The organism is Planococcus halotolerans, from assembly GCF_003289955.1.
In the GTDB taxonomy this organism is placed as follows: domain Bacteria; phylum Bacillota; class Bacilli; order Bacillales_A; family Planococcaceae; genus Planococcus; species Planococcus halotolerans.
The window spans coordinates 114,579-172,249 of the sequence record NZ_QLZR01000007.1; the positions used below are offsets into that span (position 1 = coordinate 114,579).

The 57,671-nt window shown below is 45.0% G+C and carries 54 protein-coding genes (2 of these 54 cut by a window edge); 20 read left to right on the forward strand and 34 right to left on the reverse strand.

The features are described from left to right. A protein-coding gene (locus DP120_RS15100) for an ABC1 kinase family protein (protein WP_112224501.1) crosses the window boundary here: on the reverse strand, window positions 1-1,210 show its 5' portion. The gene continues 407 nt to the left of window position 1, outside the view; 1,210 of the gene's 1,617 nt are visible here — the first part of the coding sequence; the start codon lies at window positions 1,208-1,210; its stop codon lies beyond the left edge, outside the window. Between the two features lie 102 nt (window positions 1,211-1,312). On the opposite strand from DP120_RS15100, the gene DP120_RS15105 reads away from it, so the two are divergent. Then, complete coding sequence (locus DP120_RS15105) at window positions 1,313-2,089, forward strand: enoyl-CoA hydratase-related protein (protein WP_112224502.1); 777 nt, start codon at window positions 1,313-1,315, stop codon at window positions 2,087-2,089. A 486-nt stretch (window positions 2,090-2,575) separates the two neighbouring features. Here the strand turns inward: DP120_RS15105 and DP120_RS15110 are convergent, their stop codons facing one another. The 7 genes from DP120_RS15110 to DP120_RS15140 all read right to left on the reverse strand — a co-directional run bounded on the left by DP120_RS15110 (window position 2,576) and on the right by DP120_RS15140 (window position 11,828). Beyond that, window positions 2,576-4,552 carry a S9 family peptidase gene (locus DP120_RS15110; protein ID WP_112224503.1) on the reverse strand — a complete coding sequence of 659 codons (1,977 nt, stop codon included), beginning with the start codon at window positions 4,550-4,552 and terminating at the stop codon, window positions 2,576-2,578. Between the two features lie 162 nt (window positions 4,553-4,714). Next, the gene (locus DP120_RS15115) at window positions 4,715-6,271 is read right to left on the reverse strand and encodes a fatty acid--CoA ligase family protein (RefSeq protein WP_112224504.1); all 1,557 of its coding nucleotides are present in this window, start codon (window positions 6,269-6,271) and stop codon (window positions 4,715-4,717) included. 99 nt (window positions 6,272-6,370) lie between these two features. Next, a complete protein-coding gene (locus DP120_RS15120; RefSeq protein ID WP_112224505.1) occupies window positions 6,371-8,308 on the reverse strand; it encodes an ABC transporter permease in 1,938 nt (645 codons plus the stop codon). After that, complete coding sequence (locus tag DP120_RS15125; RefSeq protein WP_112224506.1) at window positions 8,280-9,053, reverse strand: ABC transporter ATP-binding protein; 774 nt, start codon at window positions 9,051-9,053, stop codon at window positions 8,280-8,282. The genes DP120_RS15120 and DP120_RS15125 overlap by 29 nt, the downstream gene beginning before the upstream one ends. Before the next feature lie 10 nt (window positions 9,054-9,063). Beyond that, a complete protein-coding gene (locus DP120_RS15130; RefSeq protein WP_112224507.1) occupies window positions 9,064-10,059 on the reverse strand; it encodes a sensor histidine kinase in 996 nt (331 codons plus the stop codon). Continuing rightward, a complete protein-coding gene (locus tag DP120_RS15135) occupies window positions 10,059-10,763 on the reverse strand; it encodes a response regulator transcription factor (RefSeq protein WP_112224508.1) in 705 nt (234 codons plus the stop codon). The genes DP120_RS15130 and DP120_RS15135 overlap by 1 nt, the downstream gene beginning before the upstream one ends. Before the next feature lie 72 nt (window positions 10,764-10,835). Then, entirely contained in the window at window positions 10,836-11,828 is a 993-nt protein-coding gene (locus tag DP120_RS15140; protein WP_112224509.1) for a lipoate--protein ligase, read from the reverse strand. A 143-nt stretch (window positions 11,829-11,971) separates the two neighbouring features. On the opposite strand from DP120_RS15140, the gene yhfH reads away from it, so the two are divergent. Then, window positions 11,972-12,097 (forward strand): protein YhfH, encoded by a 126-nt coding sequence (gene yhfH / locus DP120_RS15145; protein WP_112224510.1) that lies wholly within the window; start codon window positions 11,972-11,974, stop codon window positions 12,095-12,097. Between the two features lie 107 nt (window positions 12,098-12,204). Here yhfH and DP120_RS15150 read toward each other — a convergent pair whose 3' ends face one another. The 3 genes from DP120_RS15150 to hemE all read right to left on the reverse strand — a co-directional run bounded on the left by DP120_RS15150 (window position 12,205) and on the right by hemE (window position 14,768). Beyond that, window positions 12,205-12,681: a FixH family protein gene (locus DP120_RS15150; protein ID WP_112224511.1), complete on the reverse strand. Its 477-nt coding sequence runs from the start codon at window positions 12,679-12,681 to the stop codon at window positions 12,205-12,207. Window positions 12,682-12,764: 83 nt separating this feature from the next. Beyond that, on the reverse strand, window positions 12,765-13,697 hold the full coding sequence (gene hemH, locus DP120_RS15155) for a ferrochelatase (protein ID WP_112224512.1): 933 nt from the start codon (window positions 13,695-13,697) through the stop codon (window positions 12,765-12,767). A gap of 27 nt (window positions 13,698-13,724) precedes the next feature. After that, the gene (gene hemE / locus DP120_RS15160) at window positions 13,725-14,768 is read right to left on the reverse strand and encodes a uroporphyrinogen decarboxylase (protein ID WP_112224564.1); all 1,044 of its coding nucleotides are present in this window, start codon (window positions 14,766-14,768) and stop codon (window positions 13,725-13,727) included. A gap of 209 nt (window positions 14,769-14,977) precedes the next feature. On the opposite strand from hemE, the gene DP120_RS15165 reads away from it, so the two are divergent. The 3 genes from DP120_RS15165 to DP120_RS15175 all read left to right on the forward strand — a co-directional run bounded on the left by DP120_RS15165 (window position 14,978) and on the right by DP120_RS15175 (window position 17,930). Continuing rightward, window positions 14,978-15,487 (forward strand): antibiotic biosynthesis monooxygenase family protein, encoded by a 510-nt coding sequence (locus DP120_RS15165; protein WP_112224513.1) that lies wholly within the window; start codon window positions 14,978-14,980, stop codon window positions 15,485-15,487. Window positions 15,488-15,543: 56 nt separating this feature from the next. Then, the gene (locus DP120_RS15170) at window positions 15,544-16,542 is read left to right on the forward strand and encodes a sodium:calcium antiporter (RefSeq protein ID WP_112224514.1); all 999 of its coding nucleotides are present in this window, start codon (window positions 15,544-15,546) and stop codon (window positions 16,540-16,542) included. Between the two features lie 221 nt (window positions 16,543-16,763). Continuing rightward, on the forward strand, window positions 16,764-17,930 hold the full coding sequence (locus DP120_RS15175; protein ID WP_112224565.1) for an amidohydrolase: 1,167 nt from the start codon (window positions 16,764-16,766) through the stop codon (window positions 17,928-17,930). Window positions 17,931-17,973: 43 nt separating this feature from the next. Here the strand turns inward: DP120_RS15175 and DP120_RS15180 are convergent, their stop codons facing one another. Continuing rightward, complete coding sequence (locus DP120_RS15180; protein ID WP_112224515.1) at window positions 17,974-19,185, reverse strand: ABC transporter permease; 1,212 nt, start codon at window positions 19,183-19,185, stop codon at window positions 17,974-17,976. After that, window positions 19,169-19,918, reverse strand: a complete 750-nt coding sequence (locus DP120_RS15185) for an ABC transporter ATP-binding protein (protein ID WP_112224516.1) — start codon at window positions 19,916-19,918, stop codon at window positions 19,169-19,171. Before DP120_RS15185 ends, DP120_RS15180 begins: the two co-directional genes overlap by 17 nt. A gap of 610 nt (window positions 19,919-20,528) precedes the next feature. On the opposite strand from DP120_RS15185, the gene DP120_RS15190 reads away from it, so the two are divergent. The 7 genes from DP120_RS15190 (at window position 20,529) to DP120_RS15220 (ending at window position 25,095) form a co-directional block, all read left to right on the forward strand. Then, window positions 20,529-20,960, forward strand: coding sequence for an HIT family protein (locus DP120_RS15190; RefSeq protein WP_112224517.1), 432 nt, complete (start codon window positions 20,529-20,531; stop codon window positions 20,958-20,960). A gap of 105 nt (window positions 20,961-21,065) precedes the next feature. Then, on the forward strand, window positions 21,066-21,596 hold the full coding sequence (locus tag DP120_RS15195; protein WP_112224518.1) for a tryptophan transporter: 531 nt from the start codon (window positions 21,066-21,068) through the stop codon (window positions 21,594-21,596). Window positions 21,597-21,720: 124 nt separating this feature from the next. Next, window positions 21,721-22,167: a YtxH domain-containing protein gene (locus DP120_RS15200; RefSeq protein ID WP_112224519.1), complete on the forward strand. Its 447-nt coding sequence runs from the start codon at window positions 21,721-21,723 to the stop codon at window positions 22,165-22,167. Window positions 22,168-22,307: 140 nt separating this feature from the next. Continuing rightward, complete coding sequence (locus DP120_RS15205; protein WP_112224520.1) at window positions 22,308-22,865, forward strand: HTH-type transcriptional regulator Hpr; 558 nt, start codon at window positions 22,308-22,310, stop codon at window positions 22,863-22,865. A gap of 188 nt (window positions 22,866-23,053) precedes the next feature. Next, on the forward strand, window positions 23,054-23,521 hold the full coding sequence (locus DP120_RS18725; protein WP_276310408.1) for a DUF3267 domain-containing protein: 468 nt from the start codon (window positions 23,054-23,056) through the stop codon (window positions 23,519-23,521). 59 nt (window positions 23,522-23,580) lie between these two features. Beyond that, a complete protein-coding gene (locus tag DP120_RS15215) occupies window positions 23,581-23,766 on the forward strand; it encodes a hypothetical protein (RefSeq protein ID WP_033542465.1) in 186 nt (61 codons plus the stop codon). A 441-nt stretch (window positions 23,767-24,207) separates the two neighbouring features. Further along, window positions 24,208-25,095 (forward strand): peptidylprolyl isomerase, encoded by an 888-nt coding sequence (locus DP120_RS15220; RefSeq protein ID WP_112224522.1) that lies wholly within the window; start codon window positions 24,208-24,210, stop codon window positions 25,093-25,095. Window positions 25,096-25,166: 71 nt separating this feature from the next. On the opposite strand, the gene yhaM is transcribed toward DP120_RS15220, so the two are convergent. The 5 genes from yhaM to DP120_RS15245 all read right to left on the reverse strand — a co-directional run bounded on the left by yhaM (window position 25,167) and on the right by DP120_RS15245 (window position 32,413). After that, window positions 25,167-26,105, reverse strand: a complete 939-nt coding sequence (gene yhaM, locus DP120_RS15225; protein WP_112224523.1) for a 3'-5' exoribonuclease YhaM — start codon at window positions 26,103-26,105, stop codon at window positions 25,167-25,169. Beyond that, window positions 26,102-28,939 carry an ATP-binding protein gene (locus tag DP120_RS15230; RefSeq protein ID WP_112224524.1) on the reverse strand — a complete coding sequence of 946 codons (2,838 nt, stop codon included), beginning with the start codon at window positions 28,937-28,939 and terminating at the stop codon, window positions 26,102-26,104. The genes yhaM and DP120_RS15230 overlap by 4 nt, the downstream gene beginning before the upstream one ends. A 4-nt stretch (window positions 28,940-28,943) precedes the next feature. Then, window positions 28,944-30,161, reverse strand: coding sequence for a metallophosphoesterase family protein (locus DP120_RS15235; protein WP_112224525.1), 1,218 nt, complete (start codon window positions 30,159-30,161; stop codon window positions 28,944-28,946). 112 nt (window positions 30,162-30,273) lie between these two features. Further along, the gene (locus DP120_RS15240) at window positions 30,274-31,521 is read right to left on the reverse strand and encodes an ABC transporter permease (protein WP_112224526.1); all 1,248 of its coding nucleotides are present in this window, start codon (window positions 31,519-31,521) and stop codon (window positions 30,274-30,276) included. Continuing rightward, complete coding sequence (locus tag DP120_RS15245) at window positions 31,514-32,413, reverse strand: ABC transporter ATP-binding protein (protein ID WP_112224527.1); 900 nt, start codon at window positions 32,411-32,413, stop codon at window positions 31,514-31,516. Before DP120_RS15245 ends, DP120_RS15240 begins: the two co-directional genes overlap by 8 nt. Before the next feature lie 133 nt (window positions 32,414-32,546). On the opposite strand from DP120_RS15245, the gene DP120_RS15250 reads away from it, so the two are divergent. Continuing rightward, on the forward strand, window positions 32,547-32,732 hold the full coding sequence (locus tag DP120_RS15250; protein ID WP_112224528.1) for a YhzD family protein: 186 nt from the start codon (window positions 32,547-32,549) through the stop codon (window positions 32,730-32,732). Between the two features lie 50 nt (window positions 32,733-32,782). Here the strand turns inward: DP120_RS15250 and DP120_RS15255 are convergent, their stop codons facing one another. The 3 genes from DP120_RS15255 to DP120_RS15265 all read right to left on the reverse strand — a co-directional run bounded on the left by DP120_RS15255 (window position 32,783) and on the right by DP120_RS15265 (window position 35,170). Further along, window positions 32,783-33,562 (reverse strand): enoyl-CoA hydratase, encoded by a 780-nt coding sequence (locus DP120_RS15255; protein WP_112224529.1) that lies wholly within the window; start codon window positions 33,560-33,562, stop codon window positions 32,783-32,785. Between the two features lie 99 nt (window positions 33,563-33,661). Next, on the reverse strand, window positions 33,662-34,009 hold the full coding sequence (locus DP120_RS15260; RefSeq protein ID WP_112224530.1) for a YlbF family regulator: 348 nt from the start codon (window positions 34,007-34,009) through the stop codon (window positions 33,662-33,664). A gap of 12 nt (window positions 34,010-34,021) precedes the next feature. Then, window positions 34,022-35,170, reverse strand: a complete 1,149-nt coding sequence (locus DP120_RS15265) for a DUF445 domain-containing protein (protein ID WP_233786251.1) — start codon at window positions 35,168-35,170, stop codon at window positions 34,022-34,024. Window positions 35,171-35,252: 82 nt separating this feature from the next. Between DP120_RS15265 and DP120_RS15270 the strand changes: the two genes are divergently transcribed. After that, the gene (locus tag DP120_RS15270) at window positions 35,253-35,456 is read left to right on the forward strand and encodes a YheE family protein (protein WP_112224531.1); all 204 of its coding nucleotides are present in this window, start codon (window positions 35,253-35,255) and stop codon (window positions 35,454-35,456) included. Between the two features lie 118 nt (window positions 35,457-35,574). Here the strand turns inward: DP120_RS15270 and DP120_RS15275 are convergent, their stop codons facing one another. Then, window positions 35,575-37,329, reverse strand: a complete 1,755-nt coding sequence (locus DP120_RS15275) for an ABC transporter ATP-binding protein (protein ID WP_112224532.1) — start codon at window positions 37,327-37,329, stop codon at window positions 35,575-35,577. 2 nt (window positions 37,330-37,331) lie between these two features. Further along, window positions 37,332-39,068, reverse strand: a complete 1,737-nt coding sequence (locus DP120_RS15280; RefSeq protein WP_112224533.1) for an ABC transporter ATP-binding protein — start codon at window positions 39,066-39,068, stop codon at window positions 37,332-37,334. A gap of 665 nt (window positions 39,069-39,733) precedes the next feature. Between DP120_RS15280 and DP120_RS15285 the strand changes: the two genes are divergently transcribed. Both DP120_RS15285 and DP120_RS15290 read left to right on the forward strand, forming a co-directional pair. Beyond that, entirely contained in the window at window positions 39,734-40,255 is a 522-nt protein-coding gene (locus DP120_RS15285; protein WP_112224534.1) for a universal stress protein, read from the forward strand. Window positions 40,256-40,391: 136 nt separating this feature from the next. Beyond that, window positions 40,392-40,826 carry an arsenate-mycothiol transferase ArsC gene (locus tag DP120_RS15290; RefSeq protein WP_112224535.1) on the forward strand — a complete coding sequence of 145 codons (435 nt, stop codon included), beginning with the start codon at window positions 40,392-40,394 and terminating at the stop codon, window positions 40,824-40,826. Between the two features lie 44 nt (window positions 40,827-40,870). On the opposite strand, the gene DP120_RS15295 is transcribed toward DP120_RS15290, so the two are convergent. From DP120_RS15295 to chrA, 3 genes are read right to left on the reverse strand one after another with little or no spacing between them, the layout of a single operon-like run. Next, complete coding sequence (locus DP120_RS15295; RefSeq protein WP_112224536.1) at window positions 40,871-41,494, reverse strand: cyclase family protein; 624 nt, start codon at window positions 41,492-41,494, stop codon at window positions 40,871-40,873. Window position 41,495: 1 nt separating this feature from the next. Next, window positions 41,496-42,755, reverse strand: coding sequence for a kynureninase (gene kynU, locus DP120_RS15300; RefSeq protein ID WP_420812453.1), 1,260 nt, complete (start codon window positions 42,753-42,755; stop codon window positions 41,496-41,498). Between the two features lie 12 nt (window positions 42,756-42,767). Continuing rightward, entirely contained in the window at window positions 42,768-43,937 is a 1,170-nt protein-coding gene (gene chrA, locus DP120_RS15305) for a chromate efflux transporter (protein WP_205854555.1), read from the reverse strand. 219 nt (window positions 43,938-44,156) lie between these two features. Here chrA and DP120_RS15310 point away from each other — a divergent pair, with 219 nt between their 5' ends. The 3 genes from DP120_RS15310 (at window position 44,157) to DP120_RS15320 (ending at window position 46,990) form a co-directional block, all read left to right on the forward strand. Then, window positions 44,157-45,455 (forward strand): hemolysin family protein, encoded by a 1,299-nt coding sequence (locus DP120_RS15310; RefSeq protein WP_112224567.1) that lies wholly within the window; start codon window positions 44,157-44,159, stop codon window positions 45,453-45,455. A gap of 65 nt (window positions 45,456-45,520) precedes the next feature. Beyond that, window positions 45,521-46,423 (forward strand): cation diffusion facilitator family transporter, encoded by a 903-nt coding sequence (locus DP120_RS15315; protein WP_112224539.1) that lies wholly within the window; start codon window positions 45,521-45,523, stop codon window positions 46,421-46,423. A 3-nt stretch (window positions 46,424-46,426) separates the two neighbouring features. After that, window positions 46,427-46,990, forward strand: coding sequence for a hypothetical protein (locus tag DP120_RS15320; RefSeq protein WP_112224540.1), 564 nt, complete (start codon window positions 46,427-46,429; stop codon window positions 46,988-46,990). Between the two features lie 41 nt (window positions 46,991-47,031). Here the strand turns inward: DP120_RS15320 and DP120_RS15325 are convergent, their stop codons facing one another. The 5 genes from DP120_RS15325 to DP120_RS15350 all read right to left on the reverse strand — a co-directional run bounded on the left by DP120_RS15325 (window position 47,032) and on the right by DP120_RS15350 (window position 53,309). Next, window positions 47,032-48,093 (reverse strand): mechanosensitive ion channel family protein, encoded by a 1,062-nt coding sequence (locus tag DP120_RS15325; RefSeq protein WP_205854557.1) that lies wholly within the window; start codon window positions 48,091-48,093, stop codon window positions 47,032-47,034. A 42-nt stretch (window positions 48,094-48,135) separates the two neighbouring features. Then, on the reverse strand, window positions 48,136-49,437 hold the full coding sequence (locus DP120_RS15330) for a DUF2254 domain-containing protein (RefSeq protein ID WP_112224541.1): 1,302 nt from the start codon (window positions 49,435-49,437) through the stop codon (window positions 48,136-48,138). Between the two features lie 275 nt (window positions 49,438-49,712). Further along, the gene (locus DP120_RS15340) at window positions 49,713-50,912 is read right to left on the reverse strand and encodes a cytochrome P450 family protein (protein WP_112224542.1); all 1,200 of its coding nucleotides are present in this window, start codon (window positions 50,910-50,912) and stop codon (window positions 49,713-49,715) included. A 107-nt stretch (window positions 50,913-51,019) separates the two neighbouring features. Continuing rightward, on the reverse strand, window positions 51,020-52,084 hold the full coding sequence (locus DP120_RS15345; protein ID WP_112224543.1) for a phosphotransferase family protein: 1,065 nt from the start codon (window positions 52,082-52,084) through the stop codon (window positions 51,020-51,022). 16 nt (window positions 52,085-52,100) lie between these two features. Next, window positions 52,101-53,309, reverse strand: coding sequence for an acyl-CoA dehydrogenase (locus tag DP120_RS15350; RefSeq protein ID WP_112224544.1), 1,209 nt, complete (start codon window positions 53,307-53,309; stop codon window positions 52,101-52,103). A gap of 371 nt (window positions 53,310-53,680) precedes the next feature. Here DP120_RS15350 and rsgA point away from each other — a divergent pair, with 371 nt between their 5' ends. Continuing rightward, window positions 53,681-54,736: a ribosome small subunit-dependent GTPase A gene (gene rsgA / locus DP120_RS15355; RefSeq protein WP_112224545.1), complete on the forward strand. Its 1,056-nt coding sequence runs from the start codon at window positions 53,681-53,683 to the stop codon at window positions 54,734-54,736. 319 nt (window positions 54,737-55,055) lie between these two features. Here the strand turns inward: rsgA and DP120_RS15360 are convergent, their stop codons facing one another. The 3 genes from DP120_RS15360 to DP120_RS15370 form a co-directional block, all read right to left on the reverse strand. Continuing rightward, on the reverse strand, window positions 55,056-55,697 hold the full coding sequence (locus tag DP120_RS15360; protein ID WP_112224546.1) for a response regulator: 642 nt from the start codon (window positions 55,695-55,697) through the stop codon (window positions 55,056-55,058). A gap of 16 nt (window positions 55,698-55,713) precedes the next feature. Next, the gene (locus DP120_RS15365) at window positions 55,714-56,829 is read right to left on the reverse strand and encodes a GAF domain-containing sensor histidine kinase (protein WP_112224547.1); all 1,116 of its coding nucleotides are present in this window, start codon (window positions 56,827-56,829) and stop codon (window positions 55,714-55,716) included. Between the two features lie 102 nt (window positions 56,830-56,931). Continuing rightward, a protein-coding gene (locus DP120_RS15370) for a phospho-sugar mutase (RefSeq protein ID WP_112224548.1) crosses the window boundary here: on the reverse strand, window positions 56,932-57,671 show its 3' portion. It continues 964 nt past the right edge of the window; only the last 740 of its 1,704 coding nucleotides appear in the window; the start codon falls outside the window, past its right edge — the gene reads right to left on this strand; the stop codon is at window positions 56,932-56,934.

Sequence of the window (57,671 nt, forward strand, 5' to 3'; positions counted from 1 at the left end):
TCGACACGGCCCTGCCAAAGAAAGCGAATTCTGAAGGAAGCTGAACCGGTTGTGTGCGGACAATGTTTTGAAGGTCCTGCAACAGCCGCTCTACCACAAAACTGTCCATCTCCATCAATTCATTCGACTCATACGCAGTGACCAGACGGGAGATCGTATCTTTCAAAACTTCCCGGTCAGCATGGGGCAAAAGGAAACGAAGTTCTTCCAGCCCATCCAGAACCTGATCATAGTTTTTGAAGATGATGCCCTCAGCTATCCGCAGGACCGACTGTGAATCGGACTTACGGATAACGCCGGTCATGCCGAAATCAATCAGCACAATCGTTCCGTCTCTTTTCAACAGGATATTGCCGCCATGTGGATCGGCATGAAATTGGCCTCCGTAAAGCACCTGTTCCAGAAACAGGATAAACAGCCGTTCCGAAATTTCAAAACGGTCCAAATCATTCCTTTCAATAAATGCAAGGTCTGTAATCCGTGCGCCTTCGATCCAATCCATAACCAGTACGTGGCGGGTGGATAGCTCATCAAAATAACGCGGAAACTCGATGCCGTCCATTTCATCAAAACGTTCCGCGAAGCTCCGGCCATTCTGCAATTCCTGCTGAAAATTCAATTCAGCACCGATGGTTTCTGTCATTTCTAAGTATAATTTCGTGAAATCGACTTGTTTCGTAAAGCCGGTGAATCTTCGTGCCATCCAGATGACAATGCGCACCGCCTGGAAATCTGCACGTAAAATGCGGCCTGTCCCCGGGCGCTGCACTTTTATCGCCACTTCAGTTCCGTCTTTCATCACACCTTTATATACTTCTCCTATCGAAGCGGAAGCGATTGCCTCATCAGAAAGATGTGTTAGATAGGTCGTGTACGGTGTATTCCATTCCTGTTCAAGAACGGCGACAATTTTTTCGCGATCCACCGATGGGACGCGGTCTGTCAGACCTTCCAGTTCAGCAAGGAAACTCGGCGGCATAATATCTGCACGGGTCGACAGGAACTGTCCAAGTTTAATCATCAGCCCACCGAGTTGAAGAGCAAGAATTTTATATTCCTTGGCCATTCCGGTAACAAGTTTATTCCATTTTTCTTCGACCAGCGGATTCCAATTTCCACGATGGCGCTTTTGGAAGAACGTTGCCCGCATAAAGAATTTTACAGCCATAAAAACTATTCGAAAAACACGTATAAATGTAACTTGATTCATGAGCGGGGTCCCTCCTTGTGTTCATTATAGGCACTGATGGCGGAATAGTCCAAAAAGTGGTATGTTTTTATATGGATGGCAATTAGACAAAGGGGGATGGAAATGGAGACAATCCATTACGAACAAAAAGGGAATCTGGCCTTTATTACATTGAATCGCCCGGATGCGATGAACGCATTTAATTACGATATGCTGAATGAGCTTGGCCAAGTGGTCGAAGCTATTCGCATCAATCCTGATATCCGGGTAGTGGTCTTTACCGGAGCCGGCGAAAAGGCATTCAGTGTAGGCGCGGATTTAAAAGAACGGAAAACGTTGACGGATCAGCATGTAAAACGCAACATTTACAAAATCGGCGAAGTTTTCTCTACTATTGAAAATCTTCCACAGCCCACCATCGCCATGATCAACGGTTTTGCGTTTGGCGGCGGCATGGAATTGGCGCTGGCCTGCGATTTCCGTATTGTCGCAGACAGCACGCTGCTTGGCCTGACAGAAACAAGCCTCGCCATTATTCCCGGCGCCGGTGGAACACAGCGTCTGCCGAGGCTGATCGGCGAATCGAAAGCGATGGAACTGATATTGACTGCACGCAGATTGAAACCGGCGGAAGCATTGGACTACGGTCTTGTAACACGAGTGGCAGCACCGGAGGAACTGGCAAGAGTAACCGGTGAATTTGCCGATTCGATGCTCGCAAACGGTCCGATTGCCCTGCAGCAAGCAAAGTTCGCCATTAAAAACGGGATGAATGCGGACCTTCAAACGGGACTGCACATCGAAAGAAAAGCTTACGAATTGACGATTCCAACAGAAGACCGCGTCGAAGCATTGCTTGCTTTCGGTGAAAAGCGCAAACCTGTGTTTAAAGGGAAATAAAAATACTTAGGTAATCAGTAAAAGCCATCCGTCAACCGGATGGCTTTTTACGCATTCTATTGTGAAACGATCAGCTTCTGTTAATCATTACGCTTTAGGTGGACGCTTTCCGCGGGGAGCGGCCTGAGCCTCCTCATCGCTGACGCTCTTGCGGGGTCTCAGGACTCGCTCTGTTTCCCGCAGGAGTCGCCACCTGCCGCTTCATTCTCGAATCATCTAAAATTGAAGTCCCTGCTTTTTAAAGAGATATTGCAATTAACTGTTTCTCTATATAGAAAACGTTTAGAGATATGGAGCAAAACAGCGAAGACGCCTTGGGGAGCAGAACTGGAGTTGGCTTTCCAACTCTAGTTCGAGCGAAGTGCTGAGATCCACTCGGGTGAAGTGCAACGAGACCGAGTTAGCTCAGCGCGAGCCCCCGGCAAGCGAAGCTGTTTTGCGGAATATCGATTATTAAAAACTATTAGTTCAACTTATATAGTTTTATTACAAGTACTTTTCCATCCAGCCTGCAATCTGCTCCAGACGGGCAAAGCGCAAGTTCGGCTTGCCTGTGCGGGACAGGTTGTGGTCGGCTTCCGGGAAACGGACGAATTCCGTTTCTTTCTCCATGCTCTTGAGAGTGATATACAATTGCTCCGCCTGTTCGATCGGGCAGCGGTAATCATTTTCGGAATGTAAAATCAATAATGGCGTTTCCACATTCTTCGCATATTTCAAAGGAGAATGCTGCCATAGCTTATCGACGTCCGTCATGTCCGCCTGCATCTGCCATTCCGAGAAATAATATCCGATATCCGACACGCCGAAGAAGGAAATCCAGTTGGAAATCGAACGCTGTGTGACTGCTGCCTTGAAACGGTTGTTATGGCCGACAATCCAGTTGGTCATGAATCCGCCGTAACTGCCGCCTGTAACGCCGAGACGGTCTGTATCGATCCAGTCGTTGGCTTCGATGGCACCGTCCAATGATTTCATAATGTCTTCGTAATCTCCGCCGCCGTAATCTCCGCGCACCGCATCGACAAATTCCTGGCTGTAGCCATGGCTGCCGCGAGGATTGACGTAAAGCACACCAAATCCGCGGGCTGCGAGCAATTGCATTTCGTGGAAGAACGAATTGGCATACATGGCATGCGGTCCACCGTGGATATTGACCACAAGCGGATATTTCTTCCCTTCCTTGAATCCATGAGGCTTCATCAGCCAGCCATGGACAGCCCAGTCTTTGGCGCCTTTTGCAATGATCAACTCAGGCGCCACCAATTCTGTCTCATCTAAATAAGCTTTATTGAAATGAGTCAATGCTTTACGTTCACCTGTCGCAATCGTCAATAGATACAATTCGCCCGGCTCCACAGGGTTGGAAATCGTTGCCAGCGCGAACTCGCCGCTGCGTGCCACATCGTAGCCATAGACGTGCTCCATATCCGGTGAAGCCGGATAAACTGCGCCGTCAAGCGATGCAAAATACAAGCGGACATCACCCATTGTCGACACCTGGAAATAAAGATGATCGTCTTTCGTCCAAACCACACCCGGTGCATTTGCGCTTTGCTGATGATCCGCAACGACGTAATCACCGACTGGAACATCCATACCTTCTGTCAAACAGATGGACGTATTTGATGCAAGAGTGTGGACGTAAAGTTCGGTATGTGTCGCATTTTGAAATTGGCGTGTACTGCCGATATAAGCGATATATGTGTCGTCATGCGAAAACACTGCATCGCCGAAATAGCCTTCTTCGTCGACAAGCGCTGTTTCTTTTTTGCTTTCAACATCATAAAGGAACAATGGCTGGCGGAAGACAAAGTCCAGATTCTCTTCGCGGGTCACTCCGTAGACAAGCTTGCTGCCGTCATGTGAAACGGCTTCCAGTCCGTGGTGATATGTACCCTCGGTGATCTGTTCTACTTCCTGCGATTCGATGTCAATGACGCCGATATGCCGATGAAACTCTTTCGGCAATAATCCCATGCCATCCATTTTGTATTTCATTTTATCCACAACATAAGGTTCCGGCTGTTTATTTTCCTCTTTTTCTTCCTTATCCGTGAACGTCTTCCCTTCCTTCACCAGTGCGTTGAACCAGAGTTTTTTGTTGCACGGCGACCAGCGGAAGCTGTTGACCCCTTTTTCAAAATCAGTCAGTTCACGCGCTTCTCCGCCTTTTGCGGACAAAACGTATAATTGGTTTTTCTCGTTGCGGTCAGAAAGGAATGCCACAGATTTACCGTCTTCCGACCATTGCGGAGAAGAAACACGCTGCTTGCCGTGTGTCCATTGCGTCAATTCTCCACTCGCAATATCAACATGCCACAGATTTGTTATGTATGTATTTTCTTCTTCATCGATATGGGTTTTTACAAACACCGCTTCTGTTCCGTCGGGCGAAATATGCGGATCCGCCACCGATATCAACTTTGTTAAATCTTTAACTTCCACTGCTTTTTTAGCCACATTGTTTCCTCCTTGAAACTATTTCGATTCTCGCAATACTTACTCTTTCACTATAATGAAAAATGTCAGTACTTTCAATGTATTTCGAAATTAATAAATCCTATCTCAGTTGCCTAACAAAAGAAAAACCCCAGCATTTAAGCCGAGGTTAATTATTTCTGTTTATCGCTGTTTTAATGCCTGGTCTTTCAATGAACGGCGCAGGATTTTGCCTGTTGTGTTTTTCGGCAATTCATCAAGGATTTCAAAGTTTTTCGGTACTTTATATTTCGCTAAATGTTCTGCGCAATATGTTTGGAGGTCGCCTGTAGTATAGACCTGATCTTTCAATACGACGTATGCATTGATCGATTCACCGAAGTCTGCGTCCGGCAAGCCGACGACAGCGGCTTCAGAAACTCCTGGATGCGCAAACAGCACTTCTTCGACTTCGCGCGGATAAACGTTATAACCGCCGACGATGATCATATCTTTTTTACGATCCACGATGAAGAAATAACCTTCTTCGTCAACGGTAGCCAAATCACCTGTATACAGCCAGCCGTCTTTAATCGCTGCATTTGTTTCTTCCGGCATTTTGTAATAGCCTTTCATGACGTTCGGTCCGCGGACGATTAATTCGCCGACTTCACCGATTGCCGCCTCTTCTCCCAGTTCGTTGACGACTTTATTGTCGACATTGACGATGGAAGTTCCGATTGAACCGGCTTTTCGCTCGCGGTCAATCGGGTTGAAGCAAGTGACAGGCGATGCTTCCGACAAGCCGTAGCCTTCTGAAATACGCACATTGAACTTATCTTCGAAGTTATGAAGCAAGGCAACAGGAAGTGCAGAGCCACCGGAAATTGCCATGCGGATGGTTTCGAAATCAGACGGCTGCGCATCCGGGAATTGGTACATGAAATTATACATTGTTGGCACGCCGGCAAATACCGTCGCTTTTGTCGCTTTAATAGCGTCAAACACGTCTTTCGGATTAAAGCGCGGTACAAGAATGATTGTTGCTCCCTGGATCAGCGGTGCATTCACAACAACTGTCAGGGCGAATACGTGGAAAACCGGCAAAGTAGCGACAACCCGGTCAGCAGATGAAATCTTCAAATACTCGCCGACATCTCTTGCGTTGGAATACAGATTTCCGTGAGTCAGCATTGCTCCCTTCGGTTTACCTGTTGTTCCAGATGTGTACAGGATGACTGCCGTATCGTCCGCTTCAACTTCAACCGGCAATGTTACCGATGATGCGTTAAAAAGCAGACTGCTGAAGGCATGGACTTTACCTTTAACAGCATCCGGCAATTGTTTCAGCTTTTCTGCTGCAGATGGATCTGTTTCACAGATGATATAGGACTTGACTGCCGGAAGCGCCATATGCGCTTTTTCAACCAATGGCAGTAAAGCATCCAATGCGATGACGACATTCGCGTCACTGTTATTGACTATGTAAGCGATTTCATCCGGCGTGTAGATTGGATTGATCGGTACAGCAGTTGCCCCAAGGCGCATAGTGGCATACAAGGAAATCATGAAATGAGGCGTATTACTTAAAAGAAAGGCAACATGGTCCCCTTTTTTAACTCCCAACGACTCAAGTGCATTGGCGAATTTTCCGACAGTTTGCTCGAATTCTCCATAAGAAGTGTCTTTCCCCATAAAATGGTAAGCTGCTTTTGATGGATTCTGTCCAGCAATTTCATGAACACGTTTAACTAAATTCATTTTTACATCCCTCTTTCGTATTGAATGAATGCTCATTCATATTCGTCGCTTTCTTCATTATAAAATAAATCTTCAGACAATACAACAGACACCGTAAAATTACGGTGCCTGTAAATGTGCTATATAACGCCAACGAATCAAATAGAAGTAAAGCAATTGAACAATCGTGAACCCTGCTAAAACGATTGCCATCTCGCCAAGTATCGATAGTTCGGCAAATTCATCCCAGACAACCTGCAGCGAAATAAACGCAAAACTGCTATGCAGCAACGCAATGGTCCAAGGCAGGAAGAACTGGGGCACCAATTGGCGGTTGACGACTCGGAGCAATTCCTTTTCAGTCATGCCGAGACGGACCAGCAAAGCGTATTGCTTCCGGTCCCTTTCCAATCCTGTATAGAGTTTAAAATAGATGAAACTCCCGGCTGCCAGAAGAAATACCAATGCTACCATTACCCCGATAAAAAGCATCAGCGCAAATGAAGACTTGAACCAACGGTAATCTTCGCCTGGATTCTCGAAATAATAGGAAATCTGTTCAAATTCCCCGGTTTCGAAGGCTTCGGCCATTTGATCTGACAGTGAATTGCCCACCCCAAGAGTGGCAGTCCAGTCCGGCACGTGGAATGCATAATAGGTGAAGGAAGACTGGTCTTCAGTGTAGCCAAGCAGCGGCTCGTCGATCTTCTCAAAATCCTGGTCATTGACGATGATGCTATTGGCATTCAACGTATGGTTCGGAAACAGTATATGCGGATAGGCAGTCGATATAAAAAGCGGCACGCCACTTTCAAGCAGCACAGTTTCCGTCACGGTCTCATTTAAGGCTGCCAGCGATTCCTGTGAATAAGGCACGAAAATTCCTTCGCCTTCTGCCGGATTCACATTTTCATAGCCCAGCGTAGAAGCAAGCCGGTTAAACTGGGAAGCCTGCAGGATATCCACCTCATTGCCGCTGGCGGCTGAAGTCTGCCTTTTGATCGTCAGCTGCGCAATATCGTATGCCAGGCCTTTTTGTTCCAGCTGGCCGGCAAGCATTTGGATATGCTCTTCTTCCTGAGGATTATCTTCAAATGAAATATAGATCAGGCTCAAGGGGTTCGACTCACGAAAATCACCGGTATAGGATGTGAACGAGGCAAGCGTGCCCACCGTGAGAAAGGCAATTGTCGATACAATGGTGACGATAAAGAACATTTGCGCGCTGTCCTTCAATTTGACAGAAGCATCCGCAATTGAAACGAGTCGTGTCTTATGCCAAAAAACGGATTTATTCTTCTTATACAAATTAAGCAGCATGTGGATGGAATGAGTAAAGAAAAGATAAGTTCCGATAGTCGCCAGAGGCGGAATGATGAAAGCCATCGTGTAGACGGTATCATCATCGACCAATGCTGCGAGCGTATAGGCGATCACCAGGAATACAATGCCCGCTGCGGACAGGACAAAGGAACTTTTCCCCACCTCATCAATTTTCCAATAGCCCTGCAATAAATTTAACACTCTTTTTGTGCGGATAAACCCCACACTGATAAATGAAATGATGATGAACAGGCTGGCGAATGCGCCAATGGTCAACAGGAAAGGCTCCCAGCTGAGATACAATGGCAATGATTCGAGTTCCATGATTTCACGGCCAATCATAAAGAAGAACTTGGAGAAAGCAAATCCGAAAGCGATTCCCGCCACTGTTGAAATAGTGCCAAGAATCATCATTTCGAAAAAAATCATTTTACTTAATTGGCGTTTGGTCATTCCGAGGTGCACCAATACCCCGAACTCCTTCGATCGTGCCTGTAAAAAAGCGCTCATCGAATAGAACAGAAAAAACAAAGTAAAGATATAGAGGACCACTTCCGCAATCAGCATTCCGCGGACCGCCATCGTCCCCAATCCCTCTTCTTCAAATAACGGGTGGAAGATGAACATCGAATAGACGAAGAACACCATGACGGATACAACACTGGCAAGGAAAAAAGCCGCGTAGCTCCTTAAATTGCGCAGCACATTACGGTAAGCGAGCTGCCGAAAGGTCATTCACGTTGCCTCCCAACAAGGACAGGACATTCAATATGCGCTGATAGAAAGTCTGGCGCCGCTCGTCACTGTAGATTTCATTGAAAAATTCACCGTCTTTGATAAACAGCACCCGGTTGCAGTAGCTTGCAGCAATCGGATCATGAGTGACCATAATAATCGTCGCCCCTTCTTCCTTATTAATGGCAGACAACAACTCCAGAACTTCCCTTGAAGCTTTGGAATCCAGATTGCCTGTTGGTTCATCTGCCAGTATTAAATCAGGTTTGTGAATAAGCGCGCGCCCGATTGCTGTGCGCTGTGTTTCTCCTCCCGATATCTCATTAGGCCGTTTATGGAGGATCGGCTTCAAGCTGAGACGATCGGCGATGCTCATGACTCTATTCGCCATCTTATCCAGCGGAATATAATCGAGCGTCAGCGGAAGCACCAGGTTTTCCTCGACAGTCAGCATTTGCAGCAGGTTAAAGTCCTGAAAAACAAACCCTAATTTCCTTCTGCGGAAAAGTGCCAAGTCGTTTTTGCCCAATTCATGCGGATTGATGCCGTCAATCAGAATATTTCCTGAAGTAAGATCATCGATTGTCGAGATCAGGTTCAACAACGTGGTTTTGCCGCTGCCTGATGGTCCCATAATTGCGAGAAATTCCCCTTTTTCCACTTCAAAGCCCAATTGATTTATGGCACGGTGCGTCACTTTCCCCTCATAGACTTTGGTGACATCATCAATTTTTACTAACGGCATATTAATCCCCCTATATGACGGTATCCTGGTTCGAAAATAGAATAGATACCGTTGTTCCTTGCCCTACGGCTGATTCAATTGCCAGTTCATGGCCCAGCCTTTTGCAGACTTCCTTGGCAATATACAGGCCCATTCCAGTGGATTCTGCTGTTTTCCTGCCGTTTTCACCTGTGAAAAAAGCTTTTGTCACTCTGGCCATATCAGTGGCTGGTATACCTATTCCTTCATCGCGAATAGAAAGTTGGATATGGCTTTCGTGGCAGGAAGCGGTTATATAAACCTTCTTTTCTTTTTCGAATGTATATTTGACTGCGTTTGTTATCAATTGCCCAAGTACGAATTTCATCCATTTACGGTCAGTGGCTGCGTGGAATTTTTCATCCACGTCAATTACCGGGTAGACCTGTCTGGAAATGAATAAGCGTTTGTTTTCAGTAATGATTTCTGAAGCCAGGCTCTGGAGATTCACTTGTTCAATTTGCATATCTTGTTCAAACGTATCGAGCCGGGCATTCATCAGTACGGTATCGAGACTCGCCTTCAGGCGGTCAATTTCTTCAGACACGCTATTTTTATCCAGGTCATCAGGATTCTGAAGCAGCAGCTGAATGACGGAAATCGGAGTTTTCATCTGATGCACCCATTGATTCATGAATTGCAGGTGCCTTGACTGTGATGCATACAAGGTTTGGACTTCGTTCTGATAAACCTTATACAGTTTCTGAAGATAAAGATCTGTCTGGATCTGTTCTGGGGACCGGCCTTCTTTTTGCAGCATATGCTCCATTGCAGCCGGGCTTTCACAGATTTTTTTGTAATAGCGATAACGCTTTATGTAGCGGACTCCTAAAAATGCTGATGTCAACAGAATGCTGATGACGAATGAATAGATCGCTGTATCTACATTGCGAAATCCATCCAGCCAATAAAGAATCATAATAAAAGCGACCAATACCGCCTGGAAAACCATATAAGCAGCGTGTTCTTTGAGGAAAAGACGAAGCATCAAAGTTCCCCCTCATCAATCAACAGGCGATATCCAGCTCCCCTGACAGTTTCAATGATAGATTGCACATTGTAATCAGCCAGCTTCTTGCGCACTCTTGTCATATTTACGTTAAGGGTGTTTTCATCAACAAACGCCTGGTCATCCCAAAGTTCTTCCAATAATTGTTCCCTGGAAACAACTTTGGGATACTGGGCCAGCAAAAGCCCAAGAACAGTCGCTTCTTTCTTTTGCAGTGGAATCACTTCATTTTTCACGTGAAGTTCCATTCTTTCCATATATAGAGTGAGACGGCCTGCCTTCACCGCTCGTTCTTCCTGTTTCAAAGCATATTCCCCGTATGCTCTGCGGAGATGGCTTCTTATTTTTGCAAGGACGATTTCATAATGGAAAGGTTTCGTTATAAAGTCATCCCCACCGTTTTCCAAGGCAAAAATCTGATCCATTTCACCTGACCGGGCAGAAATAAAGATGATGGGGCATGTAGTTGTAAGCCGCAGCTGCCTGCACCAATAGTAGCCGTCATATGATGGAAGATTTATATCAAGCAGGATCAGATGGGGATCGAATGCTTCGGCCTCGTCCAGGATCCGATCAAAATCTTTTGCAGTTTCTACTTCATAATGGTATTTCCGGAGTGTTTCAGCCAGCATTTCAGCTATTTTCAAATCATCTTCCACGATAAATATTCGTTGCGCCGACATGAAAGATCCCCTTTCCTTTTTCTTTCCATTCTAACAAAAGAGCCTGCTTAAAAGCAGGCTCTTCATTATTTCTTAATAAATTAATTTCAGGAATTCCTCTTTCGTAATGCCCCCGAGAAGTTTCGGAATATCGATTCCAGATACAGCTTCATCCAAGGCAGCGCGCTCGTATTTCACGCCTGTAATAGCATTTTCAAGTTCGGATACATCTCCGACTCCAAAGAAATCACCAAAGATTTTTGCGTCTTCCACCAAACCTTTTTCAACCTGCAAACGTACATCGATGCCGCCGACCGGGAATCTGTGTGAATGCTTTACATTGAATTTCGGTGATTTACCGTAGTTCCAGTCCCAGTTGCCATAACGCTCCCGGGAAATTTCATGTATGCCTTCCCAGTCCTTATCCGTTAGTTCCCAAAGTTTTACGTTTTCCTCTCCTTCGAAAATGGAGTGGAGAATCGCAGACCTGAATTCCGTAACAGTCATCGGTTTTTCCAGAAACTCTGAAATATTGGCTACTCGGCTGCGAATCGATTTAATGCCTTTCGACTCGATTTTCTCCTTGCTCACTTTGAGTGCAGAAACAACTTCATCCACATCCGTATCAAACATTAAAGTACCATGGCTGTACATACGGCCTCTTGTAGAAAATTGAGCATTTCCTGAAATCTTGCGTCCTTCAGCCATTAGATCATTGCGGCCGGACAATTCGGCGTTGACGCCCAAATCGTTAAGCGCTTTTACAACCGGCTCCGTGAATTTGCGGAAATTACGGAAGCTCTCCCCATCATCAACTGTGATGAAACTGTAATTCAAATTGCCAAGATCATGATAAACCGCTCCGCCGCCAGACAAACGGCGTACCACGTGGATACCATTGGAATCAACATAATCCGTGTTGATTTCTTCAGCGGTGTTCTGATTTTTCCCGATGATGATCGATGGTTCATTGATATAGAACAGCAGGAAAGGATCTTTCTCTACATCCATGTTTTTCAAAAGATATTCTTCAATAGCCAGATTGATGCGTGGATCGGTAATTCCCTTATTGTCTACGAAATACATAATCTCTCTCCTTTAGATTGTTTCCTGATTTCAGTTTAACGGATTATTGGAAATTATTCACGATTTAGAGTTGACTTCTTTAAACTGTTATAATACACTGTTATTAATTAACACAGTACTATAACAAAAAGGAGCTGGAATGAATGATTGAGAACGTAGTCGAATTTTTCAAGAACCTGCCGCCAAAACAATGTGCAACTTGTGGGGAACAAATTGAAGAACAGCATGAGTGCTACGGTACTCAATGCAATTCCTGCACTGAATTATAGAAAAGCGAAAGTGCCTGTTTAAAGTCAGGTACTGGAGTCTCAACAATTAACCATGAAAAAAGGCAGGCGCAAAAATGCGCCTGCCTTTTTTCGTTCTATAAACTGTATCAATGGCCCTCATGGCTATCCATCTTATCCATACCTGTTGCATCGTCACTGTCATCCGGCACAATCGATTCAGGATCCGGATTACCGACTGTGATCTCTTGTTTTGGCATCACGTGCATGCGGCGTGCATTGGTATGCGCCTGTGCGAAGTAAAGTCCCTCTTCTTCAAAAGTAGTCTCAGTTTCGTAAACACCTTCACCAACATGTTCGGCTGGAAGCATTTCACTTTCATCACGGTGTCCGGATTCCCAGACTTCAAAAACCACTTCATCAGCATCTTCCACAAGTTCCTCACCTTGCATAACTGTCACTGACAGAGTCACCTTTTCTTTAGGATCAGCTGTGTCCGCAGAATTGAATGCAGTTTCGATTGGATTTAAGTTCGTGCCTGCTCCGGAAGTATCAGCTTCTTCTTCCCCACATGCTGTCAACAGCAGCATTCCGGCTAATATGGCTACCCAAATCATATTTTTCATTCGATTTAATCCTCCAAGGTTTCATTCGCAGGAAAACCAGCTGTTTCTTTCTGCCTGCTTTAAGCCAGAAAAAATAAATCCGATTATTTTTCAGCCAGTTTTTTCATAACTACATCAGCAAGGCCCTCGATGAACAGCGGCTGCACGTTCGGCATTTCCGGACGGCGATATGCTGCACCGATTTCATCACAAACCACTTTACATTCATAATCATTGTCAAACAGCACTTCCAGATGATCCGCAACAAATCCTACTGGCGTATAGACAAACGAATTATAGCCTTTCACATCATGCAATTCACGAGTCAGGTCCTGAACATCCGGTCCGATCCAAGGTTCAGGCGTTTGTCCGGCACTTTGCCAGCCCACTTCATAATTTTCAACGCCGGCAGCCTGAGCGATCAAATCAGCTGTTTCTTTCAATTGGTCCGGGTATGGATCACCGTTTGCAATAATTTTTTCAGGCAATGAATGCGCAGAAACAATCAGGCATGATTTCGCTCGTTCCTCTTCCGACATTTCAGCAAATGCCGCGCTGACTTTTTCGCTCCAGTATTGAATGAATTTCGGTTCTGTGTACCAGCTTTCCACAGATGTCAGGCTGATGCCTGCTCCTTCTGCCGCTTCAGCTGCGCGTCCATTGTAGGACTTAACAGAAAATGTTGAGAAGTGCGGCGCCAAAACAATTGAAACCGCTTCTGTAATACCGTCTTTTTTCATCGCTTCAACGCCGTCTTCGACGAACGGTTCGATGTGCTTCAAACCAAGGTAAACCTTGAACTCGATATCATCCTGGACTGCGTTCAGGCGATCACATAAAGCATTCGCCTGATCTTCTGTAATTTTTGCCAATGGAGAAAGTCCGCCGATTGCCTGGTAGCGGCTGCGGAGATCTTCCAAGCTTTCTTCGCTCGGCTTGCGGCCACGGCGGATATGCGTGTAATATCTTTCAATATCTTCTTCTTTATAAGGCGTACCATACGCCATTACCAATAATCCCATAGTCTTTTTCATCATCAGTCACCTCTAAGAATTTATAGTCGATTAGTTTTGAGATTTATATGCCGCACTGTATTCATGCACAAATGCTGTAAGGCGTTTTAATGTGTCCGGATTAACCTCCGGGAATACACCGTGTCCAAGATTAAAGATATAGCCATCGTCCTGCATACCCATATCAAGGATTCTTTTCGTACGCTCTTCGATTACCGGCCAATCAGCCAATAGATAGGAAGGATCGAAATTCCCCATCAATGATTTCGTCAAGCCCATCGAACGTGCTTCTGCAATCGGCAAACGCCAATCGAGCCCGACCACATCAACCGGAAGTTCATGCCATTCTTTCGCCAGATGGCTTGCTCCAACACCGAAAATTGTCAATGGCACGCCTTCTGTCCGGAGTTCATTGAAAATACGGTCCATAACCGGTTTGATGAAAATCCGATAATCTTCCACGTTAAGAGCCCCAACCCACGAATCAAAAATTTGGATCGCTTTTGCGCCCGCTTTAATTTGTGCTTTAACATAAGGTATGATGGTGTCAGCCAGTTTATCCATCAAAGCGAACCACATTTGTGGCTGCGATACCATCATCGCTTTTGTTTTGTTGTAGCTTCTCGATGGCCCGCCTTCAATCATATAGCTGGCGAGTGTGAACGGTGCACCGGAAAAACCGATAAGCGGCACATTCAATTGTTCTTCAGTCAATAATTTGATCGTTTTCAACACATAATCAACATCCTGTTCAGGATTGATCTCACCAAGCCGGCTGATATCTTCCATAGTACGGATCGGATTGTCGATTACCGGACCGATTCCCGCTTTGATTTTTACGTCCACACCGATTGCCGGAAGTGGCGTCACAATGTCTTTATAAAGAATTGCAGCGTCGACATTGTATTGGTCGACCGGCAATTTAGTGACATATGCACACAGCTCAGGCTGATGCGTAATTTCTTCCAATGAGTATTTTTCTTTGATTTTGCGGTATTCCGGCTGCGAACGGCCCGCCTGCCTCATAAACCAAACAGGTACATGATCCGTTTTTTCTCCTCTAGCCGCTCTCAGGTAAGTATCGTTAAAAGCCATTGCAAAAAACATCCCTTCAAAATATATCGTCCACTGCATATCGTTCTTATATCCGTATATACTATAGACTCTCTGTTTTCCATTGTATAGATTCTGCGGGCAAATGTCATAAATTAGACGCTTATGACTTCACTAGATTGACAAAGGGGGTTTGCTGTTATTTTTTTCAGGGAAAGTTATACTGAATATATACTTAGGAGGGATTATTGATGAATTTATTCATGACTACAGGAACATATGAATATATGAAGAAAATGCGTGATAAGCATCCTGAAGAAACGATGGTCGTGATGCAAGGGGAAAATACCACCTTGATCCTGCACGAAACAGAAGGCAAAAGCATCTTCCAAACACCCCGCAGATATGAAGTTGTAGATGGTACTGGCGAATTCAAAGAAAAAGGTTTTTTTGTTTTCAATAATATTCCGGTAACCGACGAAGGCCGTCCGATTTTTGAGCACCGCTTCAAAAACCGTGCAGGTGCGATTGAAAATGAACCGGGTTATGTCGCTTTCCGTGTACTGCGCCCACTCGATTCCGACACTTACGTCGTTTTGACCGAATGGGAGTCTCCAGCTTTCTTTGAAAAATGGAAAGAGTCACAGGCATTTTCAAAAGCGCATTCCAAATCGGAAGACGCACCAGCTTCAAAACCCGTCAATATCTTCGCGGGCTCTTCGTATGTCACCACATATTCTGCGAAGCCTGAAGACGAGTGATTGAACGGCTCCGCATAGGGCGGAGCGAATACATACCAGAACAGGAGGAATTTTAAGTGATTTTTGTTTATTTTTTAATAGCCGGCATCATAACTGTCTATGCTTCGATTAAAATGTCGGAGTATGCGGATGTCATCAGTGAAAAAACAGCTATGGGCGGCATGATGGTGGGTACCCTTCTATTGGCCGGTGCCACTTCCCTCCCGGAAGTTTCAACCAGTTTCTCAGCGGCCGCCATCGGCAATGCCGATATCGCCGTCGGAAACATGATCGGCTCCAACCTTTTCAACTTATTCATCCTGGGAGCGTTCGACTTCCTGTTGAGAAAGCGCCGCATTCTGGACCGGGCATCCCGTGATAACATCTATACTTCCCTGCTTGGTATCTTATTGACGATATTGGTCATGTTGGCCCTGTGGCTCCGGATTGATACACAAATTCTGGGTGTAGGACTCGACGCCTTGATCATAGCCGCCACTTATATTATAGGTATGGTGGCCATCAATAAACTGCCGTCGCTCGATCCTGTAGCAGAAGCGGCAGCAGCTGAAGAAGAAGAGCCGGATAACCCAAGTGCAGGCCTTTCTGCAAAAGGAGCAATCATCCGTTTCATTATTGCTGCGCTCGTCATTCTGGGCGCCGGAACTGCTCTATCGATCACAGGTGACCAGATTGCCATTATTACGGGAATCGGTTCCAGCTTCATCGGCAGTTTCCTGATTGCCGCTGCCACTTCCCTGCCGGAAGCGATTGCTGTATTTGTTGCCTTGCGCCTGAACAATGTCAATATGGCTGTTGGTGCAATTCTGGGATCGAACATTTTCAACATGATCATCCTTGCCCTGTCTGACCCTGTTTACCGGGATGGCAACCTGATTGCCGCTGCTACACCAGGTGCAACGATGATCATCGCGACTGGCGTATTGGTCATGTCATTATTGGCATTGTATTTACTCGCCAGAAAGAACAGTGCGTCAGTAATGACTTATGCGGTTCCTTCGTTCATCATCATTATCATTTATTTTGCAGCGTCCTATATGAACTTCACATATTAAGAGAAAAGCGGAAGTGCCTGTCCAGCTCTGAAAGGCATAAGGCATTCTAGCGAAGTGGCGTTCTTTGCCACATAGCTAGGATGACTTATGTCCCGAAGAGCTAGGCGCTGGAGGCTGGACAATGAAATGGAAGAGAGCGAAATTCGCTCTCTTTTTTTCTTGTCCAATTATTATGTTATTATTTACTGAATAATACATAATTTCGAGGAGGGGTTTTATTGGTGATTGAAAAATTATACACGGAGCTTGAGACAGCTTATCCGGAAATGGTGGACATCCGCCGGCATCTGCATATGCACCCGGAAGTTTCTTTCAATGAAACAAAAACGGCCTATTACATCCGGCATTATTATGAACAATTGGGCGTCGACGTCCGGCATAATGTCGGAGGCAACGGGGTGGTCGCGACAGTGCGTGGCGCTAAACCTGGAAAGACGATTGCTCTGCGTGCGGATTTTGACGCACTTCCTATCCAGGATCAAAAAGATGTTCCTTATAAATCCCAGACGGCTAATGTCATGCATGCCTGTGGACACGACGGCCACACTGCCACCCTTCTCGTATTGGGCAAAATCCTGCACAGTTTGCGCCGTGAACTGGAAGGAACTTATGTCCTCATCCACCAGCATGCCGAAGAACTGGTTCCTGGTGGTGCAATGGCGATGATCAAAGATGGAGCTCTGGATGGTGTAGATCAAATTTTTGGCACCCATCTCTGGTCGATGACTCCTCTTGGACAAATTGATTACCGCGTAGGACCGATTATCGCTGCCGCCGACAGCTTCACCTTGAAAATCCAGGGGCGCGGAGGGCACGGTGCCATGCCGCATAATACAAGAGATGCCATCGTGCTCGGTTCCCAAATTGTCATGAACCTTCAGCAACTGGTATCACGGCGCGTTGACCCATTGGAATCAGCTGTTTTATCGGTCGGATCATTTGTTGCCGAGAATCCTTTCAACATCATCGCTGACCAAGCTGTTCTCAAAGGAACGATCCGCACATTCAACGAACAGATACGGGATCTGATGGAAGAAGAGATGGAACGGATCATTCAGGGAAATTGTCTTGCAGCAGGCTGCACTTATGAATTCACTTATAACCGCGGCTATTCCCCTCTCGTCAATCACGAAAAGGAAACGATGTATTTAAAAGACATCGCCGAACAAGTTCCTGGAGTCAAGAAATTGTACAACACGCCTCCATTGATGATTGGTGAAGATTTCGCCTACTATCTTGAAAAAGTTCCAGGCACCTTTTTCCTTACAGGCGCTATGCCAGACGGCGAAGTCTATCCTCATCACCATCCGAAATTCGACTTTAAAGAAGAGGCAATGCTGATTGCGGCAAAAACACTCGGAAGTGCCGCCCTTCATGCCCATCAATAAGTACAGAAATCCCGTTTCCAGCAAGTTCTGGAAACGGGATTTTTCATTTTTTCTTCTTATTTTTATTGGCCGAAAACATCAATGTGATAAGTGAAACAACGATTATCGCTGCAAAAATGATAGCAGCTGAAAGATAAGCACCTGTAATCAAGAGAACCGCTGCAACCAATACCGCCTGAGCAAGCTGTAAAATCACTATCAGCTTTTTTACGGCGTGCTGCCGCGTATACTGCGACAATGGAAAAAGATTATCCATGCGAAAATGTTGGGTCTGGTTCAGCCCCTGCCATATTTGAATAGCCGTTGCGAATGCCAGAGCTCCTGCAAAAATGGCCATAGCAATCGTGAAAGGAATCAGCAAGGCACCAGCCATCGAAAGTAAGGTCAGCCGCACCCAAAGGTAAAACAATTCATCAGAACGGATAAATGTGCGCCATACAAGATAGTAATGTGCATCTTTCGGATTTTTCCCGATAAATTTATAGACCCAATTCAGCCAGCTGCGCTGCTTGATCTTTCCTTTGATCTGGGGGACATCCGTAAAATAATTCGCGAACTGGTAGAAACGCAGCATGCGATTTTCTTCCAGCCGGACAAAATGTTCGTATGGAAACGGCAGCCCTGCCGCCCGGTTCTGTGTCCATTTGCCGTACAGGATCATGGCAAATAAAAGCAAGGCAGCGACTAATACCAGATTATCTACGTAAAAGTATGTAAAGGCAAAAGCCAATACAAAACGGCTCAACCGGTCCAACCATGATTTTTGCCCAGCGAACGCTTTTCTGAAAGAAAACTCAGTTTGGACATTCCACCATTTGATAATCAACAATAATAGAGGAAATCCAATCAGATAAGATGTTTCCAATCCGTATACTGCGTTAACCATCGGCAATGAAACGATAAATGCAATGGCAGGCAAATATAGCTGTGACAGGAAAGACCATTTCCGGGCCGGCTTAAGAAATTCGTCCAATTTGCTTTCCAGCGGCAAAAAATAGACCATATCGGCCTCTTTCAGCAAGGTAGATGGCGGGCTGTAGGCAAGCAGCACTCCAAAAATGGTGGCCAGCAACAAAGCTGCCGGAAAATCTTCCGGAACATTCTGTACCCAGTCACTGTAGGCATAACCAGCCGCCCCAATTGCAAAAAGCAGTACTACTGCAATATGTCCGGTAAAGATGTATTTAAAATAATTCTGCACTTCCACTGTATAGCTGCGGAAGCGCTTGGACCAGACATCATGCAGGTTCTTCATTGTCATCATCCTCGGTCATCGCGATATAGAGATCATCCAGCGTTGCATGGGGCATGCTGAATTCTTTTCGCAGATCCGCCATTGTACCGATAGCACGCACTTTTCCGTTATGCAGCAAAATGATGCGGTCGCAATATTTCTCAGCAGTCGCAAGAATATGGGTCGACATTAAAACCGAAGCCCCTTTTTTCTTTTGTGTTTCCATTTGATCCAGTAAAGATTTGATGCCAAGCGGGTCGAGCCCGACAAACGGTTCATCAATAATGTAAAGGGCAGGATTCACCAGAAAAGCGCTCATGATCATAACTTTTTGGCGCATCCCTTTTGAAAAATGCGATGGAAACCATTTCAGTCTTTTTTCCATTCTGAATTCTTTCAATAATTCTGCAGAACGTTTCTCGAATGTATCCTGATCAAGGCCATAAGCCATTGCCGTCAGTTCCAAATGTTCACGCAAAGTCAGCTCTTCATATAAAACCGGCGTTTCCGGGATATAGGAAAATGAAGAACGGTATGCATCCATATCTTCCTGGAAACTCTTTCCGTTCAGTCGGATTTCGCCTGACTTTGCCTGCATGATTCCGATTATATGCTTGATGGTGGTACTTTTTCCGGCACCATTCAAACCGATCAAGCCGACAAGTTCACCTTTCCTGATTGAAAAACTGACGTCTTTCAATACCGGTTTTCGGGTATAACCCCCTGTTAACGATTCAACTTCCAGAACTGCCAATTCATACACCTCTTTCTTACTATATAAGTTGAACTAATAATTCTTTGTAGTCGATATTCCGCAAAAAAGCTTCGAAGACATTAGCCGACGCTAGCGAGGCTAAGTCTTTGCGACGAAGTGCAAAGCACTGCAACGCACTTTCATGTCTCGAAGCCAGCGAAGCGATGCAGAGACAGGAGCACGTGACTTTATTCCTACGTGTTCTTGCTGAACTAACTTACATCCTTGCTCCTGCAGCGCTGCGCTAGCTTCGTCGCAAAGAGTCGGCCTTGCAAGCTTCGGCCGACTCTTCGCTGTTTTGCTCCATATCTTTAGAGATGTCTCTCAGCAAAGGCGCGGCTCAGGAGCAGGCGAATGCCGACGGAGCAATAAGACGAGTGCTCTTCTCGGCTTATTGCGGGAGGCAATGTGCGCCATGAGCTTGCGGCGCCACCTTTGCGACGAGCAGTGCGCAGGAGCATAATCTTTGCACTGTCCAAAGCGCCGAAGCGGTATATATAGACTAAATCTTTTATTCAACTTATATAGCCATTGTATCAAAATCTGCGGACAATTTCTTTTTCTTAAATTGAATTATGGTAGACTGAAGAAAATGGAAAGGATGTTGTATATGACGAATTGCATTTTCTGCAAAATCATTTCAGGTGAAATCCCAAGCGTAAAAATTTATGAAGATGAACATGTCTTCGCCTTTATGGATATTATGCCTTTATCTAAGGGACATACCCTTCTCATCCCGAAAACACACCGTGAATCAGTTTATGACCTTACGCCGGACGAAGCAGGAAACCTTTTCAGCGTGGCTCCAAAAATTGCTGCAGCCATTAAGGAAACCTTCAATCCGGAAGGCTTGAACCTTCTCAACAATAACGGAGCCAAAGCCGGTCAAAGCGTATTCCATTTCCACCTCCATTTCATCCCCCGATACGGCGAGACAGATGGATTCGGAGCTAAATGGATAACCAAAGAAAAAGAATTCACCACAGAACGGATCCAGGAACTGGCTGAGGAAGTTAAAAATAAATTAGCTGCCGGTGCTTGATTTAACTGAACAGAGAGTATAGAATCAATAATAAGTTTTTCGCCTGCGGTCACGAGGACGCGCCGGGAGAAACTAAAATAGCCATGAGCTGAGGAGAGATGAGAAATGAATACGAAAAATCTTGTACTGATGGCGCTGCTGGTCAGCGTCGGGGCGGCATTATATGTGGTCATCCCAGGAATCAACGGTGGAATGAAACCGGACTTCATGCTGACAATGATGTTTGTTGGTATCCTTTTATTCCCTAATTTAAAGTCAACATTTTTACTGGCAGTAACAACGGGAGTGATTTCAGGATTGTTTTCAACATTCCCTGGAGGTTTTTTCCCGAATATCATCGATAAATTCATTACGGCATTCGTCTTTCTGGCATTTGTTTTTATGCTGAAGAAAGTTGCCGTGAAATTGCCGGCTGCCATCGCCTTAGTTGCTGGTGGAACAGTACTTTCCGGCTCGATCTTTCTGTCGGCCGCAATTTTCTTAATTGGCGCAGAAATACCATTCACTCTTTTATTCACGACAGTTGTGCTTCCGGCCATGATTTTCAACGGCATTGCGTTCGCCATCATTTATCCGATTGTCATCAAATTGGTCAAAAGGTCGAACTTTGAAACAGCTGTCTCTCAACCAGTATAATAAAAGCTTTCCGGCATATTATTTGCCGGAAAGCTTTTTTTCTTTGAACAGCAATTCAGTTTTATGTTTTAATTAAGTTAAATAGAGGAAAAGACCTTTATAGGACGAAAGGGGCGCATCATTCATGAAAGCATCGAACTTTTTTATAGGACTTGCGACAGGGCTCGCCACCGGAGCGGCAGCAACATTATTTTCGGCACCACAATCTGGTGAAGAACTGAGGACTTCTGTCAAAACGGCTTCCACAGACTGGAAAGAAAAGTTGGCAGATGTAAAAGAACAGGTAAACCAGTTAAAAGAATCCGTTAACCAGTTGAAACTTGAAGCAAAATCACAAATCCCTCCTGCAATGGAAGGACTGAAACAGTCTATGGCAGAATGGCAGGAAGGCACGGCTCCTGCGAAGGAACATCTTCAGCTTGAAATAATGGCTATTCAAAATGCAATTGAAGAATTGCAAAAATCCATCAGCAAAGATAAAAAAGATGACAGCGATGACGATGATAAACAGGTTAAAAACCAGGAATTTAACGAAATCGAAACAGAAGATGATAAAAAAGTTTCACAATAAGTCATTCTCAAAATGAATAAAGATAAAAAACTGCCATTTGGCAGTTTTTTTAATAAGTTTTTTTACTATTCGGACTTTTATTCACTTTACTTTATTGCTATAATGAAGGAAATCTCAAATTATGGGAAGTAGGTGCTTTTATGGTCGAACGCGACTATACGATGAAAGAAGCGATGATGTTCAGCCAACGTATCGGACAATTATCCAAAGCTTTATGGAAAGCGGTCGAAAAAGATTGGCAATTGTGGATCAAACCTTATGACCTGAATATTAATGAGCACCACATCCTATGGATTGCATATCACCTGAAAGGTGCCTCTATTTCAGATGTGGCTAAATTCGGTGTCATGCATGTCTCCACTGCCTTCAATTTTTCCAAAAAGCTCGAAGAACGGGAACTTTTGTCATTCTCCAAACGTGATACCGATAAACGGAATACGTACATCGAGCTGACCCCTAAAGGTGAAGATTTAATGCAGGAAATGATTGAACGTTACCATGACACACCTCATTCTGTGATTGACGGCTCTTTGAAACTCCGGGAGCTCTATGGTAAATTCCCGGAATTCCTGGAAGTTATGGCAGTTATCCGCACGATTTATGGTGATGATTTCATGGAAATTTTCGAGGCCTCCTTCAAAAATATTGAAAGCAAATTTAATGAAGAAAACCATATCGTTGAACCAACTGAAAAATAATGAAAACGCTATGAAAAACAATGTTTTAAATAGGCTTGCATTTATCGGAAAATCGTTGTATTGTATGTATCGACTCAACTGAGAATACCAATTTGTGGGGGATGCATTTTATGCACTGCTGGAAAACGATAAATGTAAAAAAAGAATATGGCTTTAACCGCCTTTTCACATTCGCAGTGTTAGCTGGAATGGGTGTTTTCACAATATTTTATGTCCTTTTAAATTTCTTTTATACCACTCCATTATCCGATCGTTATTTTTTCTTTTTCTTTTTAGGAATATTATCGGTTTATCCGCTTCATAAAATGTTTCACTTTTTGCCGCTGATCGGCAGCCGGAAATGCTTGAAGTTTATTTTACGCAAGCAACTGGGCATGCTTCCCGGAATTTCACTCCATGTTAAAGAACCGGTAGCAAAGACCCGCTTTCTACTTGCCTTACTGGCACCATTCATTCTCTTGAACACATTGGTTATTCTTTTAAGTGCACTCTTCCCTGCTTATATTCATTATTTTGCAATTCTGCTCGCGTACCATTGCAGTCTCTGCCTGACAGATCTCGTTTATGTCCGTCACCTGCTTCGTACACCAAAGCATGCATTGATTGAAGAAACTGAAACAGGTTTTGAAATACTGGTACCGCAGGCAATCAGTTAATCCTGTATTTTCTTTCCGAATTTGTTATACTTGAATCTAAGGCAGAGGGGAGGAAATTCATGATTATCGCGTTTGTAGTTATGTTCTCAGTGTTTTACCTGTTCCAAATCAACCGAATGACTTTGGCATTGGTGACCTCACGGGAAATTCCAGAAGAAAATCACGAGAAAATATTCCGTACGATTAATATATTAATAACAATTTTATTGGTTTCACTTTATGTAGGCGTAGAATTTACTCCTTAAGTCTATTTGCCCTTTGGCAAATAGGCTTTTTTAATACAAAATAAGAAAAGCGCAAGCGCCCGTTAAGCTCTGAAAGGCATAAGACGATTTGGCAAAGCGGCGTCTTTTCAGCCGCACAGTCTAGAAAAGCGGAAGTGCCTGTTCAGCTCTGACAGGTATAAGACGAATCAGCGTAGTGGCGTTCTTTGCCACGCAGCTGGTTTGACTTATATCTCGAAGAGCTAGGCACTGGAGACTAGACACAAAGTGGCTTATGACCCGAAGAGCTAGGCCGCTGGAGTCTGGACAGAGATGCGTTCCTTTTATAGCTTACTCGAAAAAAACACATACTTACTTATCCTTAAATTGTTGATTTCATCACCAGAAGAAACTTTTTTAATTTTTAAACGTTTATGGTATAGTAACTTACGGCAACCAGAATGTATGATAGGAGCGGAAATTATGAAAAAAACAGTTTTAACTTTATCTTTAGCGGCCTCAGTATTAGCTTTGACAGCATGCAGCGATGACAATGCGGACAGCACTGTCCTTGTTACATCAGAAGCCGGAGATGTCACTAAAGAGGATTTATATCAAGAAATGAAAACATCAATCGGTGACCAGGCCATCCAGATCCTGATGATTGAAAAAGTACTGTCTGAAGAATATGAAGTAACTGATGAAGAAGTTCAGGCTGAGATTGAAAGTTCTAAAGAAGAATATGGTGAAAACTATGAAGCCTTCCTTGAACAAAACAATCAAACAGAGGAAAGCTATGAAAAAGTGATCCGTTTGAATCTACTGCAGGAAAAAGCTTTGACTGATGGTGTAGAAGTAACTGATGAAGAAATTCAGTCTTATTATGACCGTCAGGGTACAGAACTTAACGCGCGCCACATCCTTGTAGCTGATGAAGAAACTGCTGCTACTGTAAAGGAAGAACTTGACGCCGGAGGAGATTTCGCTGAATTGGCTGAAGAATATTCAACTGATCCGGGATCTGCAGCAAATGGTGGCAGCCTTGACTGGTTCGGAGCCGGCGCAATGGTACCGGAATTTGAAGAAGCCGCTTATTCATTGGAAGTTGATGAAATCAGTGAACCTGTACAAACACAGCACGGATTCCACATTATCCAAGTAACAGACAAACGTGAAGTTGAAGGCCAGGAGCCTTTGGAAGAACAGAAAGAAGAAATCCGCAGCGAGCTTGCTATGCAAAAAGCTGATCAAACTGCATTGCTTCCTAAAATTGCAGAATTGATGGAACAGGCCAACGTGGAAATCAAAGATGAAGAACTTGAAGGCGCATTGGACGAAATCATGAATGCAGGAGCACCTGCTGAAGAATAAGCATTTGCTCTACAAAAACCCCCCATTTCAAATTGAAATGGGGGGTTTTGTTCTTGCTGATTTTTATTCTATTATATTTTTGGTTTGTAGAATGAACGGTTTTCCAATGGGAATAGCCTTTCGGAAAATTCGCCGGGTTTTGTTTTTTCGAGTGCCCGGTCCAGCATCATCATTTTAGCGTCGATATTATCAATATAATGAAGCATCTCGGCTTCTTTGATCATCGGGCGTTTCGGGCTTCCCCACTCTTCTTTGCCATGGTGAGATAGCACCATATGTTGAAGAAGCATCACTTCTTCCCCTTCAATCTCCAGTTCTTCCGCTGTTTTTGAAATCTCCGTCACCATTATCGAGATATGGCCCAATAGATTGCCTTCCACCGTATAAGTAGTGGCAATCGGTCCGGAAAGTTCAAACACTTTACCGATATCATGCAGGATGATTCCAGCATACAAGAGGTCTTTATTCAACGACGGATAAATACCGAGCAGCGATTTGCCTAAACGCAGCATGGAAACTACATGATCGGCCAATCCGGATACGTAGTCATGGTGATTGCGGGTTGCTGCCGGAAAGGTCAATACGCTTTGCTGATGTTTCTTCAGGATATGGCGTGTGATCCGTTGAATCTGCGGATTTTCCATTTCGAAAAGATATTGCATGATTTCCTCGAAAAGCTGCTCCGTGCTTTTTTCGGAAGCGGGAAGCAAATCGCCTATTGACTGATTTTCTTCCGGCTTTGCCGGCCGTATGCTCTTGATGCGCAATTGGTTCTTTCCGCGGTAATTATGGATTTCCCCGCCTACCCGCACAATCGTTTCTGCAGCAAAAAGCTTTTCATGCTCATCTTTGGTATCCCATAACTTCGCTTCAATGTCTCCACTTTTGTCCTGCAAGACCAGTGACATGAACGGATTACCCGTTGTGGTCACCCCTTTTACCGATTGCTTGATCAAAAGGAATTCATCTATCGTTTCTCCAACCGCCCGTTGGGTGATGCCTTTTTTCATAAATATACACTCCTTCCAGTGTTGGCCACATCGATTACTTGCGCTTCAGGCCAAGCCCTGCACATGTCTTCGTGGCAAGTAAAATAAATGAACTGATGGTCCGTTTGCAGCTCTTTTATCAAGTTTATCACTTGCTGAAGCCGCAGGCGATCAAAATGGACAAACGGATCATCCATGATAATTGGGAAAGGATGGCTCTTTTGCATTGAAACAGCCAGACTCAGCCGCAATGCCAAATAAGCCTGCTCTTTTGTAGCCTGACTTAATTCCGCGATGCGAAAACGGATATTGTCCTTTCGGATCGCTTCAAAATGGCCATCCGGGTTTATTTCCATTCCCGTATAGGAATCTCCGGTTAAACGCTGAAAGTATTCACAAGCTTTAGAGAGGACGGCAGGCAATGATTTCTCTTTCAGTTCGGCCATCGTGCTGCGGATTGCTTCTATGATTGCTTTGTCTACTGACCATCGACGTGCCAGCTCGTTGAACTGCTCCTTTTTTTCTTCATAATTCTGGAGCTTCACCTCATATGCTTCATCCGTAAGCAGATGATTTACCCGCTGCTGCAGTTCCGCTCTTTCGTTCATAGTTTGGTTGCGCTCGTTTTTTAATAAGGTGTATTCATCTTCCAGATTGCTGATGTGCTCTTTTAAGGAAACATCACTTTCATCTGGTCGCTGGTCAATTGATCCGATCGCTTCCAGCTGATTCACAACGAGTTCCAGCTCCTGCTGCAGCTCTTTTTTTCGTAACCATTCAAGATGAAACTGGTGGAACTCTTCGACATCCGCAGCCCCGCATTCCTCAAGCAAGCTGGTTTTTTCCAAATCCAATTCAGCTATATAACTGGACTGCTGCTGCAATTCCGCAGTCAAAACTTCTCTTTTATCGGCTATCCGCCGGTTTTCCTCCTTCAACTCATTCAATTTATTAGCTTCTGCCCGGAGTATTATGTACAGATCACCAGGCTGTATATTTTTTCCTGTTTCGGCTGCCGCTTTTTCCAGCCATTTGCCTTCTTCATATTTGATTTGATCCAGGGATTCTTGAGTTCTGTTCAGTTTCCCATGAATTTCCTGCACTTTCCTGATCGTTTTGAATAACTCGATTACAGTAGAGCTGCTCGCTGATGAAGTAATTCCAAGATTCTCAAGATAGGCATCAAACTCACTCTTAGCTGGTTTATGATTGAGTTCATTCATTAGTTCATCAATTCTTTTATCTGATCTGGCTATGTCCCGCAGCGTTTCTTCAACTTTACGGTTATGCTCCGCTATTTTACGCTGAAGCATTTCCATTTCAGCTTCTTTTCCACTGAAACGTTTGATGACATCGTCCATGTCTTCAAAAGAACCATTTTTACTGGTGGCTTTCCACAGCATCCACAGTCCACCCAGAGCCGCTGCAGCAGCTATGGCAACAATCAGCATATCTGATTGTAAAAGGCCCGTCAGTACACCCGCAACAGCCAGTGCGATGAGCATATAGGAAAAGAAATGATTAACCGGGTCTTTTTTCATGCGTTTCAATGCTTTGGCTTCAGCAAGTTTGAGTGAGTTTTCCGGCCATTTTGCTGCAGCGTCCTGTTGTTCTTCAGTTGGAGCAGCGCTTTCAAGATAAGACATCTCTTTCTCGGCTTCGATCAATTTCTTTTTTTCATCCTGAAGTTCCCGGTCATGGAAGCGGCTGTCTTCTTCTTCCTTGTTCGCCCGCTCGGCTAATTTTAAAAGCTTTTCCTCATTGACGAGCGAAACATCAAACTTCAATGCCTCATCAAGTCCCATTCCGATCAACCCCAGCTGACGGCCAAGCTCTTCTTCCAACTTGCCTGATTCGTCATCCAGATCCCTGGACCGAGAAAGAAGCCGCAGCCATTCGGATTCTTTTTCAAGCAATTCCGCTATTGCATCACCGTTCTTTTCAATAATTGAAGTTTCAGGCAAAACAGCAAGCTCGTGCTCTGAATGTTTCTTTTTAGCCAAGGCCGCTGACATTCGTTCAGCCAACCGTTCCATTCGGCGGCTGCCATCAGCAGGAAAAGATTGGACGTGGATGTTCCCCAGTTGCTCTTCCACTTTTTTCTTCTGCTGCATTAATGGAGCTGCCTGCTGCTTTCTGGCAGCTTCCGAAAGCATTTCGGAAATGGCGTTCTCCCTAGCTGAAATTTCTTCAAGCCGCTTGTTCAAAAGATTCAGTTTTTCAAGATAAGGCCCATATAAATCTGCCTGTTCCCGGTGCTCTTTCAACGCCTTCTCATCGTTCCGGAGCTGCTCGATCAAAAGGTTCAGCTGTGGATTACGGCCGCCTTTCTTGAATAGATTCCCCATATCCTTTTCAAGTTCAGTTTCCATTTGGGTGATAGAGTCAACTCCAGTAGTGCCCGAAGCAAGCAATGTGCGGCTCAATTGTTCTTCCGTCATTTTATCCAGGCCCTGCAGTTCATGGATTGAAAATGAAAATATCGCTTCAAATGAAGAACGGTCATAATCGCGCAGAATCGTTTTCAGTTCGGTTTCTGTCCCGCGCGAACCGTCTTCAAAATAAACGGTAACGTCACCGGCCGCCTTCCCTTTTATCCGTTCGATTACCACTTTCCCAAACTGCGCGTCATCCAAGTGGAGCTGGCCCCCATATCTTCCGCCCATTTTCGGTTCATAACGGTTTCCAGCTTGGTTACGTGACGGAAAGCCAAAAAGAATTTGAATGATGAATTGTTGGATAGTCGTTTTTCCCGCTTCGTTATTGCCATAGAAAACCGCTAATTCTTCATGGATATCTAGTGTCAGATCTTCGTGCTTGCCGAAGCCGTAGACGATCATTTTCTCAATTTTCATCCCTTTACTCACCTGCTCTCATAGCTTTGTGGATTTTCGGGATTGCATCTGCTGCTATTTCCTCTATAGCCTCGTTTGTCAAAGGATCCAAGTATCTGCTTGCTTTTGGATGCTGGTAGAGATCCTTCAGGACCCATTTCCAATCGGTTAGATCCCATTCCGACATCGTCGCGGAAATCTTTTCTCCAATAGCCGAAACCCGGTTTTCCCTATAGGCATCTTCCACAACAATATTGCTGATCCAAGCTTCAGCAGAACTGGACTCAATTGCCTCCTGTATCGCTTCCAATAAAACAGCTTCCGGAACCCCTTCCAAAAGTTCAGCTGAATGCTCATCCTGATCGGTCAGATGAAGCACAGCCATGACTGCATTATTTTCTGATGTATATTGTTCCGCCTCTGCTATGCAGGCATCAATCAATTCATTCATGTGCAGGATGCCGCTGCAGGAAATCTTGAGCGAATCGAAGCAGACAGCAGATGTTTGGATAAATTCCATGCTGGTGCCGGCATTCTCCAGACGCACATCATAAAATCCTTTCGGTCCCGTTTCCTTCCGGTGCCTGCCCTGTATATTTCCAGGGTAGACGATGCAGGGATCCTCATGGAGTACCTGGCGAAGATGAATATGTCCCAAAGCCCAATAATGGTAATTTTTGCTGAGCAGCTGCTCTTTTTTAAAAGGCGCATAAACAGCATGGCTGGCATCGCCATCCATACTGCCGTGAAGCATGCCGATATGGTAGTCAGACGATTCGTCGGCCTGTGGGAACTCAAGAATTTTCGCTGTTTTTACATGGCGTTCACCGTAACTGAAACCCGTCACAGTTACTTTATTGCCGGATACAGTGAAACTGTGGCTCGCAACCTGGTCGTCAAATACATGGACATTTCCAGGCAATTCAAAACGGGCCCAACCGCCCCCGAGATGGTCATGGTTGCCATGGCTTATAATCACAGGAATTCCGGCAAGGTTAAGACGCTCCATTCCTTTTTGGAATTTATACTGCGCGCGAAGTGTCCTGTCTTCACCGTCATAAATGTCCCCGGCTATCAGCATAAAATCCGGCTTCTCTCTTACCGCGTAATCGATTAGTGTGTCAAAAGCCTGGTAAACGGTATCTGCAAATTTTTTCCTCTGTTCTGCTGCAAGGCCGGAAATACCGGTGAACGGGCTTCCTAAATGTAAATCTGCTGTATGTATGAAGCGGATCGGCGCCATACTTTCCCCTCTTTTCCGAAAGCGAATATTTGTTCTAATTTTACCATGACCACCCCATAAAAAAAACTGTTTGCGGAAAACTCTCCACAAACAGCTTTTGTAGGTTAGTCCCCTATTTTTTATTGCCAAGACGAATTGCTTTACCTATATCTTTCAGGGACTGTGAGGAACCGTACATCAACACGCCGCCTCGGTATACGCGGGCACCGAACCAGCCGAGCACACCGATTGTAAGGAGCATGATGGCGATTGACAGCAACGGTTCCCACAAAGGGATGTCGAGCATCCCCACCCGCAGGAACATTACGAGCGGTGCGAAGAATGGGATGAATGAAGAAACGGTGACATAGTTTGCTTCAGGCATACCGATTCCGGAAAATGCGATGAACGATGAAATAATGATCAGGAACATCATCGGCAGCATCAATTGCTGTACGTCCTCAGTTCTGCTCACCAGCGAGCCGAGCAATGCTGCTAGAACTGCGTAAAGGAAGTAGCCCAGCAGGAAGAAAAGAACAGCAAACAGGAATGTGCTCACTTTAATCTCAGAGAAGCCCATGACGCTAAAAAATCCTTCTGCCATATCGGAACCGGATGTTTTAAAGGCAAAGTATCCCGCGATTCCAAAAATCATCATCTGCACAATTCCAAGTGTGCCGATCCCCGCTATCTTCGCAAACATATGCTTGACCGGCGACACACTGGAAATCAGAATTTCCATCACTCGTGAAGATTTCTCATTGGCCACTTCCATGGCAATCATATTCGGATAATAAATGACCGCCACATAAATCAGCAGGATCAATACATAGACAAGCCCTCTTGCCTGGCTCAGCTCTTCTTCCGTTTTGGAACTGTCGGAAACCGCTTCCCGCTCAAATTCAGCCGGCATGAACAGCTCTCCGACTTCCGTTCCGCTTAAGCCGAGCCTCTCAGCTGTCTGGGCAGTCTGAATCGCCTGTACAGCATTTTCCACATCAGAGCCCGCTCCCATTTCATTTGCTGATTCAGAGACATAACGGGCTGATAATGTGTCGCCTTCTTCAATTACCAAATACGATTCAATCGTACCTTCTGTTATGCCCTGCTGCAATTCTTCTTCGGACATTTCGGTCGGCATAGCTTGAATATCGCTTTGTGATTGCTCGAGCTGCGCTTGCAGTTGCGGTACCAGTTCGCCGCTTTCATCGATGACATGGAGAACCTGTCCTTCCTCATCGTCCCCAAAGGATTCGATGATATTCGGCAAATTCGCCAGCAGGAAAAAGGCTGCAGCCACTATGATGGTCGTAATGATGAAGGACTTTGTGCGTGCTTTCATCATAAACGCCTGTTTAAAGATGATCCAAAAACTATGCATATGCTTTGCCCACCTTTGCAATAAAGATTTCCTCAAGTGATGGCTCTTCAATGGAAAAGTGGCGCAGCTGTCCCAGCTTCATCGCTTCCGCAAGAATTAACTCTGCAGTCGATTCATCTGTTATCTGAAGAACTGCACCGTCAATGGTGCCGGTATACTTCTCCACGCCAGGCAATTGGCTGAGCGCTGTTAACTCTTTATCCATTTTAAGGCGTACATTCTGCTTGCCGAAATTCCGTTTCACTTCTCTGATAGATCCGCTGACGACCACTTTACCGTGGTCAAGGATACTCATGTCGTCACATAATTCCTCTACATGATCCATCCGGTGGCTCGAGAATACAATGGTTGCGCCTTGTTTTTGAACATCTAATATAGCACTTTTGAGCATCCCGACATTTACTGGGTCGAGGCCGGAAAATGGTTCATCAAGAATAATCAGCGAAGGTTTATGTACCAATGAAGCGATCAATTGGATTTTCTGCTGATTACCCTTCGATAGCTCTTCCACTTTTTTGCCTGCGTAATGAGGAACTTCAAAACGCTCAAGCCAAGCAGCAGTTTCTTTTTTCGCGTCCTCTTTAGACATTTTGCGGAGCTGCGCCAGGTAAATCAATTGATCCTCAACTTTCATTTTCGGATACAATCCCCGCTCCTCCGGCAAATATCCGATAAAAGGGCTTGACTCGTAAGTAATCGGTTTGCCATTCCAGGAAACCTTGCCGTGGGTAGGATCCAATAAACCGAGTATCATGCGGAATGTAGTCGTCTTGCCAGCTCCATTTGCACCCAGGAAGCCATGCATCTGACCTTCTTCGACACTTAATGACAGATTGTCGACTGCGGTAAAATCACCGAACTTTTTTGTTGCGTGTTCAACAGACAATGCCATTTTAAATCCTCCTTTGTATATGTATAGTATGTATACGGCAATTGTCCTGAAATGTTTCAAATAATTGCAGGACATTTCCCCGAAAACCCTTTATACTGAAACTGAATAGTGATTCAGAAAGGATTGATCTATGATGAGAACTTATAAATTAACTGCTTTCGAACAGACCGGAAAGTTGATCACTGAAGAGACTTTCACAGCTGAAAACGATGAACAGGCAAGAGACAAAGGGCGGGAAATCCTGAAGGAAAAAGACCTTGAAAACCAGACCCACCGCCTCGCTTCGCCAGCCGGCAAATTATTGCTGTTCCATTCATAAACCTATTGAAAAAGGTGCCCTGTCATATGACGGGACACCTTTTCTTCGTTTTATTCTCCAACAAATTCCGGTTTGCGTTTTTGGACGAAAGCCTGAATTCCTTCGAGATGATCCTTCGATTTGCGCATCGCCGATTGAGCGGACGCTTCCATTTCCAGTACCTGTTCAAGTTCCGGCAGCTTCAGGGTATGAAGTATATTCTTCGAGGCAAGTTTTGCCAGAACAGGAGAACTCAGAACTTCGTTTGCGTAATTTTCCGCGTGCTCCATGGCACGTCCTTCCGCCGTCACTTCTTCAAGCAGCCCTTTCGCCAGCGCATCATGGGCTTTCAAAGTTTGACCGGCCCAGATGATTTCCTTCGCTTTCGGCACGCCAACGCGTTCTTTCATGAAGAAATGACCTCCGCCATCAGGCACTAGGCCGATTCCAATGAAATTCATCGCCAGCTTGCTGTTCTCTTCAGCGATTACATGATCGCAAGCAAGAGCCATTGAGAAACCGAGGCCTGCTGAGGCACCGTGGATAACAGCAATCGTTACTTGAGGAAGCGTGTACAGAGCTTTTGACAGCCTGCTTACATCTTTCATGACCAATTCAATATCCATTGGATTGTTTGGATCCATCATTTCTTTGATATCGCCTCCAGCAGAAAATGCCCGGCCTGCTCCGTAAATTTTTACAACATGGAGTGTGTTGTCGTTATGCAGCGATTCAAAGCATTCCGCCAACTCCTTCATCATTTGCCCGTTCATAGCATTCATGGAATTTGGACGGTTTAACACCACATGGCCAACGCGGCCTTGTTTTTCCAATCTGATTGTTTCATACATAGAAAAAAGACACCCTTTCGTAAAAATGAATTGTCATTCATCTTTACTTATTCGGTGTCTTTTTCCAAATCCCTCTATTTTAGAAGAGAGAATTTTTGATTACATGCTTTCGTATAAAGATTGTACAGGTTTGATCAATACGCGGTTAACTTCTTCGATCATTTGGCTAAGACCCATTTCAGCTTCCAGCATAGCAAGAATTTTCTCGTTTTGCTGAGCAGCCTGAGCTGTAGTTTGCGCACCCATCATTTCTTCTTCACTGATTTCTTCGCCTTGCTGCTGTTTCTGCTGCAACGAGATTTGAAGATCGCGGAAGCTCTTGAATAATTCATTTGCCTCATCGTCTGATTTCACATTTTCCACAGCTGCTTCAAGTTTCTGAAATTCCTCTGTCGAACGGAAAGTGCTTTCCAATTTGTTGATGTCGTCATAAATGTTAACTGCCATTATGATTCTCCTCTACAATATATTCAGTACTGAGACTAACACTCCCTGGAGAATACCAACAGCTCCCCCGATAAATGCGCCGAGCACTGTGATCATCTTGAATTCCCTCCGTGAAATCCCCAGAACCAATTCTTCCAGACGGCTCAGCGGCAGAGAATCCACTTGCTCTTTCACCATACTTTCAATGTTGATCTTCTGTATGGTCTCTTCCAATTTATACTCCCCTTGCTCGAAAATGAAATCGGTGACAAGCGGAGTAAAGTTTTCACTTGTCCATTCTAACCCTCCCGGCCAGGACTGTGCAAGTGTCGTGTTTAAACGCCCTTCAATATTGGCGGATTCCCGCACGTATTGTTTCACCGCTTCAAGGGCTGGATTAAAGTCGAATTCACCAAGCAAGGCATCAACGCGGCGATCCTGCAATTTATCCCATTCCGCATAAGCGATTGAAACCAGTAATTCAAATGTTTTCGGTGAATTAAGGAATTTGATGATTTCCGGCTGAATCCGGTCCACTAGCGGCCGGGATTCACCGAGTATCGAATGCAGCATATTGCCGATTCTGCCGCGCGAAGCCAAAAATTCATCAAGCAAGGTTTTGATGGCACGTCTGCCTTCCACTGATTCGAAATAATCGGAACCTCTATCAATACCGTATTTCACGGACTGGATCATTTTCACTTCCGCTTCATCTTTCCAGGCTTCCGGCATCAATTCACGGATCGTCTTGCCATCAATATAAGAAAGCAGGGAATCGTATTGGCGCTCCACCAGCCTGTCGATTTTCCGCTCAATTTTTGTTTCTACATTTTTTTGGCCAGCTGCATCCAGCCAGTTTTTAAAAGTTTTCGGAGATTCAAATACATGTTTAGCCAATTGGCGTTGAATCCATTTTTCTGTCTTCACGCGCATTTCTTCATTGAAAAAACGCTTTTTGAATGTTTCTGGAGTAAGAAGATGCTCCACCACGGTACGTCCAAGCTGGGTTGAAAGTTCATCCCGCCTCTTTGGTATGAGACCTGGCGTGAAAGGAATGCGGAAATCCCCTATATATTTTGCTTCATAAGGCCAAAAAAGCATTTTAATGGCAATATGATTGGTCACGCCACCGATCAGTGCACCGATGAACGCCATAAAAATTAATGTAAGGAAGATATTCAATTTCGTCACTCATTTCTTTTTCTTCTTTGTCAATCCTGTTTCCTGCCTATATAATGAAAGCGACAGGCAAAGGAGGATTTGTATGCTGCAGCATTTTAAATTTACACCAATGTTCGAAAACCGGCAGCTTCCCGGCTGGAACATCTCATTTTTTTACAAGAATGAGCGCATCACAGGAGAATACCACCCGGACGGCACCATTACTTGGGGAAATCGACAGCCCGACGATGAAGAGGCAGTCAAAAAGATGATTCATGAGCTGATGCTCTTTCATGTATACGATTAAAGCGCTGGAAAGTTCCAGCGCTTTTTTTCATCCGTTCCTTCATTATAAAGTAAAGCATTGTAAATTTAATAGTAATAGCATTTCAGATACAGCCGCGAATAAAAAAGGGAATGTCCCCTTACCCGATTTTCTGGGCAGAAGACATTCCTGATTGGATCTGATACATCTGGTAATAGGTGCCGCCGAGTTTCATCAGTTCATCGTGTGAACCGGCCTCTGCAATTTCACCGCGGTCGAGCACAAGGATGCGATCCGCATTTTTAATAGTAGATAATCTGTGTGCAATGATGAAAGTGGTTCTTCCTTTTTTCAGCACTTCCATCGCATGCTGGATTATTTCTTCCGTTTCGGTATCAATGTTCGACGTGGCTTCGTCCAGTATCAATATGGCCGGATCAAAAGCCAAAGCGCGTGCGAAAGACACCAATTGGCGCTGGCCGGAAGACAGCGTACTGCCTTTTTCGACAACGGGTTCATCGATGCCATTCGGCAAATGCTTCAGCACCCGTTCGCCGCCCACTTCTTCCAGTGCTTTGATGGCGCGTTCGCGGGTGATCCGCTTATCGTCGAGCGTGATATTCGATTCGATTGTGCCGGAGAATAGATACGGGTCCTGCAACACAATTCCCATATGTTCCCGGACAGCCTGCCTCGACATATCATTGATGTTGATGCCATCGATTGTAATACTGCCTTTGGAAACGTCATAGAAACGGAACAGCAAGTTCATGATGGAGCTTTTGCCTGAACCGGTGTGGCCTACCAGCGCCACCGTTTCCCCTTGCTTCGCTTCAAATGTCAGATCCTTCAATACATACTCTTCTTCTTTATAAGCGAACCAGACATCCTCAAAGCGGACATTGCCGCGGTATCTCGCAATTTTCTCATCGCTGACATCTTCCCCGCTGCGGTCGAGCAGGCGGAACACCCGCTCAGCAGCAACCAATGCCTGTTCCAGTTTCGCGAACTGGTTGACGATGCCGCTGATCGGATTGAAAAGGCGGATGATGTAATCGACGAATGCATAAAGCACACCAACGGTTACAACTTCATTGCCCGACATTGTGGCTCCGCCGAAATACCAGATGAAGGCAATGAAAACCATGGAACGCAAAACCCCTACCATATTATGTGAGGCTGCGGCTTCAAGAATGAGCAATTTCTGCTGGAATTTGAAATGCACATCGTTCATTGTCTCGAATTCTTCTTTCATCTGCTTTTCCCGCCTGAAAGCCTGGATGATAGTCATGCCTTGGATCGACTCATTGATCATCGCATTCATGTCACTGACTTTTTCGCGGACCACATGATTATATTTCGCAGCATATTTCCGGTAGACAAGCATCCAGACATATAACAGCGGCACAATGACAAATGTGATGAGCGCCATCCGCCAATCCAGATAGAACAGGGCCGCGTAAATACCGGCCATATACATGAAACTGGTTGCAAACTGCGACAGCACGGTAACAAACAGTTCCCTGATTGCTTCTGTATCATTTGTTATCCGGGCAACAACTTTACCTGCAGGCAGGTTATCAAAGTACCGGATCGGCAATCGTTGCACGTGCTCAAAAACATCATTCCGCATTTTCCGGATGATTTTATTGGCACCTTTCTGTAACAGGATATATTGCAGATAGCGGAAAACTGCTGTTACTATCCCGAGTGCAAAAAACAGAGCCAACAGGTAGGCGATCGGCTCAAAATCGATTGTCTCTCCGGATGTGGCGATATGATTGTCGATAATTTCCTTGGCAATAAGCGGTGTCGCCAGGTCGGCTGCAACTGCAATCGCAAGAAAAATTAGTCCGACTATCACTACACTCTTAAAATTCATTGCATATTGTACTAATCTTTTTCCTGTAGTCATTCTTACACCTCCTCAATCTGCTGACGGAGGAATTGTTCGTTATACCATCCATTTTTCTTCAGCAAATCGTCATGTGTTCCTTCTTCGATGACAACACCGTCATCAAGGACGACAATCCAGTCCGCATGTTGGACTGCTGACAGTCGGTGCGTTGTGATGATTGTCGTTTTCCCGGAACGTTCAGCCTGGATATTTTCGATGATCCTCGCTTCTGTCTTCGCATCTACCGCCGACAGGGAATCATCAAGAATCAGTATCTCAGGGTTTTTAATAAGCGCTCTCGCAATTGAGATCCGCTGTTTTTGGCCGCCTGATAATGCGACCCCTTTTTCTCCCACCAGAGTATCAAGCCCATTCGGAAGCATCTCCAAATCTTTCGTGAAATGGGAAAGCTGAATTGCTTCTGCAATATCTTCTTCTGTTGCATCCGATTTCCCAAATAGGATATTAGCGCGAATTGTACGTGAAAACAGCACGTGATCCTGTGGCACATAACCAATCCATCCACGCAATTGGTCTTTCGTCAAATCCTGCAGTTCGATGCCATTCAGCATAATCGATCCTTGCCCGGCTGGATATTCTCTCATCAATTGCTTAACGAAAGTTGTTTTTCCGCTACCGGTTTTACCCACAATTCCGAGTGTCTGTCCACTGTTCATCGATAAATTGATGCCCTGCAGATTGATGGAACTCGATTGCGGATATGTGAAACTGAAATCGCGGAACCCGATATTTTCAGGTTTATCCGCATATGCCGGTTTTTCCGGATCGACAACGTCTTCCAAATAATCCAGGGTTTCATTGACACGGTCCAGTGATGCATTGCCCCGCTGAAGGATGTTGATCAATTCGCCAATCGCAAACATCGGCCAGACAATCATACCGAGGTATACGTTGAATGCAACAAGGTCGCCTAGCGTCATAACCCCTTCTGCCACAAGAAATGCACCATAGCCAAGACCGATCATATAACTGATTGCCGTCAGCACTTTGGTGACTGGCGCAAACAGCGCATCAATCCGTTCAACCGCCATATTCTTTTCATAGACATCATCTGTCATTTCAGCAAATTGCTGCTCGGAAGCACGTTCCTGTACATAGGCACGAACAACCCGCACACCGCCGACTGATTCCAGTACACTATCATTCATGTCGCCGAAGGCATCCTGCGCCAATGTGTAGCGTTCATGAATTTTACGCCCGAGAATCTGGACGACAATTGCCAGGATCGGCAGAGGGATCAATGCCAATAAAGTCAATTCCCACGAAACGAGGAATCCCATTGCAATAATGATAGTCCCCATATATAAGGTTGAATCGACAAGCGTCAGTATTCCGAAACCTGCAGTTTCCGAAATGGCCCGCAAATCATTTGTGGACCTGGCCATCAAATCACCCGTGCGGTTCTTTTCAAAAAACGTTGGCGTCATTTTCAGGAAATGGCCCATCAGGCTTGAACGGAGCTGCCGTTCAATTACATACGCACCACCGAACAATTGATACTGCCAGACGAAATTGATCAGATAAGCAAGAATCATTGCGGCAGCAAGTATGAGAATATATTGCCACAGCAATTCTGAAGTCAGCTCATTTTGGGCAATCGAATCAATTGCGACCCCGATCAGCCAGGGTGGGATGATTTCAAGGATATTTGCAATGAGCAATAAGCCGACTGCTATCGTATAGCGGATCCAGTTTTCTTTAAAAAACCATCTTAATTTCCATAAAACATCAAACATATAAAATTCCTTCTTTCTTTTCCGATTTCAGCTAATCGCCTTCCAGCGATTCTTTAATCATAATTTTTCTTTGTTGGATTTTTTCCATTTCCATATTCTCCTTTGTTTTTTATTTGGCAACTGTTCCCCAGTGCCGATTATTTAAACAGCAGATGCTGGATAAAACTAATTAGAAAAGCGGAAGCGTCCGATTAGCCCCGACAATCGCCATTTTCCAAGCTTCTTTCATCCGGTTAAAGTCGTCCCTTAACCATAAAAAAGCGCATGCCAATTTTTCTCGGCATGCGCTCAGGAAAATGGACAGGTGTTCAGACCGGTCCCGAAACTTCTAGTCACGAAATAAATTCAAAGACAAAAAACAGGATGGCCTGACGTAAGTATGAAATTGGGCTGAGTGTTTACAAATACTTTTTTCATCGTCAAAACCTCCATTCCTTCAAATTTGATAGTTCAAGGGTACCATTGCCATTTTTGAATTGTCAACATTATTTTTAAAAAAGAGAATATTCACTTTTGAAAGTCTAATTCAACAAATCAACTTCCGCTATATTCCATTTTTTTATTTGTTTCCTGCAGCTCAAGGCCGTTGAAAGGCAAACGAATGTTTTTATTATCAGTCATACGGGTACTTTCTTAATAAGAGTAAAACTTAGCGGGGTGAAAAAATGTATAAAAAGTTGGCAGTTGCATACGATGGTTCAGACGGCAGTAAATTGGCACTTGATAAAGCGGTGGAATTGAAGCAGGATTTTCCGGATCTCCAGTTATCAATCATTTATGTTAACGAGGAAACGCAAGACAGCGTCGGGTTTATGAGTGCTGGTGATGCGGCGGCTCCAGTGGCATCTTCTAATGTTGATAGTACGTACGCACAATTCATGCCTTACGGTATCGGTGAAAATAGCGGCAACAGAGTTCCTAAAGAAAGTTTGGAACGGCCATCCGAGTTTTCGAAACATATGCATAACTCCATACAGCAGCAATTGGACGAAAAGAATGTAGAAGCAACAGTACTTGCATTGGAAGGCAATGCTTCAAAAACCATTCCCGCATTCATCGAAGAACAAAAAATTGATCTATTGGTAGTCGGCAATAGCGGAAAATCGGGAATGCAGAAGTTTTTTGTCGGTTCTGTCAGTAAGAAGCTGTTAAAAGAAGCAGCCTGTTCAGTTCTTGTGGTGAAATAACTGCTCATTGTCCATATCTTCCAGCAGCCATTTTCATGCTATTCCCGGCATAAAAATATTAGTTTACATCATATTGAAATGGGTAAACATTACTAAGTATAAGAAAACTTGAAACAAAGGAAGAAGGAGAACAGCCATGTCTAAGCAAACTGTCTACTTTCTGTCTTCACACCAGCACCGTGGACTGATGGCTGAGATATGGGCAAATCGACTCGAACTCCCTGACTGGGAAATTCGCAGCGCCGCTTGGAGTCAGCCTTCAATCAGTGAGACTCCAATGGAAATCATGAAGGAAATCATTCTCGATCTGCCTGAGGTTGAATCGAGATCCTATAATCACGATGAAGTCAGCGAAGCGGATTTGATAATCGCGATGCATGACGGTGAATTGGAACAAGATGATATACCTGCAGATTTGCCCGCTCAAAAATTGCTTCGATGGGATATCCGGAATCCGGAACTTCGGTCGTTGGATGAAACAGAACAATGGGCATTATACCAGGAGATTTGTGATGAAATTGCAATGAATATAAAGAATATGGAAACTTATTTTCGTTCAGATTACATGTAAAAAACCTTCACCCGATAAAAACAGGTGAAGGTTTATTTTTATGTTCATTTATAGAGGACTGCCCGGACAGGACTTCCTTCTGCACCTTTGATCTTTAACGGCAATGCCGCTAACTGATAAACGCCCGCATCAATATCATTCAGCACAATGCCTTCAAGAATATAACGGCCGTTAACATTCATAGCCTGATGCATCGGCAATTCCTTGCTGGTTTCCTGGTCGACCGATGGAACATCGACGCCGAGCAGCCGAATCCCCTTCTCTTTCATCCACTCAGCAATCGACTCACCGAATACCGGCCATGACTCCGGAAACTTCGTACGGTCTTTCCAACTGCATGATTTCAATAAAACAGCCGTTACCCCTTCTTCGGGTTCTGGCAAATCTTTGCTGTCTATTTTCTTCATCCCTTGCACATCAACAACCTGCGCAGTACTGAGGTACACTTCAAGCGGCATTTTTTCGATTGTCAAACCGTTGTCATCGTAATGGAAAGGCGCATCGATATGGGTGCCCAAATGTGTACTCGTCTTGATTTCCCCTACATTCACAGAACCGCTTTGTTCCTTTGTAACCGAAAGGGCATATTCGAATGGACGGTCTCCCGGCCATTCAGGAGTATCTGTATTCAATTCCATGGAAATATCATAAATCTCTTTTGCTTTCATCTTAGGCCACCACATTTCTTTCATTGCTGTAATTCTTATACAATTCTTCAGCCATAATTTTTTTTAGGGTTTCAACTGTCCGCTCCACATCTTCAAAAGAGGTATATAAAGCGACCGGCGCGAGCCGAATGATATTCGGGGCTCTGAAATCCGGTACGACGCCTCCGTCTTTCAGCGCTTTGCAGATTCTGGCGGCTTCCGGATGGGACAGCGCAATATGCCCGCCCCGTTCATTGTCCGGCCGAGGTGTTACATCGGCCAATTCAGGAACGTTTAAAGCTAGTTGTTCACGCAGCAATGAAGTTAATTGCAGCGATTTTTCACGGATACGGGATATTCCCGCTTCTTCAAAAATCTCGATGCTGCCAAGAAGCGGCGCCATGCTGAAGATATTTGGTGTGCCAATCTGGTAGGCTCCTGCGCCTTCCGCTTTGCTGAATTGGTGATCCATATCAAATTGTTTTGCCTTATCTGAACCGAACCATCCGGCGTTGCCAGGCAATAATTGATGATGGCGCTCATGGATATAAAGACCTCCAGTACCGCCTGGCCCGGAATTCATGTATTTATAATGGCACCATACCGCAAAGTCAACACCGTCTTCATGCAGGGTATGCGGCATTGCACCAATCGAATGAGCAAGATCGAAACCGACAAGAATTCCTTTCGCGTGTGCCGCCTCCGTGATTTCCCGGATTGCCAGCAGCTGGCCGCTGCGATAGAGAACGGATGGCAGAAGAACGATTGCTACATCTTCCGTCAGCTGATCCACAATATCTTCCGTTTCCAAAGTGTAGCCATTCCGGCTCGCAACTTTTCGCATGGCGGTTGCCGGATTGAGTCCGCGAAGTCGAAGGTGGCTTTCCACCGCATAAATATCCGAAGGGAAATTCAATTCATCGACCAGGATAACTGATTTCTCAGAAGTCGGCTGAAATAAAGTCGACAGCATCTGATGAATGTTTGATGTGATTGAACCAGTTACCATTACTTCATTCGCTTTTGCTCCCACCAGCGGCGCAATACGTGCACTCATTTCTTCAGCAAGAGTAAACCAGGGGTTCTCACCTTCTGTCCATCCATCGATCCCGAAACTTTTCCAGCTATCCATTAAACCCATCAGTTTCGCTTCAGCCCGCTTCGACATCAAGCCGAGTGAGTTTCCGTCCATATAGACCTGTCCTTCTTCCATATAAAACTCATCTTTGAAATTCTTAAGCGGATCTAACTCATCCAATTGCTTGGCAGTCACCATTGTCATCTTCCTTTCGTCTTATAGGAATGCATACATTGCAGCTCCGAGGATCGCGGTTATGAGAACGACAATCCAAGGGGCGAGTTTAAAATAGACTAACATGGCAAATGCAATTACCGCAACGGCAAAGTCAGCGGGTCCCTGAATCGCTGAAGTGAACACGGGATCATAAAGTGCTGCAAGCAGGATTCCCACCACTGCGGCATTTACCCCTTTTAATGCAGCTTGCACCCCGGATTTTGTCCGGATGATGCTCCAAAATGGCAATGTACCGATTACCAGTAAAAATGACGGAAGAAACATGGCGAAGACCGCAACCAAGACGCCCCAGCCGCTGCCCATCAATTGTCCGAGGTAAGCGGAAAGCGTAAAGAGCGGACCAGGTACCGCTTGTGCGGCACCATATCCGGCAATGAAAGTATCCGCGTCCATGAATGTCGGCACTACTTCCCGTTCAAGCATCGGCAGGACAACATGACCGCCGCCAAAAACAATGGATCCAACGCGGTAAAAGATATCAAAGATCGCATAATAGCTGGATTCGATCACGGGACGCAATAACGGCAAGCCAATCAATAATCCGGCGAAAATTGTCCATGCAGCAATGCCCGTTTTTTTGCCGAAAGTAAGTGCCAGTTTGACGGCTTCCGGTGCTTTATCATTTTTGTATATCAGAAAGCCGATAATCCCCGCTATGATGATGACCCCAATTTGGGCCCAGGCTGTCGGCACAAGTAAAATGGCCGCTGCTGATAAAACGGCGATAGCAACCCTTTGCCGATCCGGAACCAAAGATTTCCCCATTCCGAGCAATGCATGGGCAACAACTGCAACAGCCACAATTTTCAATCCCTGTATCCAGCCCGTATCGAAGGCTGCCCCAGAAATGAACATTGCGAACAATGCAAGGATCAAGACAGAAGGCATGGTAAATCCAAACCATGAAAGGAATCCACCGAGGATTCCTCCTCTCAGCATTCCCACTGAAATTCCGACCTGCGAACTCGCCGGCCCCGGCAGGAATTGGCATAATGCGACGATATCGGCGTAGGCTTTATCATCTAGCCATTTCCGTTTTTCCACATATTCATCCCTAAAATATCCCAGATGGGCAGTCGGCCCACCAAATGAAGTCAACCCCAGCTTGGTCGAAGCTTTTAAGATTTCCAAATACTTATTTTGTGCCATCAGAGCCTCTCCTTTTTTAATACTATAGCTTTAAGCATAACTGATTGCTTATATGAATTAAATTACGACTATGTAAATTTTATTGACGGAATTATTTGTTTTTTCATTTTCCTTCCCGTATCATTAAATTACTTTATATTTCTCCGCGGGAGGTGCAAACTTTGTTTCACTCAGTAATATTGACTGAAGCAAAGGAATTATTTGGATATAGCCATACAATTGACGGTATTTATCTTGCTTATCATCGCATCCGCTTTTTTTTCGGCAAGCGAATACGCTATCGTGAAAGTCCGCAGCAGCCGGATTGACCAGCTGATCGAAGAAGGCAATCGCAATGCCCTTGCTGCCAAACGGGTCATTTCGAATGTGGATGATTATTTATCCGCCTGCCAGATTGGAATCATGATTTCTGTTCTGGGACTGGGATGGCTTGGCCATGCCTCAGTTATCGATGTTATCACTCCCTTAACAGCAAGTTTGGGTATACCGGAAAATATTGCAGGCGTTCTGGCCTTCTTTATCGCTTTTTTCATCGTTCTCACGGCTTTGACAATAGCCGGGGAACTTGTTCCGAAAACCATCGCCATCCACAAAGCTGAACAAATTACATTGGCTACTGCCAAACCGCTGATTGTTGCCTATCACCTAATGTATATACTCCTCTGGTTTTATCATAAAACGACAAGACTGGTGGCCGGCTTGTTCGGCGTCAGCCAGGTCTCACAATCAGATATCGGCCATACGGAGGAAGATTTGAAACTCATTCTCGCAGACAGTCTGGAAAAAGGAGAAATCAATCCTTCCGAATATGCTTTCGTCAATAAAATCTTTGAATTTGATGAACGCATTGCGAAAGAAATAATGGTTCCACGGACTGAAATGAAGATCATAGAAAAAGACCTTACCTTAAAAGAAGTCTTCGAAAAAGCAGGTATCGAACAATTTACCCGTTATCCTGTCATTGACGGGGACAGAGACCATATAATTGGGGTCCTTAATATGAAATACCTATTGACCGCCTTTATCCGGAACCCGCTGAATGGGGATAAAGCTGTTGAAAATTTTGTGCTGCCGGTCATCCAGGTAATCGATTCAATGCCATTAAGCGAGTTATTGCTGAAAATTCAGCGCGAACGGATCCACATGGCGATTTTACGCGACGAATACGGCGGAACGGCCGGGCTGGTTACAATTGAAGATATCATTGAAGAAATTGTCGGCGATATCCAGGATGAATTCGACTTGGAAGAAGTCCCTGAAGTACAAAAAATTGCTGATGACCATTACATCTTCAGTGCCAAGATGCTGATTGAAAGCATTAATGATATACTGGATATTGAAATTAACGAAGAGGATATCGATACGATCGGCGGATGGATGATGAGCATGAATTTTGATGCCATCCCTGGAGAAAAGATTATTGAACAGGGCTATGAGTTTCAGATTAAGGATGTTGACGGCCATCACATCCTATACTTGGAAGTCCGTAAAATTGAAGAAACCGAAAACGAAGAATAGCAAAGGCGACTCTCATGCGGGGGTCGTTTTCGATTTGTAAAAGGGATTTGGAGGAAGGAAACTTTATGGAGTTATATACAAATTTACGCCGAGGGGAAAAAGGCGCCTGGTTGAGCATCGGTGCTTATGTTTTTCTCAGCACATTAAAACTTGTATTTGGGTTCGCCGGATCCTCAGAAGCGCTGAAAGCGGATGGATTGAACAACCTGACTGATATCATCGCTTCCATCGCTGTATTGGTCGGACTGAGAATATCCCAAAAACCGCCGGATGAGAACCACCACTACGGCCATCTTCGAGCCGAGACGGTCGCATCCCTTCTGGCATCATTCATCATGGCTGTAATCGGTCTTCAGGTTTTGCTTGGAGCCGGACGGAATCTTTTCAATCCGACTGAGCAAACAGAGCCTTCCCTTTATACCGCCGGCATCGCCTTCTTTTCCGCACTCGTCATGTATGGCGTCTATCGCTATAATTTAAAGCTGAGCCGGGACATTAACAGCAGTGCCGTAAAAGCTGCGGCATATGACAACCGCTCAGATGCCCTGGTAAGCATAGGCGCCGGGATCGGGATTCTTGGGGCTATTTTGGGTGCGCCTGTCATTGATATTTTGACGGCCTTTATCGTCGGTCTGATCATTCTCAAAACAGCTTTGGATATATTCAAGGAATCTGTGATGACATTGACCGATGCCTTCAACGAAGATGAAGTTGAAACCTTGTCGGTCATCATCCGTAAAGTGCCAGGTGTCCGGAAATTGAGTGATTTCAAAGGCCGCCACCATGGCAATGTTATGTTTGTGGATCTTACGATTGAAGTCGATCCCTTGCTGAACGTAACTGAGAGCCACTGGATAACGGAAGAAATTGAAAGAAAAGTAAAAAAAACGAAACCTAATTGTGTTGTGCTCGTACATATAGAACCGGACTATTCTGACTATGACGATTCGGCACAAGAGGGGGATTAGACAATGTACGATTTTGTTGATCAAAAGAGAATGGTATATATCACTTTTGCAGTAATTCTGTTCATATCTGCTTTACTTGCACCAGTTGCCATTTTCTATCCAATTAAAGCCATGTTCATTACTCCTGAGGCAATAGCTATCAACACTTCACCAATATCACTCGTAACCGGAGGGATAGGTTTGGCTTTATTAGCTGCAGGTCTAATAGTATTGGCCAATGTTGAAAAAAGGCTGATGAAATACGGAATGGCTAGTCTATTATTCATCGCTGGAACGATTGGAGTCAGTTTTTCATTAACCGATTACTTTTATGTTACACCCGAAAAATTCGTTTTAAATGCCCCATTCACTTTCACATCAGAAGAATATGGATGGAATGAATTCGATAAAGTAGAAGAAAATATCATAAAAGAAAACGGCATGACCAAAGTGGATTCGTTAACTTTCTATATGGAAAATGGGAAAATCATTAATATGCCTGCCGGTTCACTTGCAGCAATGAGCGGCAGCATCATCAATAACGTCCAGGCTTCCGGCGGCGCCCATGAAAGGATTGCGGAAGAATGATTCAACGAATAAAGCCCCTTGCCTTCAAATGGCTCGGGGCTTTATTCGTCGGCCGGCGAATGCGCTTTGGCCAGTTCAATATCATTTTCAAAAAACAGTTTCGCAATGGCATGCCTAAGCCTGCTTTCCAATTGTTCCTTCATCTGTACATTAACTACATGCACTTCAACTTGGAAATCCAGCGCAGAGTTGCGGAATCCTATAAACCGGACATCGGGCTGCTGGTCAAGAGGAACTCCCTTCATCGCGGGAATTTCCTGTTCTGCTGCTTCATAGATTAAGCGTTCGACTTTCGCAGTATCACTGCCATAAGCCACACTTACCTGCACCCTCGCAAACAATTCCGCACTGGAACGGTTTTTAACAATCTGCTCGATAAAATATTGGTTAGGAACAACCAAAGTTCCGTCTTTCAATGTTTCCACCACTGTGGAACGCAGCTTAATGCGAGTGATTTTACCGATTTTCTTATCTATTTCGACCATTTCGCCCACTTCCATCGGCCGTTCAAAAAGGATGATGATACCGGATACGAAGTTTGCGGCAATATTGCGGACACCGAAACCGATCCCGATGCCAAGCACACTGAACACAACCCCAAGAGCGGTGAGATCAAGGCCGACAGTCGTGAAACTCAAAGCCAACGCCAGAAACATTACCGTATAGTAAATCAGACGGTTAATGGTGAAACTCAGCCCGATATTAATGTCGAATTGTTCATAGATGAAAGGCATTACATGCTGGTTGAATGTTTTAGTAATCCGGCTGGCAAAAGTCACAATCATAATAACTACAACTATCAAAAAGACAGTGACTTGCACCCCTTCAGTTTCGTAAAAAGGGTAGGTCAGCCAACTTTCTTTCCAGAAATAGAATAAGAAAAGAATGATGGAACTGTAAAATGCCAGCCAATTGAGGATTGCTTCTATTATCGGAATGACCCTCTCTTTATACCTCGTTCGTTTCAATATGAATTTAAAGATCCATTCAAGGGTAAGCTTAACGACAAATATTAATGAGAGATAAACGAAGAACATAAAGAACTCTTTAACGGATAACTCCTTTAGTACTTCTATGCCATTAAACAGCTGGCTGTTATCCATTCCCGCTCCCTCCCCTCCTGTTTATTTGCAGAATCCTTCTGTTTAATTTTCATTGAAGGTCAATAGATTAACTGTTCTTTTGTTCACTCTATCGGCAAGGATATCCAGTTTCTTTTGCAGAAACAGCCGGTCCATTGCCTTCAGATTCTTAATATCGACTCCTTCCAAAACATACAATTGAATATCCCATAAATCGCTGTAACGCTTTTCAGGAACCGATTCTGCCGTAACAATCAAGGAATCCGATAATGCTGCGAGTACGGATATATCCTCTTTTCCGTAATAAGCAAATTGGTAATACACCTTATAAAGTATTTCTTTGAACGCAGGATACGCGTACAAAATGCGGCCATTGCCTTCTTTATCAGTAAGCACAACTTCATCCGTTTTAAGGCTGCCGATTTTCCCCAGCAAATTGCCAAGTCTGATTACGATGTCATTGGCAGTATTCGGATCGTTGATGCCGGGTGATATTGCCCGAAGCGAAATCTCCACCAGTTTTTGCAGCGCAAATTCTATGTCCTGTTCAGAAGTCCGCTCGTCTCCAATTACAAAAAAATCATTGACTGGAAACTTTTTGGATTCTGTCATATAGACGTTCACGATGGATTTATTTTCATGGACGTAATCACCTATACAAGCCAGTATTTCGATTTCCATGCCATTTTTTTCAGCAAATCCCAAGAGTTCCTCAAAGTGTATGTAGCCGATAAATCCTGCTTTCCCTGTCGCAAAAGACTGCTTGATGCCATCAGGTCTCCATATCGTCCCTTTGTCTGCAGTCTTTTCCCATAAATCTTCGAATTTCCCAATTACACGTTCGGTATCGCCCACCAGATCGATCACTAACTTCCCGACCTGGACGGTTGTTGAGATGTGATGGATGAAATAGGCAAAAGTCGCCAAACAGAAGAAGGCGATCAGGATGCCGATGAATGTGGAGATGACATCGTGGCTGTAAAGATGCGCCCTCATAAATAGCAAGGATAATGTATTATAGATAAACCCGCCAAGAAATACGCCTAACACTCTCCAGGTCAGACGGTCGTGTACAAAGTTCTTTAACGTTCTGGGTGAAAATTGTGAGGAATACATAGTCAGTACAACGAGAATCGTTGAAAATGTAAAAGTAGTCATCGTCAGCAAAGCGCCTGATAAATTACCCATGATGTTTTTTGCCAGGTCGACATTCGTCAAAAGAATTGAAGGTATGTACTCACTGAGCGATTCGATTAGATACAAATCAATATAAAAAAAGATGATTGACAGGGCCACCGCCAAAATACTGTAGACAGCTGGAGTCACCCATAATTTTTCTTTGATCCAAAAAGTGAAATTTTTCATAAGCGATCCCCCTGTTTTGTCCTATAACAAATATTTCCCCTGTTACTGCCTGCAACAAACACATTAAACCCGGTTTTCACCTTTTCAAAATAATCCACCACAAAATAAAAAAAGCCCCTGACATGCAGGAGCTCAAAACTTCAACGATTGTGCGCAGTATTTGCTGTACCGTGTTTTTCCGGGAAAACACTGCTGTCCAGATATTTGTGGAAGAACCACCCTCCGCCTCCAATAACGATTGCAGAGATAATCGCAGGCGTAATGATATCGACGTTTTACTCATTCTTTTCAGTGACCGGAATTTCTTTTACCCCACGGACAATCATTCCCGGCCGCCATTCAAGTTCACTTTCCGGAATGCGCAATCTCAGATTCGGAAAACGTTCCAGCAGCTTACTGATTGCTATCTTTCCCTCGAGCCGTGCAAGCGGCGCACCGAGGCAATGATGGATGCCTGTTCCAAAAGCGAGATGCGGGCTCTTTTCCTGGCTGATATCGAATACATTGGGGTCCTGGAATTTATCAGGATCACGGTTCGCTGCATTCAAAGCAACTACTACCAATTCTCCCCGCCTGATTTCTTTTCCGGCAAATTGTAAGTTTTCACTTGCCCATCTTGATGTACTGAATTCAACTGGTCCATCGAAACGCAATGATTCCTCGATTGCTTGGTCAATCAGCTCCGGATTTCTCCTTAACAGCTCTTTCTGTTCGGGATGCTTTAACAAGTTCAAAAAACTATTGCCTATCAGATTGACCGTGGTCTCGTGGCCGGCAATGATCAATAAGGTCACTAGTCCATATAATTCTTTTTCCGTTAGGCGATCACCGGCTTCTTCCGCTGCTATCAGCTTGCTGATCAGGTCGTTCTTCGGTTCCCGCCTCGTTTCACTGAACCATTCCCCAAGATAGCGGATAAAATCATTCATGTGCTGATAAATACTAACTCCGGGCTCACCGCTGCTTCCTTCAATAAGTGAATTCGACCAGATCCGAAACTTATCGCGGTCTTCCGAAGGCACACCGAGAATTTCGCAAATGACGATAATCGGCAATGGAAAGGCGAAATCGTCAATCAGATTAATTTCCTCTTTTTGTTTCATGTCATTTAACAGCTGATCGGTTATTTCTTCTATTCGCTCTTTCATGCCTTCGATAACCCTTGGAGTAAAGGCTTTTTGCGCTAATCCCCGGAGACGGCGATGATCTGGCGGATCAGAAAAAAGCATATTCTGTGTAAATACACTCATTCCGTCCATCGAGCCTCCGTAAAGCTTGCTGAAATCCTTGATAAAACGGGGCTCCTTCAATGCTTCCACCGCTTCCGTATAGCCTGTAATCAGCCATCCCTGCTGGCCATCCGGGAACCGGGTTTTATAAACCGGTTCTCCCACACGCAGCTGTGAGTAATATGGATAGGGATCCTTCACAAATCCTTCTGAAAATAATTGCTGGCCGTATTTATTGACGTCCATCACAACGCCTCCTTTCTCTATTCATACCCGCTGCCAAACGTTTTTTTCTCCGCCAAATCACCTAAAAAAGAAAAGGCCGGAAATCTCGGCCTTCTCTTCACCCAATTCTATTTTGTTGCAGTTCCAAGTGCATAACGGATCAGGCTTTTAACGAATCGATCGAAATTCGCAAATCGCAAATCCTGCGTCTGGCCGTTTTTATATCGGAAATAAATCTGTTGGACAATAACTGCCAGTTTGAAATAAGCGAACGTCAGATAAAAATCAATCTGTGAGACGTCCCGGCCACTCTTTTCCGCATAGCTGCGTATAAATTCCTCACGTGTGTAAAATCCTTCGTTAACAGTAACAGGAGGTTTGCCCATCCCCTTTTTCAGAAGTTCCGGATCATCCGCTTGAATCCAGTAGCTCATTGCTGCGCCCAAATCTGCCAGCGGGTCGCCGACAGTTGTCATTTCCCAATCAAAAAGTCCGGTTATTTTCGTATAATCTTCACTGAACATCGTATTGTTTAATTTAAAATCGTAATGGATGATAGTCGGCTCCTGTGATTCCGGTATATTGGCCAGCATCCATTTTTTCAGAGCTTCCACTTCTTCAATATCATTTGTTTTAGCACGTTCATAACGGCCAATCCACCCGCTGACTTGCCGTTCCATAAATCCTTCCGGTTTCGCCATTTCGGCAAGCTCCGTTTTTTTATAATCGATGGCATGAAGCTCAACCAGTGTATTCACCATTTTCTCGGATATTTTCCTGCCGAGTTCTGCAGTCGCTTCTGTTCCTGCTGGAAATTCGGTATCCAGCACAATGCCATGCCGCCTTTCCATGACGAAGAACGGGCTCCCTGTTATAGAAGTCTCTTCCGAAAACACAAAAGGTTTTGGGGCTGCAGGAAAAATCGGCGCAAGCGACTGCAGAATTTTGAATTCCCTTTCCATATCGTGCGCTTTAGGAGCCACTGGTCCAAGCGGCGGTTTACGGAGAACCCCTTCCCATTCCCCAATCTTAAGTGCATAGGTTAAGTTGGAGTGGCCTGCGCCAAATTGGCGGATTCCAAGTTCGCCTTCGGGCAGTCCTTCAATTGACGAGCGGAGAAATTTCTCAAGTTTTTGCAGGTCAATTTCTTCCCCTTTTCTAACCGGAATCGTTGCTTGTGTAAAATCCCCCATTAGATCCCCCTCATTCCTATAGATATTTTTTTAATTCCAGCTTGGCAATTTGGCTTCTGTGTACTTCATCCGGCCCGTCCGCCAGTCGAAGCGTCCGCGCATTCGCCCATTGTGCCGCCAAAGTGAAATCATCGCTGACACCTGCTGCTCCAAATGCCTGAATGGCTCTGTCGATAACGCGCAGTGCCATACTCGGTGCGGTAACCTTTATCATCGCGATTTCCGCTTTCGCTTCTTTATTGCCCACCGTATCCATCATGTAAGCCGCTTTCAGTGTCAAAAGCCGTGCCTGTTCGATATCAATACGGGAATCCGCAATCCATTCCCGGATTACACCTTGATTAGCCAAAGGCTTGCCAAATGGCGCACGCCCGGCCACTCTGCGGCACATTTCTTCAAGCGCCCGTTCAGCAGCTCCGATCAATCGCATACAGTGATGGATTCTGCCGGGACCGAGCCTTCCCTGTGCAATGGCAAAACCTTTGCCTTCTCCCCAAATCATATTGCCAGCCGGAACACGGACATTATCAAAATTGATTTCAGCATGACCATGCGGTGCGTGGTCGTAGCCGAAAACCGGCAGCATACGTTCAATCGTAACGCCCGGCGTATCCAGAGGCACCAGAATCATCGATTGCTGTTCATACTTCGGGGCATCCGGATCATTTTTACCCATTACGATCGCAATTTTACAGCGAGGATCACCCGCACCTGAAGACCACCATTTTCTGCCGTTGACGATATACTCATCTCCGTCTCTAGTGATTGTTGCCGAAATATTCGTTGCGTCACTCGATGCCACATCCGGTTCAGTCATCGAAAAGCATGAACGAATTTCGCCATTCAACAACGGTTCGAGCCATCTCTTCTTCTGCTCTTCTGTGCCGTAACGCACCAATACTTCCATATTGCCGGTATCCGGCGCCCCGCAATTAAAGACTTCCGGCCCAATCAGCGATCTGCCCATAATCTCACACAGCGGCGCGTATTCCTGGTTGCTGAGGTCCGCTCCGTATTCACTGTCGGGCAGAAAGAGATTCCACAGCCCCTGTTCTTTCGCTTTCTGCTTTAACTCTTCCATAACCGGCGGCACTTGTGACCATCGATTGTTCTGTTCATTCAACTGCTGTTCAAAAACTTTCTCGTTCGGATAGACATGCTCTTCCATGAAGCTGATCAAGCGTTTCTGCAAATCTTTTGTTTTTTGGGAATAGGAAAAATCCAAAATAACTTCCACCTTTCTTTATACTGACCAGTTGGTATGTTCAGAATATTAATTTAATGGTAGCCTTTCTTCTGACTGTTTGCAAGACTTTGAAAGCGCTTCTGCTGAATTATCTTAAAAATTGGAATCATGAATAAAAAATAGATTGACCGTTTCAGAATTATCCGGTATCTTAAAGATAACTTGAGGAAAGAGGTGGGGTATTATGGCTATTCATATCATTGCAACGAAACAGCAAGTCCAGTCCATAGTATCCCCCTCCGTGTATCGTTGACGATACGCTTCTTCCATTATGCCCGGGAACCATGGACTGCGATTTGCAAGACGCATCCATGGTTTTTTATTATGCATAAAAATTGGAGGAACTCAAATTGACAATTATTGAAAATTACGGCTGGAATAAAAACTGGCAGGATAAAATCGAAACAAACGGCGTGCCGGGACGTGTGGTGCTCGAACATAAAAATCTATATCGCGTGATTACAGATCACGGTGAATGGCTCAGCTCACTGTCCGGAAAATACAGGCACAGCCATGCGAAGTCGGAATTCCCTTGTGTCGGCGATTGGGTCGTTGTCGAACAGATGCCGGGCGAAGAAAAAGGAATCATTCATCAAGTCCTCCCCCGCATCTCCAGCTTCTCACGCAAAGCTGCAGGTGAAACTTCCGATATCCAGACGATTACGGTGAACGTGGACTACGCATTCCTCGTGATGTCATTGAATCACGATTTTAATGTCCGGCGGCTTGAACGTTATTTACTCGCCACATGGGATTCAGGGGCGAATCCGGTAATCGTATTGACCAAGAGGGATCAATGTAACAACATCGAACCTTATTTAGAAGAAGTGGAATCGGTTGCTTTCGGCGTACCGGTCCACACGGTTTCCAGTGTCACAATGGAAGGAATCGCTGAATTACAAAATGTGCTGGCTGGTTCCAAAACAGGAGCTTTGCTCGGTTCCTCCGGCGTCGGCAAGTCTTCCCTGATCAATGCGCTCGCCGGCACCGAACTGATGGCAGTCCAGGATATACGGGAAGACGACAGCAAGGGACGGCACACCACCACCCACCGCGAAATGGTGCTGCTGCCAAGCGGCGGTTTACTGATCGATACACCGGGAATGCGGGAATTCCAGCTCGGCGATTATTCCGAAGGCGTGGAATCCGGCTTCTCGGATGTGGAAAATTTGGCGGATGCCTGCCGTTTCCGTGATTGCGCCCATGGCAATGAACCCGGCTGCGCAATCCGGGAAGCGCTTGAAACAGGTGTACTTCAACCTGAACGCTTCCGCAGCTACGTAAAACTAAAACGGGAACTTGCCCATATGGAACGAAAAAGCGATCTGGCAGCCCAAAAAGCGGAACGCTCGAAGTGGAAGCAGATTACGAAAGATTCACGTAAGCGGCCGGTCAAAAAACGCTGAAATAAAATATGAGGCAAGACGCATCAAGTGCGTCTTGCCTCTTTTTTGTCGAGAAACTATACCTACTTCTCAAACCATTCTGCTTTAGGCGGACGCTTTCCCCTTCATTTTAATGGTGTACAGAATCCGTGTGTCGGCTTTCTCACTTCTTAGTGAATTAGTAAATTGTTTCTTATAGAAAGTTTTTCTTAGATATGGAGAAAACAGCGAAGACTCCCAGGGGAACAGCGCCCTTTCATGTCTCGAAGCTAGCGCAGCGATGCAGGAGCACGGGTTTTGGAAAGCGGAGCTGTTTTGCGGAATATCGGTATTATAAATTTTATTCCATCCCCGCTTCTGTCAGTCCATGCTTTACTGCATAAAGAGCAGCCTGTGTGCGGTCCTGCACTTCGAGCTTTGTAAAGATATTTGAAATATGGGTTTTCACCGTTTTTTCCGTCACATATAACGCTGATGCGATTTCCCGGTTGCTTTTTCCTTTGGTTAATTCCGCCAGCACTTCTTTTTCTCGCGGCGTCAAAAAATTGACGGTATGCGGCGCCGGTTCTGACGGTCCTTTCAACAATTCAGAAGTCGCTTTCGGATGCAGCGTATTCTCGCCTCTCATCAAGCTTCGCAATGACTCCACCAGTTCATCAGGTTCGATATCTTTTAATTGGTAACCTGCCGCTCCCGCTTCGATAGCCGGTACGACATGGTCCCGATCCGAAAAACTGGTCAGCATCAGGACAATAATATCAGGATGCTTTTCTTTAATTTTGCGTGTTGCCTGAATCCCGTCCATTATCGGCATCACCAGATCCATCAACACAATATCAGGTCGGAGTCTCTCAGCCATTTCGACCGCTTCCTTGCCGTTTACCGCTTCACCGACCACTTCAATATCTTTTTGGGTCTTTAGAAAAAACAACAGTCCTCTCCTGACCACATGATGATCATCCGCTATTAACACTTTCATCATCCCTTGCCCCCTTTCCCTAATAAGGAATCCTTACAAGAATTTCCGTCCCTTTATTCATTGCGCTGGACCATTCGACTGTTCCGCCTTCGGATTTTGCCCGTTCTTTCATGCTCAGCATACCGATTGATGGGATATACAGTTTTTCATCCATCACAAATCCTCTGCCTTCATCTTTTAACACAAGAAGTACGTCCGTCTGGGTAACCGACAGGAACAATTGTCCACGGTCTGTACCGGCATGTTTCCGGATATTGTTCAATGCTTCCTGCGCAATGCGGAATAAAGTCTCTTCAATTCTTGAAGGAAGCTGGATGACACCGTTCACTTTTGTTTCAAGCTCTAAACCGAGCATTTCGGCATAACCTTTTATACCTTCGAGCAAACCGCTTTCTAGTCCTTTAGGACGCAGCTGCCAAATCAGTGCCCGCATTTCATTTAACGCTTCCTGTGTCAGGTGCTGAATATCACTGAAGGTTTCCCGGATTGCCGGCTCCTCCGACATTTCCACGCCGCCTCTTGCGGTAAGCGTTACGGAAAACAGCAATTGGTTGACTGAATCATGCAGATCACGAGCCAGTCTATTGCGTTCGGTCACCAACGCCAGTTCCTGCTCCTGCTTGGTCAGGCCGATGCGTTTGATGGCAGAGCCGATCTGGAAAGCCACTGATTCCAACAACGCCAGTTCATCCGTAGAAAAACGCTCCCGGTCAGGCGCCGCGATATTCAGCAAGCCGAATCTTTCCGTTCCGGATTGCAGCGGCACCGTCGCGTGATGCGTAATATTGCCGTGATCTCCAGTCTTTTCTGCTATTGAATTCTCAATCCGCTGGCAGGCGATGATATTGGATGCTTTCTCCAAATCACCATCGTGATATCTTTTTACACACCAACAGCCGCCTTTTTGAAGATGGCGGCAATCATCTTCCTCCAGCGCCGAAGGAAGATTAGCCTGTGCCATGAGCCTGTGCTTTCCTTCCCCGTCAATAAAGAAAATCCAAGCAGTTTCAAAATTCGAACCGTTCAATAGCTTCCGTATAGCTCCCGTCAGCATACGTTCCATATCCGTTTCCTCGTTCAGCAATTCTGCAATCTCTTTCAGCAGAATTACATTGGAATGCTCGCTCAGCTTCATGTTTTTCACCTCTTCACCGTTACTCCAACCATACCTGTTTTCACTCGTCCTGCGCCTCATACTTTCGAATGAGAAAAGCTCCCTTATTAAGGGAGCCCACATTTATCTGTTATTCACTGCATCAAGGAAAGATTCCTTGATCAATTCCAGTTTTTCATCGCTTTCCTGTTCAGTCTCCCCTTTGACACTGAAATAGAATTTCACTTTCGGCTCAGTGCCACTTGGACGCAGGCAAACCCAGGATCCGTCTTCCAGGAAATATTTCAGAACATTAGCCTGTGGCAATTCAATCTTTTCACTTTGATCCAAATCCGTAAAAATCCGATTCTGTGTTTCATAATCCTCTATTGAAGCCACTGCGATTCCGGCAATGGACTGCAGCGGATTCTGGCGCATGCCGCTCAACAGCGACTGGATTTCCCGCGCGCCATCCGCCCCTTTTTTCGTTACCGATACGAGTCCTTCGCGGTACCAGCCGTGGCGATTGTATAACTCGACCAGCACATCATGCAGGTTTTTACCCTGTGTCTTGTAATACGCTGCCGCTTCAACGAGAAGCAGCACTGATTGCACTGCATCTTTATCGCGTGCAAAATCACGGATCAAATAGCCGTAGCTTTCTTCATAGCCGAATAAAAACTCGAATTCTCCTGTGCCGTCATTCTCTCTCAGCTTTTCCCCGATGAATTTAAAGCCGGTCAGGACATCTGTGGTTTTGACTCCGTAAGAATCACCCACCGCACGGCCGAATTCGGATGTCACAATCGTTTTGAAAATACGGCCGTTTTCAGGAAGTTCACCTTTTGCCTGTTTTTGGCTCAGTAAATATTCAATCAGGATTG

Coding starts and splice junctions, on each gene's coding strand:
- DP120_RS15180 (WP_112224515.1), bottom strand. CDS start 19,185: ATGAAGAACCTGCATGATGTCTGGTCCAAGCGCTTCCGCAGCTATACA.
- DP120_RS15345 (WP_112224543.1), bottom strand. CDS start 52,084: ATGGGGGATTTTACACAAGCAACGATTCCGGTTAGAAAAGGGGAAGAA.
- DP120_RS15135 (WP_112224508.1), bottom strand. CDS start 10,763: ATGTCGGCGCAACGAATATTTATCGTGGAAGATGATTTGAAAATAGCT.
- DP120_RS18725 (WP_276310408.1), top strand. CDS start 23,054: ATGGGTGTTTTCACAATATTTTATGTCCTTTTAAATTTCTTTTATACC.
- DP120_RS15205 (WP_112224520.1), top strand. CDS start 22,308: ATGGTCGAACGCGACTATACGATGAAAGAAGCGATGATGTTCAGCCAA.
- DP120_RS15330 (WP_112224541.1), bottom strand. CDS start 49,437: ATGAAAAATTTCACTTTTTGGATCAAAGAAAAATTATGGGTGACTCCA.
- DP120_RS15255 (WP_112224529.1), bottom strand. CDS start 33,562: ATGTATGAAACAATCAGATTGGAAAAACAAGGCCGCGTTGGCCATGTG.
- DP120_RS15240 (WP_112224526.1), bottom strand. CDS start 31,521: ATGCATAGTTTTTGGATCATCTTTAAACAGGCGTTTATGATGAAAGCA.
- DP120_RS15130 (WP_112224507.1), bottom strand. CDS start 10,059: ATGCTTCGTCTTTTCCTCAAAGAACACGCTGCTTATATGGTTTTCCAG.
- DP120_RS15270 (WP_112224531.1), top strand. CDS start 35,253: ATGCTGCAGCATTTTAAATTTACACCAATGTTCGAAAACCGGCAGCTT.
- DP120_RS15315 (WP_112224539.1), top strand. CDS start 45,521: ATGGAGTTATATACAAATTTACGCCGAGGGGAAAAAGGCGCCTGGTTG.
- hemE (WP_112224564.1), bottom strand. CDS start 14,768: ATGGCTTTTAACGATACTTACCTGAGAGCGGCTAGAGGAGAAAAAACG.
- yhfH (WP_112224510.1), top strand. CDS start 11,972: ATGATTGAGAACGTAGTCGAATTTTTCAAGAACCTGCCGCCAAAACAA.
- DP120_RS15190 (WP_112224517.1), top strand. CDS start 20,529: ATGACGAATTGCATTTTCTGCAAAATCATTTCAGGTGAAATCCCAAGC.
- DP120_RS15215 (WP_033542465.1), top strand. CDS start 23,581: ATGATTATCGCGTTTGTAGTTATGTTCTCAGTGTTTTACCTGTTCCAA.
- kynU (WP_420812453.1), bottom strand. CDS start 42,755: ATGACAATGGTGACTGCCAAGCAATTGGATGAGTTAGATCCGCTTAAG.
- DP120_RS15275 (WP_112224532.1), bottom strand. CDS start 37,329: ATGACTACAGGAAAAAGATTAGTACAATATGCAATGAATTTTAAGAGT.
- DP120_RS15125 (WP_112224506.1), bottom strand. CDS start 9,053: ATGCCGTTAGTAAAAATTGATGATGTCACCAAAGTCTATGAGGGGAAA.
- DP120_RS15295 (WP_112224536.1), bottom strand. CDS start 41,494: ATGAAAGCAAAAGAGATTTATGATATTTCCATGGAATTGAATACAGAT.
- DP120_RS15290 (WP_112224535.1), top strand. CDS start 40,392: ATGTCTAAGCAAACTGTCTACTTTCTGTCTTCACACCAGCACCGTGGA.
- DP120_RS15320 (WP_112224540.1), top strand. CDS start 46,427: ATGTACGATTTTGTTGATCAAAAGAGAATGGTATATATCACTTTTGCA.
- DP120_RS15120 (WP_112224505.1), bottom strand. CDS start 8,308: ATGACCTTTCGGCAGCTCGCTTACCGTAATGTGCTGCGCAATTTAAGG.
- chrA (WP_205854555.1), bottom strand. CDS start 43,937: ATGGCACAAAATAAGTATTTGGAAATCTTAAAAGCTTCGACCAAGCTG.
- DP120_RS15195 (WP_112224518.1), top strand. CDS start 21,066: ATGAATACGAAAAATCTTGTACTGATGGCGCTGCTGGTCAGCGTCGGG.
- DP120_RS15165 (WP_112224513.1), top strand. CDS start 14,978: ATGAATTTATTCATGACTACAGGAACATATGAATATATGAAGAAAATG.
- DP120_RS15365 (WP_112224547.1), bottom strand. CDS start 56,829: ATGAAGCTGAGCGAGCATTCCAATGTAATTCTGCTGAAAGAGATTGCA.
- DP120_RS15200 (WP_112224519.1), top strand. CDS start 21,721: ATGAAAGCATCGAACTTTTTTATAGGACTTGCGACAGGGCTCGCCACC.
- DP120_RS15140 (WP_112224509.1), bottom strand. CDS start 11,828: ATGTATTTCGTAGACAATAAGGGAATTACCGATCCACGCATCAATCTG.
- DP120_RS15325 (WP_205854557.1), bottom strand. CDS start 48,093: ATGGATAACAGCCAGCTGTTTAATGGCATAGAAGTACTAAAGGAGTTA.
- DP120_RS15235 (WP_112224525.1), bottom strand. CDS start 30,161: ATGGCGCCGATCCGCTTCATACATACAGCAGATTTACATTTAGGAAGC.
- DP120_RS15105 (WP_112224502.1), top strand. CDS start 1,313: ATGGAGACAATCCATTACGAACAAAAAGGGAATCTGGCCTTTATTACA.
- DP120_RS15115 (WP_112224504.1), bottom strand. CDS start 6,271: ATGAATTTAGTTAAACGTGTTCATGAAATTGCTGGACAGAATCCATCA.
- DP120_RS15280 (WP_112224533.1), bottom strand. CDS start 39,068: ATGTTTGATGTTTTATGGAAATTAAGATGGTTTTTTAAAGAAAACTGG.
- DP120_RS15340 (WP_112224542.1), bottom strand. CDS start 50,912: ATGGACGTCAATAAATACGGCCAGCAATTATTTTCAGAAGGATTTGTG.
- DP120_RS15360 (WP_112224546.1), bottom strand. CDS start 55,697: ATGATGAAAGTGTTAATAGCGGATGATCATCATGTGGTCAGGAGAGGA.
- hemH (WP_112224512.1), bottom strand. CDS start 13,697: ATGATGAAAAAGACTATGGGATTATTGGTAATGGCGTATGGTACGCCT.
- DP120_RS15260 (WP_112224530.1), bottom strand. CDS start 34,009: ATGGCAGTTAACATTTATGACGACATCAACAAATTGGAAAGCACTTTC.
- DP120_RS15220 (WP_112224522.1), top strand. CDS start 24,208: ATGAAAAAAACAGTTTTAACTTTATCTTTAGCGGCCTCAGTATTAGCT.
- DP120_RS15245 (WP_112224527.1), bottom strand. CDS start 32,413: ATGGCATTGTCTGTTGAACACGCAACAAAAAAGTTCGGTGATTTTACC.
- DP120_RS15250 (WP_112224528.1), top strand. CDS start 32,547: ATGAGAACTTATAAATTAACTGCTTTCGAACAGACCGGAAAGTTGATC.
- yhaM (WP_112224523.1), bottom strand. CDS start 26,105: ATGAAAAAAGGCATCACCCAACGGGCGGTTGGAGAAACGATAGATGAA.
- DP120_RS15285 (WP_112224534.1), top strand. CDS start 39,734: ATGTATAAAAAGTTGGCAGTTGCATACGATGGTTCAGACGGCAGTAAA.
- DP120_RS15230 (WP_112224524.1), bottom strand. CDS start 28,939: ATGAAAATTGAGAAAATGATCGTCTACGGCTTCGGCAAGCACGAAGAT.
- DP120_RS15150 (WP_112224511.1), bottom strand. CDS start 12,681: ATGAAAAATATGATTTGGGTAGCCATATTAGCCGGAATGCTGCTGTTG.